The sequence below is a fragment of the Caulobacter sp. FV1ye6ST genome, assembly GCF_058681225.1.
On the sequence record NZ_CM178733.1, the window covers coordinates 3,589,442 to 3,647,112 of the forward strand.

37 protein-coding genes, 1 tRNA gene and 1 pseudogene (2 of these 39 running past the window's edge) are annotated in these 57,671 nt (G+C 66.7%); 18 read left to right on the forward strand and 21 right to left on the reverse strand.

Features of this window, described 5'->3' with window-relative positions; all coding sequences use genetic code 11:
- Positions 1-267 carry the 3' portion of a chorismate mutase gene (locus ACW175_RS17345; protein ID WP_492101253.1) on the forward strand. Its footprint begins 63 nt before the window's first position, so only the last 267 of its 330 coding nucleotides appear in the window; the start codon falls outside the window, past its left edge; it ends in the stop codon at positions 265-267.
- A 34-nt stretch (positions 268-301) separates the two neighbouring features.
- On the opposite strand, the gene ACW175_RS17350 is transcribed toward ACW175_RS17345, so the two are convergent.
- Complete coding sequence (locus ACW175_RS17350; protein WP_492104986.1) at positions 302-1,144, reverse strand: TIGR00266 family protein; 843 nt, start codon at positions 1,142-1,144, stop codon at positions 302-304.
- Positions 1,145-1,579: 435 nt separating this feature from the next.
- Between ACW175_RS17350 and ACW175_RS17355 the strand changes: the two genes are divergently transcribed.
- The gene (locus ACW175_RS17355; protein ID WP_492101254.1) at positions 1,580-4,663 is read left to right on the forward strand and encodes a TonB-dependent receptor; all 3,084 of its coding nucleotides are present in this window, start codon (positions 1,580-1,582) and stop codon (positions 4,661-4,663) included.
- A 64-nt stretch (positions 4,664-4,727) separates the two neighbouring features.
- Here ACW175_RS17355 and ACW175_RS17360 read toward each other — a convergent pair whose 3' ends face one another.
- Positions 4,728-5,066, reverse strand: coding sequence for an Hpt domain-containing protein (locus ACW175_RS17360; RefSeq protein ID WP_492101255.1), 339 nt, complete (start codon positions 5,064-5,066; stop codon positions 4,728-4,730).
- 84 nt (positions 5,067-5,150) lie between these two features.
- Between ACW175_RS17360 and ACW175_RS17365 the strand changes: the two genes are divergently transcribed.
- Positions 5,151-5,226: transfer RNA gene (locus tag ACW175_RS17365), tRNA-Lys, on the forward strand.
- 240 nt (positions 5,227-5,466) lie between these two features.
- Here the strand turns inward: ACW175_RS17365 and ACW175_RS17370 are convergent.
- Positions 5,467-8,382: a glycosyl hydrolase 115 family protein gene (locus tag ACW175_RS17370; RefSeq protein ID WP_492101256.1), complete on the reverse strand. Its 2,916-nt coding sequence runs from the start codon at positions 8,380-8,382 to the stop codon at positions 5,467-5,469.
- A 231-nt stretch (positions 8,383-8,613) separates the two neighbouring features.
- Positions 8,614-11,694 carry a TonB-dependent receptor gene (locus ACW175_RS17375; RefSeq protein ID WP_492101257.1) on the reverse strand — a complete coding sequence of 1,027 codons (3,081 nt, stop codon included), beginning with the start codon at positions 11,692-11,694 and terminating at the stop codon, positions 8,614-8,616.
- Between the two features lie 627 nt (positions 11,695-12,321).
- On the opposite strand from ACW175_RS17375, the gene ACW175_RS17380 reads away from it, so the two are divergent.
- Entirely contained in the window at positions 12,322-14,052 is a 1,731-nt protein-coding gene (locus tag ACW175_RS17380) for a glycoside hydrolase family 43 protein (protein ID WP_492101258.1), read from the forward strand.
- Positions 14,053-14,102: 50 nt separating this feature from the next.
- Here the strand turns inward: ACW175_RS17380 and ACW175_RS17385 are convergent, their stop codons facing one another.
- The 3 genes from ACW175_RS17385 to ACW175_RS17395 are packed head-to-tail and all read right to left on the reverse strand — an operon-like array spanning position 14,103 to position 16,401.
- Positions 14,103-14,480: a response regulator gene (locus ACW175_RS17385; RefSeq protein WP_492101259.1), complete on the reverse strand. Its 378-nt coding sequence runs from the start codon at positions 14,478-14,480 to the stop codon at positions 14,103-14,105.
- Between the two features lie 2 nt (positions 14,481-14,482).
- Positions 14,483-15,568: a sensor histidine kinase gene (locus tag ACW175_RS17390; protein ID WP_492101260.1), complete on the reverse strand. Its 1,086-nt coding sequence runs from the start codon at positions 15,566-15,568 to the stop codon at positions 14,483-14,485.
- Positions 15,565-16,401, reverse strand: coding sequence for an alpha/beta fold hydrolase (locus ACW175_RS17395; RefSeq protein ID WP_492104987.1), 837 nt, complete (start codon positions 16,399-16,401; stop codon positions 15,565-15,567). Before ACW175_RS17395 ends, ACW175_RS17390 begins: the two co-directional genes overlap by 4 nt.
- A gap of 249 nt (positions 16,402-16,650) precedes the next feature.
- On the opposite strand from ACW175_RS17395, the gene ACW175_RS17400 reads away from it, so the two are divergent.
- A complete protein-coding gene (locus tag ACW175_RS17400) occupies positions 16,651-17,919 on the forward strand; it encodes an arsenic transporter (RefSeq protein ID WP_492101261.1) in 1,269 nt (422 codons plus the stop codon).
- Positions 17,920-17,933: 14 nt separating this feature from the next.
- Here ACW175_RS17400 and ACW175_RS17405 read toward each other — a convergent pair whose 3' ends face one another.
- Complete coding sequence (locus ACW175_RS17405; protein WP_492101262.1) at positions 17,934-18,998, reverse strand: sensor histidine kinase; 1,065 nt, start codon at positions 18,996-18,998, stop codon at positions 17,934-17,936.
- A 157-nt stretch (positions 18,999-19,155) separates the two neighbouring features.
- A complete protein-coding gene (locus tag ACW175_RS17410; RefSeq protein WP_492101263.1) occupies positions 19,156-19,695 on the reverse strand; it encodes a response regulator in 540 nt (179 codons plus the stop codon).
- Positions 19,696-19,798: 103 nt separating this feature from the next.
- Between ACW175_RS17410 and ACW175_RS17415 the strand changes: the two genes are divergently transcribed.
- Positions 19,799-20,836, forward strand: coding sequence for a PAS domain-containing protein (locus ACW175_RS17415; protein WP_492101264.1), 1,038 nt, complete (start codon positions 19,799-19,801; stop codon positions 20,834-20,836).
- Positions 20,837-20,839: 3 nt separating this feature from the next.
- Here the strand turns inward: ACW175_RS17415 and ACW175_RS17420 are convergent, their stop codons facing one another.
- On the reverse strand, positions 20,840-21,802 hold the full coding sequence (locus tag ACW175_RS17420) for an alpha/beta hydrolase (RefSeq protein ID WP_492101265.1): 963 nt from the start codon (positions 21,800-21,802) through the stop codon (positions 20,840-20,842).
- 514 nt (positions 21,803-22,316) lie between these two features.
- Between ACW175_RS17420 and ACW175_RS17425 the strand changes: the two genes are divergently transcribed.
- Positions 22,317-23,318 carry a LacI family DNA-binding transcriptional regulator gene (locus ACW175_RS17425; RefSeq protein WP_492104988.1) on the forward strand — a complete coding sequence of 334 codons (1,002 nt, stop codon included), beginning with the start codon at positions 22,317-22,319 and terminating at the stop codon, positions 23,316-23,318.
- On the opposite strand, the gene ACW175_RS17430 is transcribed toward ACW175_RS17425, so the two are convergent.
- Together ACW175_RS17430 and ACW175_RS17435 are read right to left on the reverse strand one after the other, a co-directional pair.
- A complete protein-coding gene (locus ACW175_RS17430; protein ID WP_492101266.1) occupies positions 23,315-24,934 on the reverse strand; it encodes a glycoside hydrolase family 43 protein in 1,620 nt (539 codons plus the stop codon). The two genes, ACW175_RS17425 and ACW175_RS17430, sit on opposite strands and share 4 nt — an antisense overlap.
- Positions 24,918-26,117 carry an MFS transporter gene (locus tag ACW175_RS17435; protein WP_492104989.1) on the reverse strand — a complete coding sequence of 400 codons (1,200 nt, stop codon included), beginning with the start codon at positions 26,115-26,117 and terminating at the stop codon, positions 24,918-24,920. The genes ACW175_RS17430 and ACW175_RS17435 overlap by 17 nt, the downstream gene beginning before the upstream one ends.
- Positions 26,118-26,585: 468 nt before the next feature.
- Between ACW175_RS17435 and ACW175_RS17440 the strand changes: the two genes are divergently transcribed.
- Positions 26,586-29,459 (forward strand): TonB-dependent receptor domain-containing protein, encoded by a 2,874-nt coding sequence (locus ACW175_RS17440; RefSeq protein WP_492104990.1) that lies wholly within the window; start codon positions 26,586-26,588, stop codon positions 29,457-29,459.
- 62 nt (positions 29,460-29,521) lie between these two features.
- Here ACW175_RS17440 and ACW175_RS17445 read toward each other — a convergent pair.
- The 3 genes and pseudogenes from ACW175_RS17445 to ACW175_RS17455 all read right to left on the reverse strand — a co-directional run.
- Positions 29,522-29,614, reverse strand: a pseudogene (locus ACW175_RS17445) (hypothetical protein); the annotation flags it as partial.
- 16 nt (positions 29,615-29,630) lie between these two features.
- A complete protein-coding gene (locus ACW175_RS17450; protein ID WP_492101267.1) occupies positions 29,631-31,973 on the reverse strand; it encodes a beta-L-arabinofuranosidase domain-containing protein in 2,343 nt (780 codons plus the stop codon).
- The gene (locus ACW175_RS17455; protein WP_492101268.1) at positions 31,970-34,327 is read right to left on the reverse strand and encodes a glycoside hydrolase family 95 protein; all 2,358 of its coding nucleotides are present in this window, start codon (positions 34,325-34,327) and stop codon (positions 31,970-31,972) included. Before ACW175_RS17455 ends, ACW175_RS17450 begins: the two co-directional genes overlap by 4 nt.
- A 354-nt stretch (positions 34,328-34,681) precedes the next feature.
- On the opposite strand from ACW175_RS17455, the gene ACW175_RS17460 reads away from it, so the two are divergent.
- Together ACW175_RS17460 and ACW175_RS17465 are read left to right on the forward strand one after the other, a co-directional pair.
- Entirely contained in the window at positions 34,682-36,268 is a 1,587-nt protein-coding gene (locus ACW175_RS17460; RefSeq protein WP_492101269.1) for an alpha-N-arabinofuranosidase, read from the forward strand.
- Between the two features lie 196 nt (positions 36,269-36,464).
- Positions 36,465-37,202, forward strand: a complete 738-nt coding sequence (locus tag ACW175_RS17465) for a FadR/GntR family transcriptional regulator (RefSeq protein WP_492101270.1) — start codon at positions 36,465-36,467, stop codon at positions 37,200-37,202.
- A gap of 9 nt (positions 37,203-37,211) precedes the next feature.
- On the opposite strand, the gene ACW175_RS17470 is transcribed toward ACW175_RS17465, so the two are convergent.
- The 3 genes from ACW175_RS17470 to ACW175_RS17480 form a co-directional block, all read right to left on the reverse strand.
- Complete coding sequence (locus ACW175_RS17470; protein ID WP_492101271.1) at positions 37,212-38,771, reverse strand: glycoside hydrolase family 43 protein; 1,560 nt, start codon at positions 38,769-38,771, stop codon at positions 37,212-37,214.
- A gap of 26 nt (positions 38,772-38,797) precedes the next feature.
- Positions 38,798-40,600 (reverse strand): IlvD/Edd family dehydratase, encoded by a 1,803-nt coding sequence (locus tag ACW175_RS17475; RefSeq protein WP_492101272.1) that lies wholly within the window; start codon positions 40,598-40,600, stop codon positions 38,798-38,800.
- Between the two features lie 184 nt (positions 40,601-40,784).
- Entirely contained in the window at positions 40,785-42,098 is a 1,314-nt protein-coding gene (locus ACW175_RS17480) for a sugar MFS transporter (RefSeq protein WP_492101273.1), read from the reverse strand.
- Positions 42,099-42,223: 125 nt separating this feature from the next.
- On the opposite strand from ACW175_RS17480, the gene ACW175_RS17485 reads away from it, so the two are divergent.
- From ACW175_RS17485 to ACW175_RS17495, 3 genes are read left to right on the forward strand one after another with little or no spacing between them, the layout of a single operon-like run.
- Positions 42,224-43,372 (forward strand): aldose epimerase family protein, encoded by a 1,149-nt coding sequence (locus ACW175_RS17485; RefSeq protein WP_492101274.1) that lies wholly within the window; start codon positions 42,224-42,226, stop codon positions 43,370-43,372.
- A gap of 19 nt (positions 43,373-43,391) precedes the next feature.
- On the forward strand, positions 43,392-44,378 hold the full coding sequence (gene araD1, locus ACW175_RS17490) for an AraD1 family protein (RefSeq protein WP_492101275.1): 987 nt from the start codon (positions 43,392-43,394) through the stop codon (positions 44,376-44,378).
- A complete protein-coding gene (locus ACW175_RS17495) occupies positions 44,375-45,301 on the forward strand; it encodes a Gfo/Idh/MocA family protein (RefSeq protein WP_492101276.1) in 927 nt (308 codons plus the stop codon). The genes araD1 and ACW175_RS17495 overlap by 4 nt, the downstream gene beginning before the upstream one ends.
- Positions 45,302-45,332: 31 nt before the next feature.
- Here the strand turns inward: ACW175_RS17495 and ACW175_RS17500 are convergent, their stop codons facing one another.
- Complete coding sequence (locus ACW175_RS17500; RefSeq protein ID WP_492104991.1) at positions 45,333-46,358, reverse strand: alpha/beta hydrolase; 1,026 nt, start codon at positions 46,356-46,358, stop codon at positions 45,333-45,335.
- A gap of 314 nt (positions 46,359-46,672) precedes the next feature.
- Between ACW175_RS17500 and ACW175_RS17505 the strand changes: the two genes are divergently transcribed.
- Positions 46,673-48,745 (forward strand): alpha-L-arabinofuranosidase family protein, encoded by a 2,073-nt coding sequence (locus ACW175_RS17505; protein WP_492101277.1) that lies wholly within the window; start codon positions 46,673-46,675, stop codon positions 48,743-48,745.
- Positions 48,746-48,779: 34 nt separating this feature from the next.
- Here the strand turns inward: ACW175_RS17505 and ACW175_RS17510 are convergent, their stop codons facing one another.
- Positions 48,780-49,802 (reverse strand): cupin-like domain-containing protein, encoded by a 1,023-nt coding sequence (locus ACW175_RS17510; protein ID WP_492101278.1) that lies wholly within the window; start codon positions 49,800-49,802, stop codon positions 48,780-48,782.
- The gene (locus tag ACW175_RS17515; RefSeq protein WP_492101279.1) at positions 49,799-50,479 is read right to left on the reverse strand and encodes a SapC family protein; all 681 of its coding nucleotides are present in this window, start codon (positions 50,477-50,479) and stop codon (positions 49,799-49,801) included. Before ACW175_RS17515 ends, ACW175_RS17510 begins: the two co-directional genes overlap by 4 nt.
- A gap of 345 nt (positions 50,480-50,824) precedes the next feature.
- Between ACW175_RS17515 and ACW175_RS17520 the strand changes: the two genes are divergently transcribed.
- The 4 genes from ACW175_RS17520 to ACW175_RS17535 form a co-directional block, all read left to right on the forward strand.
- Positions 50,825-53,731, forward strand: coding sequence for a TonB-dependent receptor (locus ACW175_RS17520; RefSeq protein ID WP_492101280.1), 2,907 nt, complete (start codon positions 50,825-50,827; stop codon positions 53,729-53,731).
- Between the two features lie 65 nt (positions 53,732-53,796).
- The gene (locus tag ACW175_RS17525; RefSeq protein ID WP_492101281.1) at positions 53,797-55,341 is read left to right on the forward strand and encodes a tryptophan halogenase family protein; all 1,545 of its coding nucleotides are present in this window, start codon (positions 53,797-53,799) and stop codon (positions 55,339-55,341) included.
- Positions 55,338-57,452 (forward strand): right-handed parallel beta-helix repeat-containing protein, encoded by a 2,115-nt coding sequence (locus ACW175_RS17530; RefSeq protein ID WP_492101282.1) that lies wholly within the window; start codon positions 55,338-55,340, stop codon positions 57,450-57,452. Before ACW175_RS17525 ends, ACW175_RS17530 begins: the two co-directional genes overlap by 4 nt.
- Positions 57,453-57,487: 35 nt before the next feature.
- Positions 57,488-57,671, forward strand: partial view of a glycoside hydrolase family 3 C-terminal domain-containing protein gene (locus ACW175_RS17535; protein WP_492101283.1) — the 5' portion only. 2,525 nt of this gene lie beyond the right edge of the window; 184 of the gene's 2,709 nt are visible here — the first part of the coding sequence; its start codon is at positions 57,488-57,490; the stop codon falls past the right edge of the window.

Here is a 57,671-nt window from a genome sequence, read left to right on the forward strand (position 1 = left end):
GACGTGCGCCAGGGCGTGGATGCCCTGGACCGGGCCCTGGTCAAGCTGCTGACCGAGCGCCAGGGCTTCATGGGCGCCGCGGCCCGCATCAAGGCCGACCGTAGCAAGGTCTTCGACCGCGCGCGGATCGAAGACGTGGTGGAAAAGGTCAAGGCCGCCGCCCGCGAGACCGGCCTGTCGGAAGCCATAGCCGAGCCCGTCTGGCGCACGCTGATCGACCGCTGCATCGCGTACGAATATGACAGCTGGGATCGGACTAAGGGCTGACGAGAAGCGCCCCCGCGCGGGGGCGCTCCCGCTCTTAGTTGCCGTCGATCAGGTCCCCGAAACGACCTAGAACCGAGCCCTCGCCGCGGTTGCCGCCCTGGCCCTGCGCGGCCTGCAGCATGCGGCCGGCCAGGCGCGCGAATGGCAGGGACTGGATCCAGACCTTCCCCGGACCACGCAGGCGAGCGAAGAACAGGCCTTCGCCGCCGAACAGCACGCTCTTCACGCCGCCGGCCATCACCAGATCGAAGTCGACGCCCGGCGTGTAGGCCGCCAGACAGCCCGTATCGACGTGCAGCTCCTCGCCCGGCGCGAGTTCGCGCTCGACCAGCGTGCCGCCCATCTGGACGAACACCCAGCCGTCGCCCTCCAGGCGCTGCATGATGAAGCCCTCGCCGCCGAACAGGCCGGTCATCACCCGCTTCTGGAAGTGGAGGCCGATCGACACGCCGCGCGCGGCCGCCAGGAAGCTGTCCTTCTGGCAGATCAGGGTCCCGCCCAGTCGCCCCAGGTTCAACGGCAGGATGGTGCCCGGCGTCGGAGACGCGAAGGCGACGCGGGCCTTACCGGAGCCCTGGTGGGTGAAGACGGTGGTGAACAGGCTCTCGCCGGTGACAAGGCGCTTGCCCGCGCCCAACAGCTTGCCCATGAAGCCACCGCCCTGGTCGGCCGAGCCGTCGCCGAACACGGTGGTCATCTGGACGCTGGCGTCCTTCCAGACGAAGGCGCCGGCCTCGGCCACGGCGCTCTCGCCTGGATCCAGCTCGATCTCGACGAACTGCAGGTCCTCACCCTTGATCTCGAAATCAATGTCGTCGGCGACGCTGGCGCTGCGGGTGTGGCTCCAGGGGCTTGGGGGCATGGAGAGGCTCCTCATATTGCGGAACACCGTTCTAGCCAGCGGCGGGCCGCCGCGCCAATGAAGCATACTTCACGTGCATCCGGCCCATGGCGGATCGGCCAGTCGGAGCGTTGCCTTTTCGCCGCATCTGAACGCCATCAACGGTCACCCGGTCATGTCGGTAGAGGGGCTCTGGCCTTACCATTCATCCGATAATTGGCAACCATCGGCTTCCCGGAAGACCTAGAGTCGGTCGCGAATGGCTGAATTTCCTCTTGGACTTCAGCGGTTGGCGCCGCCCCAGCGGGCGGCGCCCCGGTCGCGTGAAAGCCGCCCCGCACCTTCCGGTTTGGCCTGACCAAGTGGTTACCACCCCTCAATAACTGGCATTACCAATTATTGACAACGTTCCCAACTGGTCGGATAAGTCGGTTAAGGGCGCCAAGTCAGTGCGCCGGGGGAGGCAATTTCATGAATCATGCTCGCAACACGTTTGTTCTTCGCGCCGCGCTGATGGCGTCGTGCGCCGCTCTGGCGGTTGGCTCGGCCGCCCAAGCCCAGCAATCCGCCGGCGAAAAGAAACCCGAGGCCGACACCGTTGAAGCCGTGGTCGTCACCGGCTTCCGCCAGGCCTACGCCAACGCCATCTCGACCAAGCGCGAGACCCTGGAAATCTCGGACGGCATCTCGTCGGACGGCCTGGGCCGCTTCCCCGACCTGAACGTCGGTGAGGCCATCCAGCGCATCCCGGGCGTTCAGATCAACCGCGAGGCCGACAGCCGCAACGCCACCATCAGCCTGCGCGGCCTGCCCGGCACCTTCGCCCGCACCACCCTGAACGGCGGTGCGTTCGCCGATCCGATCCTGAACGGCTCGACCCCGCTGGGCGCCTTCAACTCGGACATCTTCACCGCCATCAACGTCATCAAGTCGCCATCGGCGTCCAACCTGGCCGGCGGCCTGTCGGGCAATATCGACCTGCGCATCAACCCGGCGCTGGCGCGCAAGGACGGCGGGTTCGCCAAGCTGTCCTACGAGTATAATGACCTCGGCAACCTGGGCAGCCCGCTGGCCTCGCTGGGCTACAACAAGCACCTGTCGGACGATTTCGCCGTGTTCGGCGTCGTGGCCTGGAAGGACGAAAAGTTCCGCCGCGACTCGATCACGGTGAACTCTTGGGGCAACCGTCTGGGCGCGATCCAGGTCGGCAACCAGGCCGCCGCCGGCTCCAACCCAGTCTATGACGCTCTGATCGCCGCCAATCCGGGCGGGGTCTACTATCCGAGCCAGACCCGCCAGTTGGTGAAGTTCAACAAGGGCACGACCCTGTCGTCGGCCGGCGGCTTTGAATGGCGCATCAACGACGAATGGAAGTTCGGCGCCAACGCCTTCATCACCAAGCGCAAGCTGGATGAGGGCACCAACAACCTGCTCTATATCGACGCGGGTCCGGGCAACGGCACCAATACCGCTCTGGGCGCGACCTCGGCCGTGGCCAAGATCACCGACATCGGCACACCCTACATCGTCAAGACGCCGAACGGTGACCGAGCCTATATCAACAAGTTCAAGGCCGAGAACATCAACACGTTCGACTCGGTCCGTTCCGAGCCGGCCGAAAATCGGACCTGGGCCATCAACCCGACCCTTGAGTTCAAGAACGACCAGTGGAAGGCCACGGCCAACCTGACCGTGTCGAAGGCCAAGGCCCTGGCCAACCAGATCGAGCTGGACGTTGTTCAGAACCCCTACCGCAATCTGGGTTCGGCGGGCCTCAACGGCATCGTCACCACGGTCGACCTGGGCGGTTCGGACCTGTCGAACTATCACGCCACCCTGGTCACGCCACACGCCACCCACCTGCCGACGGGCGGTTTCCTGATCCCGTCCACCCCGGCCGCCGCGACCCAGGCCGGCGCGCAGATGCCGGGCCAGGCCGCCGGGGTCGCCGGCGACAAGTTCGGCGTCACCGGCACCAACGGCCAGGCGGAAAACGTTTTGAACGCGGCCCAGCTCGACTTCGACCGCTCGCTGGATAGCTCTTTCGTCACGAACCTGCAGTTCGGCGGCCGCGCCGAGCACAACAAGTTCACCTCGACCGGCTCACGCAACACCGCCCTAGGGGCCCTGACCCAGAACATCACGCCGGACATGGCCGCCCAGCTGTCGTACGCGCGTGACTTCTTTGGCGGCAAGGCCGAAGGCGCGACGACCAACTGGATGAACGTCGACGTCAACAAGGTCCTGTCGGTGATCACCCCGGTCAACACGGCGCCGCGCACGACGGCCAACCCGAACGGCCTGCCCGACCAGTTCGCCCTGGGCGCGCCGGGCGTGTTCCTGACGCCGTACGGCGTGGTCAACAACTATACCGACGGCAACTACTGGAATAACAACTTCAGCAACCAGAACGACGTCTTCTCGGCGTACGCGGCGGCCAAGTTCAAGACCGACCTGTTCAGCATCCCTGTCCGTGGCACGGTCGGCATGCGCTACGAATATACCGAGCAGGAAATCGTCGCTCTGAACTGCAAGAACTGCGCGACCGGCCCGGCGGCCCTGCCCGGCGCGATCAACCACTCGCTGTCGACCCAGACAACCAAGAACAACTACGACTACTGGCTGCCCTCGGCGATCCTGGTCGCGGACTTGCGAGACGACCTGATCTTCCGCGCCGCCGCCTATCGCACCTATGTCCGCCCGCAACCGCGCGACAACGTGCCGACCACCTTCCTGCAGGCTCCGGTCGACCCGAACATCGACCCGGTCTACACGGTCACGCTGGGCGCCACGGACATCAAGCCCTACACCTCCGACTCGTATGACGCGTCGCTGGAATGGTACAATCGCCCGGGTGGACTGATCTCGATCGCGGCCTACCGCAAGGAGATCAAGGGCTATATCGGCCCGATCACCGACGCGGCGGTCCTTTGCCCGGCCGGCGGCTTCCCGGGCCTGGACGTCAATCTCGGGACCCTGACGGTCGACCGCTCGGCCGGCACCCCCAAATGCTTGAGCTCGAACGTCTTCGTGATTAACGGCGTGTCGAAACAGGCTCAGGTCAATGTCAGCGGCAAGACCAACCAGTCGCCGATGACGGTCACGGGCTTCGAGTTCAACGTCCAGCAAAACCTCGACTTCCTGCCGGGGTTCTGGAAGAACTTCGGCGGCGCGTTCAACTACTCGTACACGAAGATCGATGGAACGGACACGGCGGGAAAGAAGATCACCCTTCCCAGCGTCTCTAAGAACAACCTGAACCTCATCGGCTACTACGAGTCGACCAAGTTCGGCATCCGTCTGGTCTACAACTGGCGCGACAAGTACGACCTGGCCGCCGGCAACTCGTTCGTCGGCGACGCCCGCACCGTCAAGGCGCGCAGCCAGCTGGACGCCTCGGCCTCGTACAACCTGACCGAGGACCTGACGATCTCGGTCGACGCCTTCAACCTGACCGACGCGACCCGTTCGGAATACGAGAACGACCCGATGCTGCCCCGCCGCATCGATTACGACGGCCGCACCTATCAGGTGACCATGCGCGCCAAGTTCTAGGGCTTAGAGAACCCCCTCTCCCTGCCGGGGCCGAAGCATCGCTTCGGCCCCTTTCTTTTGGCCGCTATCCCTTCAGCGACCGCAGGGCCTGTTCGTGGGCGTAGGCAGCTATGTCCATCAAGGCGGCGTCCAGGGCCGTCTTGACCGCTCCCAGGCCCTCCTGGCCCGTCTCGCAGCGTTCACAGACCTCGCCCAGCGGGAAGGCCCCGACCCCACGCGCGGCGCCCTTCACCGTGTGGACCGCATCGCGCCAGCCTGGATGGGCAGGATCCAGCATTGGAGTCCACAGCGCGGCCTGTTCGCGAAACAGCGCCAGCACCTCCTCGACAACCCCGAAATCGCCCGCCGCGAACCCTTCCAGGTAAGCGAAATCCACGGCTCCGCTAATATCTCGTCTGGCCATGAAAAAAGCTCTTGCGCTCCCAAAATCATTGCGTATGTTCCGCGCCTCGCCGCCGGGGCTCGCAAGTGCTTCGGACCGTCGAATGGGTGTATAGCTCAGTTGGTAGAGCAGCTGACTCTTAATCAGCGGGTCGTAGGTTCGAATCCTACTACACCCACCATTCCCGCCTAATTTGAACGACTTACGGAATTTCCCCTCCGGGGACCCGGCCTCTCGCCGTGCGTCTGGAAGGTCAGTGGACGCCGCGAACCGGGCGCGGGAAGACAGCTTCGAACCGCCCTCGACAGGCCTTCAGCAACGTGGCTCGCGCGGGGCTTCGGAGCGAACGGCGTGCGGGCGGATCACGTCGCTACGCGCGGCGTCAAAGCCCCCGGCGACCCAGGCCCCGCCGAGCCCCCCCTCAGACCGGATCGCCGGGCGACGGCGGCCCAAAATAGCTTTCCGGCAACTTGCCGTCGTGGACGATGATCTTCTGGATGACCATCGTGGGATCGACCATCATGATCTTCAGCACGTGGCGTCCGGGCGCGCCGATCGTCTGGCTGAATCGCAGCGTGCGGGCATTGGCCTCGGCATTGGCCTGATAGGCCTGGCCCAGAAAGTCCTCGCTTGTCCGCCGCTCGGGCGTGAACACGCGCACGACCTGCGCGGGACCGTCATCGACCGCCACGGCCACCCCAAGCTGGTGTCTCGGGTTCACGTTGAGCGTCGGGTTGGTGATCAGATCGATATCGTGGCGGCCCGCCTTGGCGAAATAGACGGGATATTCCAGACGCGGCGCGCGGAGCGGATCTTCAAAGGACGCCGCGGCGACGGGAAACGGCGTCATGGCCGCCTTGACCCGTCCATAGTCGGGGATCGCCTCCCAACGGACGCCGTCGACGGCGACGTTCCTGGCCGCCGCGTCCGCCGTTATGGCTATCGGGCCGACCAGACCGCCAAAGGCCCCGGCCGCGGCCTGGATTTGCTCTGCGCTGGCCTTGACGGCGGTCACGGCGATCGAGCGTGGCGTCTTGCCGCCGCTGACCACGACCGCGCCCCGGCTCGTTCCGACGGGCGCCTTGTCCCAGTCGATGTCGACGAGGAAGCGACGGTCGCTGGCCCCGACGCCGAAACGGCCGGTCTCGACGATCCTGATCCACGGCTTGTCGGCGGCGATCTCGAAACGGATGGGCCGCGCGCCGCGCGGAAACACCTCGACGTAAGCGGTACGGGAGGCGAGGCTGTCGAAGGTCGGCAGTGCAGGATCCAGGTAGTAGCCGGGCCAAGACTTGGCGTCGCCCTCGACCGCGACGCCGAAGTCGTCGCTGTCGGGAAGCGCCAGCTCGATGACCGCCGGCGGGATGTCGGCGACCGGCGAGTACCAGTCGAAATAGCCCAGGTGCGTCTGGTCCATCAGATGGTCCCATTTCCCGCCCGCCAGCTCCTTGTTGTAGTAGCGGGTGTACTCGCGATCGCGGGCGAACAGGGTCCGGACATGCGCGGCTTCGGCGTTGGTGCTCGCGCGCGCCTGCCGCGCATAGAGCTGGTTTCGCGCCGCGGCGATCTGCATCTCGGTGGCGTTGGCGCTGGCCAGGATCGGATGCAGGACAAGCTGGTAGTAGGCGTCTTGCGCGGCGGGCGACAGCTTGGCCTTCACCTGCTGGGCTCGCGCCGCCAGACCTTGCCAGGCGGCCAGCACCCGCTCGGCTTCGCGGTAGTTCACGAGGCTATAGGTGTCGGGCTTGACCAGCTCGGGCTTCCGCCAGCCGTTGAACTTGGCGTATTGCGCGACCAGTTCAGCGATCTCCGAGGCCTGGGCGGGTCCGAAATTGGTTCGGGCCCACCTGCGCGTCCAGTCACCGACCTGGTCCTTGGAGATCGCGTCGGGATCCCAGGCCATGCGCAGGAAGAACTCGATCGGGATTTCGAGCGGTTTGAAATCACCAACATTGGCGATCCAGATCTGGGTGGCCCCATACTTGTGGGCCAGGTTCATCTGCTCCCAGATCTTGGGCAGCGGATTGCTGTTGAGCCACTTGTAGGAGAACGGGCCGCCGTTCATGTCCAGGTGGTAGTAGACGCCCGCGCCGCCCTTGCGCTTGCGCTCTTCGGGTAGGGGCAAGCGGCGCAGGTTGCCGATATTGTCGTCGGTGAATAGCAGGGTGACGTCGTCAGGCACCTTCAGGCCCGCGTCGTAGAACTTCTGCACCTCGGTGAACAACGCCCACAGCTGGGGAACGCTTTCCGGCTTGGCGCCCATCTCCTCGGAAATGATCTGGCGCTGATCGGCCATGATCGTCTCGAGCAGCTTGATGTCCGAGGCCATGCCGCCGGTCGAGGCCATGCCGACGTCGCCGTCGCCGCGCATGCCGACCGTGACGATCATCTCATTGGCCTTGTTACGCGCGATGCCTTCGCGGAAGAACTGCTTCAGCGGCTCCCTGTTGGTGGCGTAGTTCCATTCGCCATTGCCGATCGACTCGCGGCGGCGGGTCCATTCCTTGTGGGCGCGCATCATCGGCTCGTGGTGCGAGGTTCCCATCACCACCCCGTATTCCTCGGCCAGGCGCGCATTGTCGGGATCGTCCTCGGCGAAGGCGTTGTCCCACATGGCCGGCCAGAGGTAGTTGCCGCGCAGGCGCAGGATCAGCTCGAACAGCTTGCCGTAGAACTTGCTGTTCATCCCGCCGAACATCTGGGTGGTCCAGCCGCCCAGGCACGGCTGCTCGTCATTGAGGAAGACGCCCCGGTACTTCACCGCCGGCGATCCCTGGACATACTTGCCGTAGGTCACGGTCACGACGTCGCGGCGAACCACGGGCGCGTCCGCCCACCAGTACCAGGGCGACACGCCGATGTTTTCCGACAGGTCGTAGACCCCGTAGATCGCGCCGCGCCGATCGCTGCCAGCGATCACGAGCGCCTCGGCCACGCCTGGCATCGGGTGCTTGACCGTCTGCAGGGTGTAGGCCTCCCATTTGCCCCGGATCGCTTCGACATCGAGCTTGCCCGCCTGGACCAGGCGATCGATCAGCGCGCTGCGGCCCAGGGTCCCGACGAGAATGGGCGGACGGCTTGGCGTCTCTCCGGGCTTGATGATCGCCGCGTCCGCGCCGCTGACCCGGCCGATATCGCGGGACAGGTCAGCGGCGGCGCGCAGCACGCCGGGGAAATCGCCCGGGTCGACCACGATCGGCGCCACCTTGCCGCCACGTGCGATGGAGAAGCCCTTGGCGGCGTCTCCAAAGCCGATCCGCGCCTGCAGCGGTGTGGCCCAGACGGCCAGACCACCGGCGCCAAGCCCCGCGATGAGATCGCGACGTGAAACGTCCATGGAACGCTCTCCTGCGCTAGCGGACCCGCGACCAGCGCCTATCGACGATTTGGGAGCGGCCTCGAACAGCGAGGCGCGCCTCAAAAGAAAAGGCCCGGCCTTGCGGCCGGGCCAGGGGGAGGTCGAGAAGGCGAGCCCTGCGTCCTGGATCGGGCCGGCGGCGTAGAAACGCCGGCCCGATTTGCAGAAGAACGACGCTGGCGCCGGAAGCGCCGCGCCCGCCCGGAGGCTCTAAAAGCTCATCCGCAGGCCGACCACGTATTGGCGGCCGGGCTTGTAGTAGGTGAAGGTCGCGTTGTCGTACTGGAAGTGCGAGCGCAGCGACTCGTTGGTGATGTTGGTCACGTTGAACGTCAGCTGCGGCGCGTTCTTCATGCCGAAGATCTTCTCCAGGTCGTAGCTCGAGGAGAAGTCAGTCTGCTTGTAGTCGTCCGAGAACAGGGCGGCCGAGGCGATGCCGTTCTGGTTGGCGCCGCTGGACTGCGACCCCTTCCGGAACACGTGGCTGAGACGCAGGCTGACGCCGTTGTGCTCGTAGTAGCCCGTCAGGTTGTAGGTGTACTTGGCCACGCCATAGGCGATCGCCGCGCCGTTGCTGGTCTGGTCGACGATGGTGGCGTTGGCGTTGACGCCCAGCCCCTCGACGCCGAACCGGCTGGTCAGGAAGTCGAGCGGCTGCACCCACTGGAATTCCAGGCCGTTGATCGTCAGCTTGTTGGGCACGTTGATCTGCGACTGGATCTGGACCTGCGCAGCGGTCGGACCGCCGCGCGAATTGATCGCCGTCTTCTGGGTATCGTTCAGGGTGTCGTAGGTGATGCCGTACTGGGCCAGGGCCGAGAACGGCTGGGTGATCACGTTGTTCTGCGTGAAGCCCGTCAGCGACTTACGGAACGCGTTGACCGCGATCACGCCTTCCTGGCCGGTATAGAACTCGAAGCCCAGGTCGATGTTCTTCGAGAAGTACGGCTTCAGGGCCGAGTTGCCGATGGTGGCCTGGTCGGCCGACGGCGCGCCGAAGCTGACGCCGGGCAGCTGGGCGGCGGGATCCGGACGGGTCATCGTCTCCGACACCGCCACGCGGGCGACGGCGTGCTCGCTGACGTCATAGGCGATGTTCGCGGCCGGCAGCCACTTCGAATAGGTGTTCTCGGTGTAGACGAAGTTGGTGATGTTCGGATAGCGCGAGCCGTCCGGCAAAGCGCCGCTGGCCGGGCTGTTGCGCGGATCCGCGACCGAGACGCGGCCGCCGATCGTCTGCTTGGTGTGAACGTAGCGGACGCCGACATTGAAGCGCAGGTCGTTGTCCATCACCTGGGTGACGCCGTTCAGCTCGGTATAGGCCGCGCTGTTCTTCTCGTTGATGTAGCCGCCGCTGGCGCCGGTGTTGGAGCCGCCAGTCTCGACATACGCGTCATGCAGCTTGTCGTAGCCGGTGGCTTGCTTGACCTTGTCCCAGTCGACCGTGACGAAGCCGGCCGGACCGGGCTTCAGATAGCTGGCCAGGCTGGCGGTCGGGATCAGCGAGCCGGCATAGGTGAGCGTGCCGGTCTGGCCGGCCGTCGCGCCCGTGCCGTAGCCCGGATAGGTCGGATAGCCGGCCGGGGCGGCGCCCGGCTGGTTCAGGCCCTGGCACGCCGGGGTGCTGTTCGGCGAGGTCAGGTTGATGCTGGGGTTGTTGCCGCAGGTCGCGTTCTGCCACGGGGTGGTGTTGTCGTAGCCGCGGATGGTGCGCGAGACGTCGTCATAGTTGCCGCCGAACTTCAGGTTCAGCTTCTCGTCGCCCCAGGTGACGGCCGCGCGGGCGCCCTTGGTCTCATACCAGCGCTTTTCGTCCTGCATGTTCAACCGGCCGCCGTTCCAGACGAAGTTGGCCGGGTTGTTCAGGTCGACGCTGCTCTTGATCGTCGGGATGCCGTTGGCGTTATAGGTGTAGTCCACCGTCGTGCCGACGCCCAGCGCGGTGACCGGACCGAAGGTCGGGCTTTCGCGGTGGAAGGTGCTCTTGGTGTAGTTGGCCTGGGCCTCGACCTTCAGCTTGTCGTTGATGCGCCATTCGCCGCCCGGGTTGATGCCCCACAGCTCGGTCTTTTCGATATAGGGGCGGAATTCCAGGAAGAACTGCGAGTTGGCGTAGGTGCCCTGCGTGACCGTGCAGCCGGTCGAGCAGTCGGTCTTGTCGTACTTGGTGTTGGTCGGAATGATCGCGCCGTTGCGTACGATCCAGGCGATGTCCTCGCGCAGCAGGTCGTTCTTCTTGTAGCCGTACATGCCGTCCACATAGAAGTTCAGGTTGTCGTTCGGACGCCATTCCAGGCTGCCGACCAGGTTCAGCCGGTCGCGGCGGCCATATTCGGCCGAGGGGCGGCCAAGGCGCGGCAGCAGGCCGTTGTCGATCTGCTGGATGGTCGCGCCGGGGTTCTTCGACAACAGGAACGCCTGGTCGATGACCGTGCCGGCCACCAGGCCAGCGCCCGCGCCCACCGGCACCGTGGCCGGGATCGTCCAGTTGCCGCCGCCGGTCGGATTACAGCCCGTAGTGGCGCCGCACTGGGCGGCCGACAGGTTCGGGTTGGTGAAGCCGATGGTCTCGTAGCCGCGCGTGTCGGTGTGCAGGCGCTGGCCCGAAACCCCGAACAGGACGCCGAAGTTGTCCCAGGTTTTGCTGGCGATGACAGAGCCCTTGCCGCCCAGCTTGGCGCCGTCCGGCTTCACGCCCTGGACGTTCATGGTCAGGTGCTGGCCGGGGCGATCGAACGGACGCGCCGAGCGCATGTCGATGTTACCCGCCGCGCCGCCTTCCAGCAGGCTGGCCGAATAACTCTTGTTGACCGTCAGCTTCGTGAACAGGTCGGTCGGGAAGAAGCTGAGGTCGACCGAACGGTCGGTGCCCTGCGCGTCGGTGGCGCCCGAGGAGGCCACGGCGATCGAGGCGCCGTTCAGGGTCACGTTGGTGAAGTTGGAGCCCAGGCCGCGGATGGCGACGTTGGTGCCCTCGCCCGTGATGTCGCGGGTGATGGTGATGCCAGGGATGCGGTTGAACGACTCGGCGATGTTGGAGTCGGGAAACTTGCCGATGTCCTCGGCGAAGATGGCGTCGGCGAAGCCGGTGGTCTCGCGCTTGGCGACCGTCGATTGCGCCAGGCTCTTACGATAGCCGGTGACGACGATCTCGGTGACCGCGTCTGACTCGACAGCGCCGGCGGGCTGCGTGGTCTGTGCGTGGGCCTGGGCGGCGATCAGCCCGGAAAGCATCGTAGCGCCCAGCAGCGCGGCGCGCCGCAGGCGCGCGGCCATAAGTACCCGTTCCATCTCATTCCCCTCTAATTGGAGCTCGCCACCCGACGAGCCGTCCTAGTTTTTTGGGCGCTGGCGATTTTGTTAGCGCTACCAGACACTCACTCAAATCCGCGCCGACGTCAATATGTAGGACAACCTTTGGTCTGACCATGAAAACGCCCTGGCCAGACCTTTGGAGCCGAGAGCCTTCTGATTGTTTTAATTGGACTATTTTTCCGGCCACCCGCCCTTCAGCTCGCGGGAATAGTTACGAGGGGGGCAGCGAGAGACCTTGATAACTGCGACAAGTCGTCGTTCACAGTCCAGGCCAATTGGCCTATATGGCCTTGCAAACCCGGCGCTTGACCGCCTCCGAGTCCAAAACGCTAATTTGCCTTTAGTCGGAGTTTATCCTGGCAAAATCGACCGCCTCGGACGAAGAATGATGCGGGTGGGCATCCTTCTCGCCGTGAGGCTCGTCAACGGCCTCTGGCCAGGACACTCGGGCGCCGCGACGTCGGGAGACATGACGCCGAGCCAAGCCCGCGCTCGAGGCCTTCTCGCGCCGAGGACGTGGATTGATTGCTCAGCACACGCCGCCTGACGAATGAAAAACACCCGACGAGATCATCGCCCCGTCAGACAAGGATACCGCGCCTCATGATCCGGAAGACCCTGATCGCCCTCTGCCTCGTCGCCAGCGGCGTCGCTCAAGCCGCGCCCTTGCCGCGGACGGCGCCTGATCGGATCTCGGCTCCGGAAGCCAGGTTCGACTGGTTCGAGTACGAGGGGGCCGATCCGTCGGACGCGGCTTTCAAGCCGACCCCGACTCAGTACGCAAATCCGATTCTCAAGGGGACCTATCCCGACCCCGCGGTCATGCGGGTCGGCAGGGACTTCTACTATGTCAGCTCGACCTTCGCCTGGTTCCCCGGCCTGCCGGTCTTCCACTCCACGGACCTCGTGCACTGGAATCAGATCGGCAACGCGATCGATCGTCCCGATATGCTTGACTTCGGGCGTCTGGGTCTTTCGCGCGCCGTGTTCGCCCCCACGCTGAGCCATCACAACGGGATCTTCTACATTCTCAACACCTGCGTCGATTGCCGAGGCAACTTCCTGATCACGGCGACCGATCCCAAGGGCCCCTGGTCGGATCCGGTCTGGTTGCCGACGGTCGAGGGCATCGACCCGTACCTCTTCTTCGACGACGACGGCGGCGCCATGATCGTCTTCAACGGCGAACCGCCCGGCCCGCCGGAATACAGGGGCCACCGCGCCATCTGGGCGATCAAGTACGACATCAACGCCAAGAAGACCGTGGGCGAGCGCAAGCTATTGCTCGACAAGGGGGTCGATCCCTCCGCCAAGCCCATCTGGCCCGAGGGGCCCCATATCCTCAAGAAGGACGGCTGGTACTATCTGATCGCCGCCGAGGGCGGCACCGCCGAGGGCCACAGCCAGGTCGCGCTGCGCTCCAAGAGCGCCTGGGGTCCGTATGTCCCCTACCCCAACAATCCGATCCTGACCCAGCGGGGCCTGCCCAAGGACCGCCCGCTGCCGATCACCTCGGCCGGTCACGCCAATCTGGTCGATACGCCGGACGGAAAGTGGTGGGCGACCTTCCTGGCGGTGCGTCCCTACGGCGATGACCTCTACAACACCGGGCGCGAGACCTTCCTCCTGCCGGTCGAATGGAAGGACGGCTGGCCGATCATCCTGGAGAACGGCAAGGCCATTCCCTACGTCCACGCCAAGCCGGACCTGCCGGCGACGACGCCCACGCCGCCGCCGACGTCGGGCGCCTTCAAGGTTCGTGAGGCGTTCGACGGCAAGGCCCTGCCGCTCAGCTGGGTGACCATGCGGATCCCGCGGGAGCGCTGGTGGCGACTGGAGGGCGGAAAACTGGTCTTGACCGCGCGCGCCGAGGCGATCGGCGGCATGACCCAGCCATCGTTCTGGGGACGCCGCCAGCAACATATCAATGCCAGCGCGTCCACGGAAATGCGGTTCCAGCCGACCAAGATCGGCGACAAGGCCGGCCTGGTCGCCGTGCAGAACGACGACCACTTCTTCTTCTTCGGCGTGACCCGCGACGCAAGCGGCCAGGACAAGCTCGTGCTCGAACGCCGGGCCAGCGCCCAGGACCCTGTCGAGGGCGTCTTGGTCGACAGCACTCCCGTCGCCTTGAAGGCTGGGGCGCCCATCCGGCTGAAGATCACCGCGCGCGGCGGCAGCTATGATTTCTCCTATGCGCTCGCCGCCGGTCCCTGGCAGACGCTGAAGGCGGACGAGGACGGAACGATCCTGTCGACGAAGAAGGCTGGCGGCTTCGTCGGCGCGCTTCTGGGGGTCTATGCTCACAGCGCGAGCGCCGATCCGGTTCATTGACGGACCGCCCTCTACTCACCGGGTGATCCGGGGGTAGCCTGCCGCGAACCCTATGGGGGCGCGTCGAGCAGTCCTCGGATCACGGCCGCCAGCTGGCTCTCCGAGACCGGCTTGAAGAGAATGCCCGCGGGATGGTCGCCCTCGATCCGCGTCAGGGTCGCAGGCTCGCGCGATCCGGTGATGAAGATCACCTTTGAGCCGACCTGCTCATGGATGTCGCCGGAGGCGTCAACACCGTCGCGATCCCCCTGCAGGCGCATGTCCATCAGGACAATGTACGGCTGGTGCGTCAACGCCAGGTCGAGAGCCGCCTCGGCCGTCTCGGCCGTGCCGCAGACCTCCAGCCCCAGATCCTCCACATAGATGCGGAGCGTTTCGGTGATGATGAACTCGTCATCGACGATCAGGACGCGGTCACGGTGCAACATCGTCAGGCGCTCCGTGGCGCGGGCAGGTGCGCCTCCCAGCAGACCCCGTCGGCCTGAAGGGACCGGATTGTTCCACCCAGTTGGCGCACCAGGCCTCTGACGATCTTCAACCCCATCGACGGTTTGGCCTCCGCCGAAACCTCGGAGAACCCCACCCCGTTGTCGGCGACCCGCAAGACCACCTCGCCCTCGGCGGCGGCGCCCAGCGTGACGAAGACTTCGCCCTCCCGTCCGGGAAAGGCGTGCTTCAGGGCGTTGGTCGTCAGTTCGGTGACGAGCAATCCCAACGGCACGGCGAAGTCGAGGTCGACACTCAAGGGCGCGGCGTCGATCCGCAGGTCCACGTTTTCCGGCGCGCCGACCTGGAGGTGGGCGATCAGCTGGGACAGAAAGGCCCCGACGTCGAACGTCTTCAGGTCGGCCGAGCCCATCAGTTGGTGATGCACAAGGCCCAAGGCGTAGACGCGCTTGCGCAAGCCCTCGATCGCCGCGACGGCGTCGTGATCGGAGAGTTTTCGCGACTGCATCAGCATCAGGCCGTCGACCACCTGAAGATTGTTCTTCACCCGATGATAGACCTCGCGAAGGAGCAGATCGCGCTGCGCGACGGCCGCCGTGCGCTCATCGACCAGTTCCTCCAGCCGGAGATTGGCGGCCTCCAGCGCCGCCCTGGCCGCCTTCTGCTCCTCGAGGCCGTCCAGAACGCCCTGCCGGGCGGCGATCAGCTCGAGCTCGTAGGCGCGGCGCTCCGGCGCGGCGAACAATGCGCCGTAACGGCGGCCGGCGTCCTCGCCAGGCGTCACCGTCAGCAGAACAGGGCGAGGGGCGCCGTCCGCATGGGCGAGTTCCAGAAACACCTCTTCGGCCGAGCCGCTCGTCAACAAGGAGGGTTCGGCCTTGAGGGCATAGACGAATTGCGAGGATCGGGTGAGGAACTCCCTGAAGGCGCGGCCGACAAGCGCCGCGGTCGGCGCGCCCGTCATGGCCGCCATGCGAGGGTTGGCGGCCTGGATGACCATGTCGGCATCCGCCTCGAACAGCGCCACCGGCGCGAGCCTGCCCAGCGCCTCGCCGTCGTCTTCCCTCAAACGCCGGCCTCCTGGAGAAAGCGCTCGATGGCCTCGACGACCGCCGACGGCGCGCTCAGGTGAGGATAGTGGCCCCGCGCGACGAGCATCTCCAGACGAGCCTTTGGAATCTGGTCGGCGAGGAAGCGCGCGGCCGCCAGGGGCACGACCGCGTCGGCGCTGGCCTGCAGAACGAGCGTGGGGACTCGGCATTCGGCAAGTCGCGCCCGGTGGTCCGACATGAACGTGGCTCGCGCGAACCGGCGCGTCAGCTCCGGATTGGCGCGGCTGAAGCTGTAGACGAGGTCCTGCGTCAAGGCCGGCCGGTCGGGCTGGTCCATGACTTTTGGCGCGAGCGTCCTGGCCCATCCCTGGAAATCCAGTTCCATCAGGCTCAGCAGATCGTCCACGTCCGCCCGTTCGAAGCCGCCCTCATAGGCCCAGTCGTTCAAGTAACGCGAGGATGAGCCGACCATGACGATGCGCCCGATCCGCTGGCTGCGCAGCGACGCGAGCAGGGCGATCATCCCCGACACCGAATGGGCCGTGAGGGTGACATCGTGCAGATCGAGGGCGTCGAGGATGTCGACGAGATCGTCGGCATAGCCTTCCAGGGTCTGGTAGCGGTCAGGGTCGTACTGGGCCAGGTCCGAGGCGCCGCTGCCCATGTGGTCGTAGAGCACCACGCGGCGAGTCGTCGCCAGGCGTGGCGCCACCTCGCGCCAAACCGTCTGATCGGTGCCAAACCCGTGCAGAAGCATGATCGGGGGCTCGCCAGTTCCCAACTCGCTGACGGCATGGGCCCGCAGCAGCGTCCGGTGCTCTCCGGGCGTCAAGACAGAGCGCACGATCACCTGCGGCAAAGCGACTCTCCCTTAGTGCGAGCCATGCGCCACTATACGTCCTGTGGAAGAACATTCACCGGGATTGGCGCGAAGCCAAGATGCGGCCGTGAGTCGCAGGCCCGGAAGTCCAAGCCTGATGTCGCGCCGAAGAGAGCGGAGAAAATCGCCCCCGGAAGTGTCGGCCATGGCTCCGGGCGCCATGACGTGCTTAACCGCCGCGGGGCCGCCTCGCGCCCGACCTTTGATTTCGGAATGACCATGGCGCCATCGACCGCCAACCTGGCGATCTGGACGATCGCGGCGATAGCGACCGCCGCCGTCATCATCCGCCCTTTCAAGGCTCCGGAAGCCCTGTGGGCGATAGCTGGCGCGGTCCTGCTGCTGGCGACGGGCCTGCTGCCGCTTTCGGCCGGTCTTGCGGCGGTCGCCAAGGGGTTGGACGTCTATCTGTTCCTGATCGGCATGATGCTGCTCTCGGAGGTCGCCCGTCGAGAAGGCCTGTTCGACTGGGTCGCCGCGTATGCCGTCAATCACGCCCAAGGCTCGCCGCGCCGCCTGTTCCTATTGATTTATGTCGTCGGGGTCGTCGTGACCGTCTTCCTGTCCAACGACGCGACGGCCGTCGTTCTAACCCCGGCCGTATTCGCGGCGGCGCGCAAGGCCAAGGTCGATCCCCTGCCCTACCTGTTCATCTGCGCCTTCGTCGCCAATGCGGCCAGCTTCGTCCTGCCTATCTCCAACCCCGCCAACATCGTCCTCTATGGCGACCACACCCCGCCGCTGAGCCAATGGCTGGCCAGCTTCGGCCTGCCCGCCTTGCTCGCCATCCTGGCGACCTACGGCGTGCTGCGCCTGGTCGAGGCCAACCGTCTTGGCCAGACCTGCGAGCGCGACATCGACCAGCCGGTACTGTCGCGCGGCGGCAAGCTGGCCCTCGCCGGCATCGGCCTGACGGCCCTCGGCCTGGTGATCGTGTCGGCGTTCGACCGTCCGCTGGGCTTGCCGACCGCCCTGCTCGGCGTAGCCACCACCATCCTGGTCCTGATCGCCGCCCGCGCCTCGCCCTGGCCCGTTCTGAAGAGCGTATCCTGGAGCGTGCTGCCGCTCGTGGCCGGGCTGTTCGTGCTGGTCGAAGCCCTGGGACGCACCGGGCTCATCAACCGCCTGGCCGACGCGCTCAAGAGTTCGTCCGAAACCGGACCATTGCTCACCGCCGCGGCGGGGGGCGGTATTCTCGCCGTCGCTTCCAACCTGATGAACAATCTGCCCGCCGGCCTGATCGCCAGCACGGCGCTCGCCCAGGCGCAGCCGCCACGGGTGGTGACTGACGCCCTGCTGATCGGTGTTGACCTTGGCCCCAACCTGTCGATCACCGGATCGCTGGCGACCATCCTGTGGCTGACCGCGATCCGCCGCGAAGGGGAAGACGTCACCTTCTGGCGGTTTCTGAGGGTCGGCGCGCTGGTCATGCCGCCTGCCCTGGTGCTGGCGATCGGCGCCCGGTTGCTCTTGGCGTCGGCGGGCTAAGCCTCGTCCCGATCCTAGATGAAGAGTGGGATCGGCGCGACCTTGTCCTGAGCCGTGTCGGGATGCTCCTCGTGCTCGACAAGCACCGTCGTGCCAGGCGCGGTCCCCAGGACCTTCACGGTCGCCTTCAACTGAGTGGCCAGGGCCCGCACGATGCTGGTGCCAAGCCCGGGCTTGCCGCCCTCCGCGTCGGGAAGGCCGACGCCGTCGTCGGCGACAGAGAGGCGCCACGAGGCGCCCTGCGCGTGATAGGTGACTTTGATCACGCCGCCGCGATCACCCGGGAACCCGTGCTTCAGCGCGTTGATCACCAGCTCGGTGACGATGAGGCCAAGACTGACGGACGTCTCCGAACTGGTGACGCTGGCGTCCGCCTCGACGGTCAGGGTCAACATGGCCGGGTCCCGGATCATGGAGGCGCCGATGCTCTCGCAAAGCTCGGTCAGGTAGGCCCGGATCCGGACCTCGTCCTCCCCCGTCGTGGCCAGCTGGCGCTGAACCGCGGCCACCGACATCACGCGATGATGGGCGCTGCGAAGATGATCGCGGGTTTCGTCGGATTGGACCCTGCGAGCGCTCTGCAAGAGGACGCTGGCGATGATCTGCAGGCTGTTGGCGACGCGATGCTGCAGTTCCTTGAGCATCGTCGCCTTCTCGACCAGCAGGTTATCCTTGACCCGCTCGGCCAATCGAAGATCCGTGACATCGGCCATGGCCAGGATCAGCAGCTCCTCCGCCTGACCAAACCGCAGCTTCTCGGCATTGAGGACCAGTTGCCGGGTGGTGCGACCAGGGACCACCAAGTCCATTTCGTAAGCGGCGATCTTGGCCTTTCCCGACGCCGTGGCCTTGAGCAGGGATCTCAACTGCGGCACGTCCCACTCTCCACCGCCGAGATCGGCGACGCGCAGGCCGGTCGTGTGGGCGGGGTCGATCCCGAACGCCCGGCAGAAACTGGTGCTGGCCGCGATGACGACCATGTCGTTGTCCAGCAGCAGGGTGGGTTCCGCCGAGGTGGCGATGATCGCCATGGCCAGGCCGTGGCCGGCGTCGACGTGCAGGATGGGGTGGGCAGCCATGGCTGTCCTTAGCCGACCAGAGGCTCGCGGAGCGAAAGCCATACCTGGCTAGGAACATCTGGGGGTCTAGCCGCAAGCCAGTGCGGAAAAACAACCCTACCACGATCAGCAGAGCTTACGCGTGTTTGTTCCGCTCGAACTGAAGTTTACGCGTACACTATGGCTTGAGCGCCGCCGCGGCCTCCACGCGCTCGATCAAACTCGAAGGGCTATAGGGTTTTTGGAGAAAAACCCCGTTAGCAGGAAGATCCACGGGATCGACGATCGCCGCGCCGGAGGTGGCGATGATCGGCAGGTTGGGCCATCGCAGGGACACGAGGCGCGCCAGACCCAGACCGTTGATCTCACCGGGCATGTCGACATCGGTGAACAGCAGGGCGACGTCCGGGCGCGCGTCGAGCAATAGAAGCGCTTCGCGAGCGTCAACCGCTTCCAAGGCGTCATAGCCGGCGTCTCTCAGGATGTCGCAGGCCAGCATCCGAACCAGGACCTCGTCCTCCACGACCAGCACGACGGGCGCCGCTGTGACGGCGCCGTCCGCGGCCTCGCCGATTTTACTGCTCATCGCCTTGCCCCCAACCCGACAGCCGTATCTCAGCGGCTCGAGAAACGTCGGGTAGCCGACTAAATCCGAGATCACGGTTTTAGTTGCGTGGAGCGCGCCGATTTTACGACCGCTTCGGTTGGAGCTTTCCAACGGCCCACGGAAACCCGTTCGCGATCGCTCGATATCGGCAACTGCCGTCGAGCCTTGGCGTTGACCTGCCCCGGGATGAAGTCTGAACGGTGGGAGAAAGCCCTTGAGCTACGCGCCCTTGCCCCTTGCCGACCAAGGCCCGATCGACCGCAGGGACCTCGTGTTCGCCGTCGTGGACCGCACCCGCACACCCATGGTGATCTGCGATCCGCGACAGGCCGACAATCCGATCGTCCTGGCCAACCAGGCCTTTCTGGATCTGACCGGCTATAGGCGTGACGAGGTTCTCGGCCGCAACTGCCGGCTGCTGCAGGGGCCGCGGACCGACCGCTCGGCCATCGACGCCCTCGGCTCGGCGGTCCGCGACGCGCGCGAACTCGAGGTAGAACTCCTCAACTATCGCAAGGACGGTTCGACGTTCTGGAACCGGGTCAGCCTCAGCCCCGTGCAGGATGATACTGGCGGCCTCCTCTATTTCTTCGCCTCGCAGGTCGATGTCACCCGACATCGCCAGGCCGAGGCCAGCGAGGTCGAGGCCAACCAGATCCTGCTGCGCGAGATCGATCATCGGGCTTTGAACGCCCTGGCGATCGTCGAGGGCATTGTGCGTCTTAGCCAGGCCCAGGACATTGGACGATACGCCGCGGCGGTTCAGCAGCGGGTGCAGGCCTTGGCCCGGGCCCACGCCTTCCTGTCGCAAAGACGCTGGCGGCCCGCCCCGCTGGGAGACCTGGTAAGGCTGCAGATCGCCCCCTTCGACATGAGCCGCGTGACCCTGGACGGCCCGGACATCCGCGTCGGCGCGACGCTGGTCCAGCCGCTGGCGCTTGTCCTGCACGAGATGATTTCCAACGCCACGATACACGGCTGTCTGTCGGCGCCTTTCGGGGGCGTGACGACGCACTGGCAGCCCCACGACAGCGATGGCGGCTTCCGCCTGGTGTGGGAGGAAGCCGGTGGCCCGCCGCCGGCCCTGGCCCGAAAGCCAGGCTTCGGCTCGGCCATGATCACCGCCATCATCGAGCGCCAGCTACGGGGACGGGCTCGGCTGGAATGGCCTTCGACCGGCTTGCGCGCGGAGTTCATCGTTCCAGACACGGGACGAGATCCCAAGCCGTTCCAACTGGCCGCCCGGCGCTGACGATCAGGACGCGCCCGCTGGCTTCAGGTAGCCGTGCATGTCCAACCACCGGGAAAAGGCGTCGAACCAGCCGGTGCTGGTCGTCTTCTTCGGGTACATGCCAAAGCCGTGGCCGCCCTGTTCGTAGAGGTGGAACTCGACCGGCCGCTTGGCCGTCCGCCAGCTCTCGATCAGGCCAAATCCGCCGTTACCGAACAAAGGATCATCGGCCGCCAGCGCGACGAACAACGGCGGCGCGTCAGCCGGAACGGCGACCGGCGCGAGCGAGCCGTAGATCGTCCCGATGAACGCGGGCTTGGCGTCCTGCCCCGCGAGCGTGGTGGCCATGGTCAGCATGGCGCCCGCCGAAAATCCCACCATCCCGATCCGGTCGGGATCGACATGCCATTCGGCCGCGCGCTTGCGCACCAGCGCGAAGGCGGCGCGGGAGTCAGCGATCTGCGGAGCCAGACCCGCGACGGCCTGTTCGGGGCTTGGCCGAGGGTTTCGCGCCGTATTGGCGAACATCTCGGTCATGGAGCGTTCGAAGCCGGCCATGTCGGCGGGCGTCTGGTTCAGGCGATACTTGAGCACGAAGGCGGCCACGCCCTTGTCGGCCAGGGCCTCGGCGACCTGCCAGCCTTCATTTTCCATGGACAGGGTGCGAAACCCGCCGCCCGGCGCGACGATGACCGCGGCGCCCGTGGCCTTGGCCGGGTCGGGCAGGAACGGGGTCAAGGTCGCGACAGTGACGTTGCGGGCGAAAACGCTGCCATATTGGCTGTGCCAGGACTCAGCGGCGGTGGCGCCCGGCAGCGCGCCGGTGCCCAGCTCGATCGCCTTCGGCTGCGCCGGAATCGCGATCGGCGTCATCTTGTTGGCCTGAGCCCAGACCGGCGCGGCGATCGCGCATGTGAGAGCCACGGCGCCCGCGGCAAGGCTGGCGCGCGCCAGCCCCAGCCACGTCGACCGACCACGATTGTTCATCAACTCCACGGCGCAACCTCCCATTTTGACTTTTGTGACCGGTATCATTCCGGCTCTTTACTCCTACAAATATGCTTGAGGATTGTCACGCCCCGATCACGTCCCGTTCTGGTTGAACCCCATAGGCGCTCGCACATCCTCGGAAGGCGAAAAAAGCCGCCCGAGCCTGACGATGTAACCGGGCTCGGGCGGGCCGCCCAGGAGGGGGAAAGCGGGCAGTCGAAAGCTCGCGATCAAAAGGAGAACGTGGCAAGGCATCGGAAACGCCCTCGACACGTCGCGCCTTCGATCTGTAATACAGATCACGAAATGGTTGCGTTAACGTAACCGTACTTGCTTGAACCTGTCCAACCAATAACGGCCCGGATATCGATGATTGTCGCGCGCGGCGAGGTTTAGCTTCGTACGATGGGGTCGATTTTGCGTCGCGCCGACAATCGACTAGATAGAGATCAGATGACGGTGGCGGGACAAACGATTGGCTAGAAACACTGAAGGCGCCCGCGGCCCAACGATCGTCGATGTCGCGGCCGCCGCCGGTGTTTCCCCGATGACCGTATCGCGCGTGATCAACGCCCGCCCGGGCGTGGGCCCCGACACCCGCCTCGCCGTCACGGAGGCGATCCAGCGCCTGGGTTACACTCCCAACGTCGCCGCGCGCAGCCTCGTGACATCGACGGAACTGCGGATCGGCGTGATCTATTCCAATCCCAGCGCCGCCTTCATGAGCGAGTTCCTGACCGGGGTCTATGAAGAGGCCTCCACGCGCGGGGCCCGCCTGATCCTGCTCAAGGGCGGCGAAGGCGGACGCCCGCCCCAGGACGCCGAACTGAAGAACCTGATCGCGGCCGGCGTGCGCGGCGTGATCCTGGCCCCTCCCCTGGGCGAATCGCCCACGGTCCTGCAGGTGCTGCGCAAGGCGCGCCTCCCGCTGGCCGCGGTCGGCGCCTACAGCGTGGCGGGCGCCATCTGCGTGCGCATCGACGACCGGCGCGCCGCCTACGAGATGACGCGAGACCTGATCGCCGAGGGCCATCGTCGCCTGGGCTTCATCGTCGGCAATCCGGACCAGGCGGCCAGCGCCGAGCGCCTGGCGGGCTTCTACGCGGCCGTCCGTGAGGCCGACGACGTGCAGACGGTGATCGCCCAGGGCGATTTCAGCTTCACCTCCGGCCTCACGGCGGCCGAACTCCTGCTCGACTCGTCGCCGGCCCCGACGGCGATCTTCGCCAGCAACGACGATATGGCCGCGGCCGTGGTCTCGGTCGCGCACCGCCGCCACCTCGACATACCTGGCGAACTCACGGTCGCCGGGTTCGACGACACCGCCGCGGCGGTGACCCTATGGCCGCCGCTCACCACGGTGCGCCAGCCCGTTCGCAAGCTCGCCGCCGAGGCGCTCGGCCTGCTGGCGGCGCAAATCTCCGGGGCCGAGGCCCATCTGAGCGATCACCACGACCGGGTGCTCGATCACCAGGTCGTTCGCCGGCTATCGACGTCGCCGCCCCTGAGCTAATCGTCACCCCGACCTTCGTAGCGGAAGAAGGCGAAGTCGGCGGGCGTCGCCCTCCCCGACATGTCCTGGCAGGCCATGCCGACGAAGGTCCCGGTGAAATTCGGCAGGCCGGGCAAGGACGCCTCGTCGGACAGGATGCTGGCGTCGAGCGCGTCGGGCAGGTCGCGCCAATCGTTTTCACGGTCGCCGCGCCAGGCGAACCGGAGCTGGTCCAAGTCGACCTCGACACGCAGTTCGATCGGTCCCTCGGGCAGGCTCTCGACCAAGACCTGGAGGGTGCAGCCGCCCGCGTCCGGCGAGGCCGTCATCCGTTGCAGCTGACGCTCACCCCCCTGTCGGCTCACGTGGAGATACTGGAACTTGGTGCTGTTGTAGTAGCAGACCAGCCCGGCGGCCTGCTGGAAGTCGACCGGGTCGAACTCGAGCCGCGTGGTGGCCGTGAACCGCAGGTCCTCCTGGCGCCGGGCGACGAGCGCCTGGCGGAAGGGACTGCCGATGGTCTCCCGCCCGTAGAGACGCAGATATCCAGGCCGCGCCACCAGGCTGAAGAGCTCATCGGGATAGGGCGTGCGCAGCCACTGGAACTCGGACGGCAGCACGTCGACGGCAAAGCTGCCGTCCCACGACCGCGCCGGCCAAGGCTTTGGCGGCAGGTCAGGCGCGGCTGGCGCGGGATCGGGCGCGCCACCGGCGGTCAGACTTCTGAGCCAGCCATCCTCGCACCATCGCATCGGCTGCAACGCCGTCTCGCGACCCAGGACGCATCGCTGCCGGCCCGGCAGGGGCCTGCCGCACAGATAGGCCACCCACGGCGTTCCGTCGGCCAGCTCGATCAGGTCGCCATGTCCGGCGCGGGCCAGCGGCCCATCGCGCCGGCCGCCCGAGGACAGGACCACCGCGTCGGGGTGCAGTTCATAGGGCCCGAACAGATTTCGCGAGCGCGCCATGACCACCGCGTGTCCCCACCCCGTACCGCCTTCGGCCACCAGCAGATGATACCAGCCGTCCCGCTTGTAGAGATGCGGCCCCTCCGTGAAGCCTCTATCCGTTCCCTGGAAAATCAGATGGCGCTCGCCGACCAGGCCGCCGGTGGCGCGGTCGAGCTCCTGGATGACGATGCCGGCGAAACGGGGTCGGTCAGGGCGATGGTCCCACAGCATGTTGAGCAGCCAGCTTCGCCCGTCGTCGTCATGGAACAGCGCCGGATCGAAGCCGCTGCTGTTGAGGTAGATCGGGTCGGACCAGACGCCGTCGATCCGGTCGCAGGTGACCAGATAGTTGTGGAAATCCCGCAAGGTCACGCCCGTCGCGCCATCCAGGGTCGATTGGCCGAACCGCTTGACGTCCGTGTAGACCAGCCAGAAGCGCCCGTCCGCGTGGCTGAGATCCGGCGCCCATACCCCGCACGAGTCCGGATCGCCGCGCATGTCCAACTGGGACGCGCGCGCCAGGGGGCGAGCCGCCAGGCGCCAGTGCGCCAGGTCGCGGCTGTGGTGGATCTGGACGCCCGGAAACCACTCGAACGTCGAGGTCGCGATGAACACATCATCGCCGACGCGAACGATCGACGGGTCCGGGTTGAACCCTCTGAGGACGGGATTACGAAGCTGGGACATGTCGTTTGCGCACAAGGGTCCAGAGCAAGCCGGCGCCGACAAGGTCGAGCAGGCCGAGTATGACGAAGAAGGGTCCGTAGCCGACCTGGTCGACCAGCTTGCCCAGGGCCAGGGTGAAGATCAGGATGCCAAGGTTGCCCGCCAGCCCGGCGAAGCCGGCCACGGTCGCGACCTCGTCACGCCGGAACAGGTCCGAGGCCATGGTGATCACGGTCACCGACAGGGTCTGATGGGCGAAGCCGCCGACACAGAGCAGCGCCAGGGCGACATAAGGATTGGCCGCCAGACCGACCAGCGTCATGGCCGTCATCAAGACCGCGCCGAGGCTGAACGCCCAGCGCCGCGCATCGATCAGGTCCACGCCGCGCTTCTGCAGGTAGGCCACGACCGCCGGACCGAACAGGCAACCCAGGTCGGCGGCGAGAAAGGGCAGCCAGGCGAGCAGGGCGATCTGCTTCAGATCAAAGCCCCGCACGCGCATCAGGTAGAGCGGCATCCAGAACGACAGCATACCCCACACGGGATCGGCGAGCATTCTGGGCAGCGCGATGCCCCACAGGTCGCGGCGCCGTACCAGTTGCGCCAGGGATGCGCGTTTGCCGCGCGCCGTCAGTTCGACCTCCTGGCCCTGTTCGATGCGTTCGCGTTCGGCCGCGCCAAGGCGGCGGTGCTCTGACGGCGTCCGGTACCAGAGGATCCAGGCTGCCACCCACACCAGACCGAGGGCGCCGGCGGCGACGAAGGCCAGGCGCCAGCTGCCCATCATCACCGCCCAGGCGACCAGCATTGGGGCGAACACCGCGCCGAACGACGCGCCGATATTGTAGACGCCGCCGGCGAAGCCGCGTTCACGCGCGGGGAACCACTCGGCGATCAGCTTCTGGCCGGCGGGCTGGGCGGAGCCTTCGGTGAGGCCAAGGGCCAGGCGGAGCCCGGCGAACGGGACCCATCCCTGGGCGAAGATGTGAGCCATCGTGATCAGGGACCACAGGATGGCGCAGAGGGCGAAGCCAAGCCGCAGCCCGACGCCGTCGAGAAAGTAGCCCACGAGCGGCTGGAACATCACGCCCAATTGGAAGGCGCTAGTGATCCACGAATACTGCTCGCTGGAGATCGACTGCTCGCTGAGCACCATCGGCGCGGCGACGCCCAGCACCGATCGCGACAGGTAGTTCAGCACCATCGCCAGGACGAACAAGCCCAGAATGGTCCATCGGATATAGGCGAAGCGCTGACGTCGAAGCGCTCGACCGTCGTTATGACCTGCTGGCACGCCCCCTCCTCCGATAACGTTATCATTCTCGATCAGCGAGAGCGCCGACCCGCTTTATCGAGGCTTGGCCCGGTTTCAGTCGCCAGCCTTCAACCGACTAGCGAACCAGAACGATCGTTTCAATGATAATATGTCGGAGTATTGACACGGGGGCGACGACCATACCAAGATAAATGATAACGTTACCATAGCGGTTGGCCATGGCGACGATCAATCACGCAGAGCCGGTGAGCCTGCGGATAGGGAGGGATGAGAATGAACGCCAATGGCATGACGTCCTCTGAGGACGGCGGCGCGCACAGCCGCGTCCAGATCGAGGTTCGGAACAACACCACACAGATTCGCGACCGCATTCTGCGGTCGGCCAGCGCCGGCGCGATGACCGCGGCCCTGTTCGCCGCCGCGCCCGCTCTGGCTCAAACGGCCTCGGCGCCGGCCACCGACGCGGCCACGGTCACCGAGGTGGTCGTCACCGGCACGCGCATCCAGACCACGGGCTTCACGGCACCGACGCCGACCTCCGTGATCGGTGAAGCCCAGATCCAGAACAACGCCCAGCCGAACGTCTTCGCCACCATCGTCCAGCTACCGTCGCTGCAGGGCTCGAGCGGTTCGGCGACCAACACCTTCAGCACATCCAGCGGCCAGCAGGGCCTGAGCTCGTTCTCGCTGCGCGGCCTGGGCACGATCCGCACCCTGACCCTGCTGGACGGCCAGCGCGTGGTCGGGGCCTACTATACGGGCGTCACCGACGTCAGCCTGTTCCCGCAGCTGCTTATCAAGCGGGTGGATGTCGTGAACGGCGGCGCCTCGGCCTCGTATGGTTCGGACGCCGTGGGCGGCGTCGTCAACTTCATCACCGACACCCGCTTCGAGGGCCTGAAAGGCAATGTTCAGGCGGGCATCTCGAAGTACAACGACAACGAGCAGGGCCTGGTGCAACTGGCCGGCGGCCGCAGTTTCGCGGGTGATCGCGTGCACGTGGTCGGCAGCGTGGAGTGGGCCAAGGAAAACGGCGTCGGTCCGGGCGATTTCGGCCTGGATCTGGCCGGTGATCGCCACTGGTTCACCCAAACGACGATGATCAATCGCAACGTCACCAACGACGGTTCGCCCCAGTACCTCATGCGCGATAACGCCCAGCCATACGCCTACACCAAGTATGGTCTGATCACGGCCGGTCCGCTGCAGGGCATCGCCTTCGACCAGAGCGGCAATCCGTTCCAGTTCCAGTATGGCTCGGGCGGCGTGCCCTCGAAGACGGCGGGCGGCGCGGTCACGGGTTGCTTCCCGGGCTTCTGCGTCGGCGGCGACCTGTCGGGCAATGTCGACAGCGGCCGCACGCTGCAGTCCAAGATCGAGCGCAAAGTGGCCTACGGGCGTATCGGATATGACTTCGCCGAGAACAACGAGGCCTACGTCTCGTTCAACCTGGGCCAGGTCAAGACCAGCAACCAGCCCGTCAATGGCATGAACAAGACCGGCCTGACGCTGCAATGCGCCAACCCGTTCGTGCCGGCCTCCGTCCAAGCCGCTTGCGCCACCGCGGGCATCACCAGCTTCCAGTACGGCGTCAGCAACGCCGTGCTGCCTAACACCGAGGTTCACACCGATCGTCGTCAGTATCGCGTTGTCACCGGCTTGAAGGGTAAGTTCGCTGCCGTCGGTTCCGACTGGACCTATGACGCCTACTACGAGCATGGCGTCAACAAGACCGCCGTCGATGTCGACCACATCCTGCTGACGCCGCGCTTCAACCAGGCGATCCAGGCCATCACGCTGAACGGCGCGATCGTCTGCGCCGACCCGGTCGCGCGCGCCAGCGGTTGCCAGCCGCTGAACATCTTTGGCGGCAAACCGCCCTCGGCCTCGGCCCTGGAATATGTCCAGCCCGCCGCCGGTCCCTTCCAACGCCTGCGCATGAAACAGGACGTGGCCAGCCTGAACTTCTCGGGCGCGCCGATCGACCTGTGGGCCGGTCCGCTGTCGGTGGCCTTCGGCGCCGAATATCGCCGGGAGTACTACACCGTTCGCGCGGACCCGTACGGCGCGGGCGTCGCCGATCGCAGCCCTAACGACGGCTCCTATCCGGCCGATCCGCTTCTCGCTTCGGTCGGCAACAACTGGCACGCCGGCAACTACAAGAACGGCGACGGCGTCTACAACGTCAAGGAAGCCTTCCTGGAGGCCGACCTGCCGCTGTTCAACAACGACACCATCGGCCGCGCCAACTTCAACGCCGCGGCGCGGGTGACCGACTACAGCACCTCGGGCACGATCTGGACCTGGAAGGCGGGCGGCACCTGGGACACGCCGATCGACGGCCTGCGCTTCCGCGGCGTGACCTCGCGGGACGTGCGCGCGCCCAACCTCTCGGAGTTGTTCGCCGCGCCGGTCACCACCACGCTGCCGAACTTCTTCGATCCGGTGAACAACCGGAACGTGGTGGCGATCCAGAACGCCGTCGGCAACCCGAACCTGACGCCGGAAATCGCGCGCAACTCGCAGATCGGCGTGGTCCTGGCCAATCCGTCCTGGCTGCCGGGCTTCAGCGCGTCGTTCGACTACTACAAGATCAAGGTCGACGACGTCGTCTCCAGCCTGGGCGCGGCCCAGATCGTCGACTACTGCTATCGCAACATCCTGCCGCAGACCTGCGGGGCCTATAACCTCAACAACACCAGCGGCCCGAACTATATCAACGTCCAGTCCTTCAACCTGGCGTCGATCAAGACCAGCGGCTTCGACATCGAGGCCAGCTATCGTTGGCGGCAGCCGCTGGGCCTTTCAGGCGCCTTCACCCTGCGGGCCCTGGCCACCCACATCCGCGACTTCTGGACCGACACCGGCCTGCCCGGCACCGTGCCGGTCGACTCCGCGGGCGTGAACCAGGGCAACACCCCCAACTGGAAGTGGCTGGCGATCCAGAGCTATGAGACCGACCGCTTCTCCCTGACGCTGCAGGAACGCTGGTTCACCGACGGCAACTACGGCAACCAATATGTCGTCTGCGCCCCCGGAACCTGCCCGGTCTCGACGGCCAACGCCCCGACGATCGACAAGAACTTCATGCCGGGCGCCTTCTACATGGACGTCGGCGGGACCTACAACATCCGCAAGGACGTGAGCGCCTACTTCAAGGTCGACAACCTGTTCGACCGCGATCCGGCCAAGTCGCCGAACTACGCCAACCCGGCGCTGTACGACATCGTCGGCCGGATGTACCGCGCCGGCGTGCGCTTCCGCTTCTAACCGAGGTTTCCCCCTCGATCACTGAGGCCAGGCGTCCAGCGCCTGGCCTCTTTTTTTGCCTAGAGCGTGGCAGCCGAAAGTGTGAGCGGTTTAGGCGCCCGCCACGCTCTAAGTGTTAGGAATAGAGCCTGTTTATCCGTTTCTGATGATTCCATCAGAAACGGACAGGCTCTAGGCGTCTCGCCGCGGCGCCGCGATCAGTTCGAGTCCATAGAGGACACTCGTCCCCTTGCGACCGATCAGCCTGACCTTCGAGCGCTTCTGGTCGCTCGGCGGCAGCGGATAGTCGACAGTGACCCAGTCGTTGCGCTTGGGTCCGGACCGACGCTCCACGGCGACTTGCTGTCCGTCGAACTCGATCGCCATCTCGCGGTCGGCGTCGTTGCCCCAATAGGTCGCGCGCAGGAACGCGGCGCCGGGCCGACGGGCCATCGTGAACGACACCTCCGCGCCCTCGGGGATCGACCGGCTGTGGCGGCCATAGAACGTCCCCGGCTCTCCGGCTGTCGCCGTCAGCCCGTGATCGCGCTCGGGCTGCATCTCGCCGATGTGGAAGACGTCGATCCTCCGCCGCGCCAGATCGGCCCGCTGGGCTTCGGACGCCAGATAGTCCTGGCGTTGCGCCTTCCAGTCCACAGGCGTGAAGGTCTTGAAATAGACCGCCGTGCGCCGGTCATAGAGCGCGTTGAACGGCCGCAGGGTTTGGCTCTGCCCCAAGACATCGACCGTGGCGTAGCGATGGGTCCCGCCGCCCGCGACAAGGGTGTCGGTCGGCGCGGCCCTGGCCAGCAGCGCCGGCGCGGGGCCGTCGAACGCCTTGTCCGAGGGTCCGAGATCGGCCGCCAGGACCAGGGGGCCGCTGAGGAAGGCGTAGGTGGCCGGCGCGCCCTTGAGCGGCTCGGCGCGCAAGGTCATCGGCAGGGTCACGGTGATCGTGTCCCCTGCCCGCCACGCCCGCGTCACGCGCCAGTAGTTGTCCGAGACCGGCGCGGCGATCGATTTGCCGTTCAGCGCGATCCGTGCGCCCCGCGCCCAGCCGGGGCGGCGAATGGCCAGGGTGGAGGCTGTCGCCGAAGGACGGGCCACCCGAAGCACAACCTCGCCCTGCTCGGGATAGCGCGTCCGCAGTTCAAGTCGGGCGTCGCCCGGCAGATCCAGCGTCGAGGGCACGAAGAGATTGACGTAGATCGCGTCCGACCCGCGCCAGAAGATGCTGTCGGCGTGCTTTGCATGGCTTTCCATGCCCGAACCCACGCAGCACCAGAAGCTGTCTTCCGGCGTGGAATAGTCGCGCTTGGCGCCCACCTGAAGCGGCATGAAATAGACGAACTGCCCGGTGTCGGGACGCTGATGCGCCAGGATGTGATTGAGCTGCGCCCGCTCGTAGTAGTCGAACAAGGCGCCGTCTGGCTTCCAGGCATAGAGATGCCGTGTCAGCTTCAGCATGTTGTAGGTGTTGCAGGCCTCGCAGGTGCCCGTCGTCAGCGTGCCGCCCAGTTGGTCGGCCGGACCGAAGTGTTCGCGCTCGGAATTGCCCCCCAGCACATAGCTGTGGTGGTCGACGACTGTCTGGTGAAAGAACGCCGCCGCTTGGCCATGATCGGCCTGGCCACTGGTTTCGTAGAAGCGCGCCAGGCCGACGGCCTTGGGAATCTGGGTGTTGGCGTGAAGCCCCGCCAGGGCGTCGCGACGGGCCAGCAGCGGGTCGAGGAAAGCGCGGTGGCGCAGCCGCTCGGCGGTGCGCAGCCAACGGGCGTCGCCGGTAATGGCGTACAGCTCGGCATAGGATTCCAGGATGCCGCCGTGCTCGACCGAGAGGACCTTCTGGACCTGCTCGTCCGACAGCGGCGCCAGGACGCCGGCCAGATAGTCGGCCAGGCCCAGGGCGATCGGCAGGGCCCGCGCGTTGTGGGCCAGCAGGTGCGCGTCGATCACCCCCGCCAGCACCTTGTGATAGGCGTAGATCGGCACCCAGCCGCCGTTCAGCGTCCAGGTAACCTCGATCTGGCCGCGCCGGACTTCCTCGAAGATGACCTTTCCCGGCACCTCCTTGCCGCCCCGGTCCGCCGTTGTGCCGCCGACATAGCCGTCACCCTCGGCGGCCTGGATCTTCGCCATCTCCGCGAGCGTGCGGTCGAGGACGGCGGCGACGGCGGGATCGCCGGTATTGGCCACCGTCAGGCTGCAGGCCGACAGCCAATGACCCAGGGAGTGACCGGCGATGCTCTCGCTTTCCCATCCGCCATAGCGCGGCTTGTTGGCCGGCAGGCCCGCCGACCAATAGAAGTTGTGCAGCAGCCGCTCGGGGTCCAGCGACAGCAGGTAGCGACGGTTGGCCGCCATGGCGTCGGCGAACGGCGATGGCTCCAGCGTCACATGCCGGCTCGGGATCGGCTCGACCTTGCGCAACGACGTGGGCGTCTGGGCGGAAGCCTTGGCGGCGAACGTGACGGTCAGGCAGGCGCCGGCGAGGAGCACCGAACGCCGGCTGGGGGTGAGGGCCCGGCTGCTCATGCGCGCACCAGGGCGCCGTCGCGGACCGTGAGGCGGATGCTTTGACCTTGCTTCATCTCGATCTCCAGGGTCGATGCCCCATGAACTACAATATGGCGGCCGTCGGCCTTGGCGGTCAGCACCGCCTCTGAAAGCTTGCCGCCCGCCCAACGCACATCGACACCGAGCGCGCCCCGCCCCCTCAGGCCGGTGATATGGCCGGTCGGCCAGGCCGAAGGCAGGGCCGGCAGCAGGTAGAGGCGGTCGTTGCGGCTTTGCAGAACCATCTCGGTCATGCCCGAGGTTCCGCCGAAATTGCCGTCGATCTGGAACGGCGGGTGGGCGTCGAACATGTTGGGGTAGGTCCGCTCGGGCCCCAGCAGCAGCTTCAGCACGCTGTGCGCATGGTCGCCGTCGCCCAGCCGCGCCCAGAGGTTCAGCCGCCAGGCGATGGCCCAGCCGGTGGTGAGGTCGCCGCGCTTCAGCAGAGAAGTCCGGGCCGCCGCCGCCAGCTTCTGCGTGGTGTCGCCCCCGATCTGGTCCGACGGGAACAGGCCGTAGAGGTGCGAGACGTGCCGGTGCTGGGGGTCCTTGGCGTCGGCGTCCCAGTCCTCCTGCCACTCCTGAAGCTGGCCGTCCTTGCCGATCCTGTAGGGCGCCAGCTTGTCGCGCGCCGCCGTCAGCTCGGCCACGAAGGCCTCGTCGGCGCCCAGCACGGCCTCGGCCTTCAGGCAGTTGTCGAACAGGTCCCGGATGATCGCCTGGTCCATGGTCGGGCCGGCCGCCAGGGACGATCCGTGGCCATGTTCGTTTTCCGGCGACAGCGAGGGGTTGGTAACCAGCACCCCGAACTTCGGATCAACCACCAGGGTGTCGAGGAAGAACCGCGCCGAGCCCTTCATCAGCGGATAGACGCGCGCCAGATAGGCCTGGTCGCGGCTGTAGTCGTAGTGGTCGAAGACGTGCTTGCAGAGCCAGGCGCCGCCCGTGGGCCAGACGCCCCAGAGCGCGCCGTCGATCGGCGCGGTGGCGCGCCAAAGGTCGGTATTGTGGTGGGCGACCCAGCCGCGCGCGCCGTACATGACCTTGGCGGTCCGCGCGCCGGTCTTGGCCAGGTCCTGGACCAGCGCGATCAACGGCTCGACGCAGGGCGCGAGGTTGGTCGGCTCGGCCGGCCAGTAGTTCATCTCGGTATTGATATTGATCGTGTACTTGCTCTCCCACGGGGGCGAGGTCTTGTCGTTCCAGACCCCCTGCAGGTTGGCCGGCTGGCCGCCGGGGCGCGAGCAGGCGATCAGCAGGTAGCGGCCGTACTGGTAGTACAGCGCCGCCAGCGACGGATCATCCGTGGTCGGCGACTGCCGGATGCGCTCGTCCGTGGGCAGCAGGTCGGCGCGGGTGCGGCCGAAGTCGACGCTGACACGGCGGAACAGGCCCCGGTGATCGGCCTGATGGTCGGCCAAAAGCTTCGCCCAGGACTTGCCGACCAGCCTGGCCAGCGTCGCCTTGTTCAACGCCTTGGGATCGCCGGAGACGTCGTCGTACTTGCGATAGCTGGTGGCCGCCGCGATCAGCAGCACGACTTCGTCGGCGTTCCGGAACGACAGCACGCCGCCCTGCCCCGTCACCGCGCCGCCCTTGGCGCGGACTTCGACGCGGCACTCGAAGGTCAGGGCGGCCGGGATTCCCTCCCGGCTCTCATTGGCGCCGGCCAGGACCAGAACTTTACCCTCTACCCTGGCGGCCGGCTTGGACTTCAGCGGGCTGGCGAAGGAGAGGTCGACGCTGATCGCGCCCTTGCGGCTGGCGCTCAGGCGCACGGCGATGACCCCGTCCGGATGGCTGCCGATCACCTCACGGCGATAGCGCACGCCGCCGGCCGTGAACGCCGTGGCGGCGATTGCCCCATCTACGTCGAGCTCGCGCACATAGTCGCCACTCGCCTTGTCCAGCCCGGGAAAATCGAGCTTCAGGTCGCCGATCGTCTGGTAGGCCATCTGCCGCTTGGGTACGCCCAGAAACTTGGCGTCAGCCAGCTTCGTGGCCTGGACGTAGTCGCCAGCATCGATCAGGCGGCGGATCTCCGGCAGCGCGGCCAAGGCCTCCGGATTGGCGGGATCGTAGGGGCCGCCGGCCCACAGCGTATCCTCGTTGAGCTGCAGCCGTTCAGAGGCGACGCCGCCAAACACCATGGCGCCCAGCTTGCCAGAACCGACCGGCAGGGCTTCCACCCACGCCATGGCCGGTTGGCGGTACCACAGGCGCAGCGGAGAGGCCTTGGCGGTGGCGGCTTGAGACTTCGTCGAGGCGAGGGAAGCGGCCAGGACCGCCAGCGCGGATCGGCGGCTTAACCCCGCCACCCGACGCGCGCGCATTGCTTGCGGTTCCGAACATCGCGCCATAGCTTCCTCACGCCTTTTCTTGGTGCGCGTCCGGGCCTCAGCCGACGCGCCGCGACGGTCGGGTCGCTTAGCGCGCACCCTATCTACTCAGACAATTAAGGCAACCAAAGAGCCCTTCTCTTTGCCATCAAAAATCGGACATTTTTGGATCTCAACGGGCCTCGCTATCAAACGCGGCCGCATCCCGCCAGCGCCTTGACCCGATATATTGTCTGACTATTATCGCCGCGGGCTTCTGGCCCGGCGCTTTCAAAAGACAAGATCCGCGAGACGGGTCGCCGCTCCGGGCCGCATCATGTCGATCCCGGGCGAGCACGGGGAGAAGACATGCTCAAAATCGCTCGGCCCATGGCCGCTTCCGTCCTGGCCATGATGCTCGCCACGCCCGCCCTGGCGCGGGCGAAGGCCGATGCGCCGATCGCGGTGCGCATCGAGGCCGGGGCGCCCGGGGCCAAGATCGATCGCAACATCTTCGGCCAGTTCGCCGAGCATCTGGGCTCGGGCATCTATGGCGGCGTCTGGGTCGGCAAGGACTCGCCGATCCCAAATGTCCGCGGCATCCGCACCGACGTCGTCAAGGCGCTGCGCGACATCAAGGTGCCCAATGTGCGCTGGCCTGGCGGCTGCTTCGCCGACGAATATCACTGGCGCCACGGCATCGGCCCGGTCGAGAGCCGCCGCAGGACGATCAACTCCAACTGGGGCGGCGCGGTCGAGCCCAACACCTTCGGGACCGACGAGTTCATGGACTTCGTCGGCCAGATCGGCAGCGACGCCTATATCTCGGTCAATGTCGGCTCCGGCACGGTTCAGGAAGCGGCTGAGTGGGTCGAGTACATGACCGCGGATCCGGAGACCACGGCGGGCAAGGAACGCGCCGCCAACGGCCACCGCGAGCCCTACAAGATCAAGTATCTGGGCCTGGGCAACGAGAGCTGGAGCTGCGGCGGCGCCATGCGGCCGGAGTATTATACGGACGAAATGAAGCGCTACGCTCGCTTCGTCCGCAACTACAATCCCAAGCAGACCGGGGCGGACGCCATGCAGCGCATCGCCGTCGGCCCCGACCAGGGCAAGCCGGCCTACACCGAGGCGGTCATGGCCGCGCAGAAGGGGCACGACTGGGCCTGGAACATCGAGGGGCTGTCGCTGCACTCCTATACGACCGGCGGCTGGCCGCCGTCCTATTCCAGCACCAAGTTCGACGAGACCGCCTACGCCAAGCTGCTGAAGGAAACGCTGGGCATGGACGGGCTGATCACCAAGCACGCCGAGATCATGGACAAGTATGATCCGGAGAAGAAGGTGCCGCTGGCCGTCGACGAATGGGGCGTGTGGCTGGCGCCGCTGGGGGGCACCAATCCGGGCTTCCTGGTCCAGCAGAACTCAATGCGCGACGCTCTGGTCGCGGCGCTCAACCTCAACATCTTCGCGCGTCACGCCGACCGTGTGCGGATCACCAACATCGCCCAGATGATCAACGTGCTGCAGGCGATGATCCTGACCGACAAGGACAAGATGGTGCTGACGCCCACCTATCACGTCTACAAGATGTACCTGCCTTTCCAGGACGCCACCTTCGTGCCGGTCAGCTTCGATGCCGGGACCTACACCCAAGGCGACATCACGCTGCCGCGCATCGACGCCATCGCCGCGCGCGACACGCAAGGCAAGCTCTGGCTGGCGGTTTCCAACCTCGACCCCGTCAAGTCGGCCAGCATCCGGGCCGACATCGCCGGCGTAAAGGCCACCACCGCCACGGGTCAGGTCATGACGGCCCCGCGCGTCGACAGCATCAACACCTTCGATGCGCCCAACGCGGTCGTCCCCAAGCCCTATACGGCCAAGGCCGGCGCGGGCGGCCTGGTGCTGCAAGCCCCGCCCAAGTCGATCATGGTGATCCGCCTGGACTGACGACGTCTGACCAAATTCCCGCCAGGGCGCCGCCGGGGTTGCGTCCAGCCAACGCCTGGCGGGAAATTTCCCTTTTCGATCAACGCGAAATAGGTACTCGCAAGCACCAGCCGCACCGCCGGAATTTGCCTGACAACTTGCCAAGAGGGGCGTGGTTGCGCTTATAGACGGCGCATCCACGCAGGAGCCCGTGCCCATGCCCACCGACGAACCGGACGACAAGTCGATCCCCCGATCGGCGAGAGGGTCTGGTCGACGGCTGCGGGGCGCGGTGGCGCACTATCTGGGCAGCGCCATCGTCTCGGGCCAGATCGCGCCCGGCGAAAAGCTGACCGGCGAAATCGCCAACGCAGAGGCTCTGGATGTCTCGCGCAGCGCCTACCGCGAAGCCGTCCAGGTGCTGACCGCCAAGGGTCTGGTCGAGAGCCGCCCCAAGGCGGGCACCAGCGTCCTGCCGCGCAGCCGCTGGAACATCCTGGATCCGCAGGTGCTGGCCTGGGCCTTCTCGGCCGAGCCCGACGTCAGCTTCGTGCGCGACCTGTTCGAGCTTCGGGCGATCGTCGAGCCCGCCGCCGCGCGCCTCGCCGCCGAGCGACGCGACAAGGACGACCTCAAGGCCATGAAGGACGCCCTGGCCAAGATGCGACGCCACACCCTGGCGACCGAGGCCGGCCGCGCCGCCGACCGCGCTTTCCACGACGCCCTTCTGGGCTCGACGCACAACAGCGCGATGATGGCGCTCAGCGCCAGCATCAGCGCCGCGGTCAGTTGGACGACCGAGTTCAAGCAGCGTTCCCGCGCCCTGCCCCGCGACCCGGTGCCGGACCACGCCAAGGTCTTCGACGCGATCGCGGCGGGCGATCCCGAAGCGGCCAGCGCGGCCATGCGGGCCCTCGTCGACCTGGCGCTGGATGATACCCGATCGGCGATGTAGGTCGCCGTCCTAGGGCTTGCTCAGGGTGAAGCTGTCGACATCCAGACGCCCGGAGCCGCCAGCGGGATTGTAGCAGAAAAGACCGTACTGCTGCCCCTGGAACGTCCCCGTGCGCCAGTCGAAGGCCAGCGGAAAGTCGCCCGGCATGGCCGTCCATTCCTTGCCGTCGAGGCTGAAGGCCAGCGCGGCCTTGTCGGTGGTGAAGTCCATTTCCGCCGAGAGCCACAGGTCCTTCAGCGGGATCGGCCGCGCCGCGCCGGCGGCCGTGGCCTTCGGACCGGTTTCGGTGCTTTCAACCAGGCGCGCGCTGAGTTCGCCGCCCCACTCGGCCGTGCGGGTGACCACCAGCTGGCTGGAGAACTTGCCGAAAGTCCCGAAGCCGCAAGCGTCGCCCTTGGCGATCCCGCGCGCATCCAGCTTGACGACGGCGCGGCCGCGAGGCCCCTGCCCCTTCTGCAGAAGCGTGTTGCGCGCCGTCCAGAAACCGTCGCTGGTCGTCGCCTTCAGCCGCAGAAAACCGGTCCGCTCGACAAGCGACCAGCGGCTGTCGTCTGGATTGTGGTTCCACTGCCATTGGCGGCCCAACTGGCGGCCGCGGAAATCATCCGAACTGGGCGGCTCGGCGAAGGGTTTTCCCAGGATCGGCTTGGCGGCGACATCGGGAACGCGACCGGGCGCGTCGGGCGTGCCCCAGACCGGCCAGTCGTCGCGCCAGAACACCGGACTGATGTTGGTCACCCGCCCGATGGCCCCGGCGTCGCGCATGACGAAGCCGTACCAGTCTCCATCCGGCAGATCGACCAGGGCGCCCTGGTGGCCGCCGGTGGTGTCGTCGATCTGGTCGCGCGTCTCCCACGGCCCGGTCAGGCCGCGAGCGCGCGAGACGGTCAGGGCCAGGCGTCGCGGGATGGCGTTGAAGAGATAGTACCAGCCGCCCCGCTTGATCAGCTTCGAGCCCTCGCCGCCCTTGATGTAGTGGATCTTCCGCGCGCTGGTGACGGCGGTCAGGTCGGCGTTGAGGTTGAGCAGGGTGATCGTGCCGTCCGAGCTGCTGGCGGTGGCGATATAGCCCTTGCCGTCGTCGTCGAAGAACAGGGCCGGATCGAAGGCTTCTCGATCCAGTTCGCGTGCGGTCCACGGCCCCCGGATATTAGTGGCGGAATAGAGCCTGGTGCGCCGCCCGACGGGGGTGACGGCGATGTAGAAACGGCCCTTATGATAGCGCAGGCTCGGCGCGTAGACGCCGTGGCGATAGTCGCCGCCGTCGGCCAGGTCGTATTTGGGATTACCCGTCAGCTTCGGTATCACGTGGCCGGCGATGTCCCAGTTCACCAGGTCCCTGGAGTGCAGGATCGTCAGGCCTGGCGCGTTCACGAAGGTGGTCGAGGCGAAATAGAAATCCTCGCCGACCCGGATGATGTCGGGATCGGGATAGTCCGCGTAGAGCGGCGGATTGTGATAGGTCCCCTGCCCGCTATCGGAGCGCCAGACCTGGGCCTGGACGCTCGCGGCGGCGCAGGCAAGGCCGAGGGCTAAGGCCGACAAGATCAGCTTGGATGGCTTTGGCATGAGGCCCTCGGATCGTCGCCAGGCGACTAGTGGTTGTCGCGCGGCAGGCCCTTGGTCTGGGCGATGCGCTGGTACTTCACGGCCGGTTCGAGGACCGCGCCGGTCTCCATCTGGCCGACCACCGCGCGCTGCATTTCCTGCCACGGCGTCTGGCTTTCGGGATAGGCGAAGCCGCCCGCCGCATCGAGGGCCTTGCGGCGCTCGACGATCTCGGCGGCCGAGACCAGCACGTCGACGCGCGACTTGCGCAGGTCGAAGCGCACGCGGTCACCGGTCTTCAGCAGCGCCAGCCCGCCGCCCACCGCCGCTTCCGGCGAAGCGTTGAGGATCGACGGCGAGCCCGAAGTGCCCGACTGGCGCCCGTCGCCGACGCACGGCAATTGGTGGACGCCTCGTTTGATCAGGTAGTCGGGCGCGCGCATGTTCACGACCTCGGCCGAGCCGGGATAGCCGACGGGGCCCGCGCCGCGCATGAACAGGATCGAGTTGGAGGTGATCCCCACCGCCGGGTCGTCGATGCGACGGTGATAGTCCTCGGGTCCGTCGAAGACGACCGCGTCGCCCTCGAAGGCGTCCGGATCATCGGGATTGGACAGATAGCGCTCGCGGAACTCCTGGCTGACCACACTGGTCTTCATGATCGCCGAATTGAAAAGGTTGCCGCGCATGACCACGAAGCCCGCCCGCTCGACCAGCGGCCGCGAGAAGGGACGGATGACGTCCTCGTCCTCGATCACGGCGCCGCGGTACTGCTCGCCGATGGTCTGGCCGGAGGCGCACTTGGCGTCTTCCCGGATCAGCCCCTGCTCGATCAGTTGGCCGAACACCGCCGGCACGCCGCCGGCGCGGTAGTAGTCCTCGCCGAGATATTCACCGGCGGGCTGCAGGTTGACCAGCAGCGGCACCTGCTCGCCGGTCTGCTGCCAATCGTCGATCGACAACTCGACTCCAATATGGCGCGCCAGGGCGTTCAGGTGGATCGGGGCGTTGGTCGAGCCGCCGATGGCCGAGTTGACGACCACGGCGTTCAAGAAGGCGTCGCGGGTCAGGATGTCGGACGGCTTCAGGTCCTCGTGGACCATGTCGACGATGCGCAGGCCGGTCCGATAGGCGTTCTCCTGACGGTCGCGATAGGGCGCCGGGATCGCCGCCGAGCCGGGCAGCGACATGCCCAGCGCCTCGGTCAGCGAGTTCATGGTCGTGGCCGTGCCCATGGTGTTGCAATAGCCCGTCGAGGGCGCGGAACTGGCCACCAGCTTGATGAAGCCGGCGTTGTCGATCTCGCCGGCCGCCAGCATCTCGCGGGCCTTCCAGACGATGGTGCCCGAGCCCGTTCGCTTGCCCTTGTGCCAGCCGTTCAGCATGGGACCGACCGACAGCGCGATGGCCGGGATGTTCACGGTCGCCGCCGCCATCAGGCAGGCCGGCGTGGTCTTGTCGCAGCCGATGGTCAGCACCACGCCGTCCAGCGGGTAGCCGTAGAGCAGCTCGACGAGGCCGAGATAGGAAAGGTTGCGGTCCAGGCCCGCCGTCGGGCGCTTGCCGGTCTCCTGGATCGGGTGGACGGGGAACTCCAGGACAATGCCACCGGCGGAGCGAACGCCTTCGCGCACCCGCTCGGCCAGAACCAAGTGGTGCCGGTTGCAGGGCGACAGGTCCGAGCCGGTCTGGGCGATGCCGATGATCGGCTTGCCCGACTGCAGCTCTTCCAGCGACAGGCCGAAATTCATGTAGCGCTCAAGATAGAGCGCGGTCATGTCGGTGTTATCGGGGTTATCGAACCATGCGCGCGAACGGAGCTTGGGTGCGTCGCTTTTGGGGGAAACCATGAATAGCCTTGTCGCTGCTTAGTCCGGCGCGGGGCCGGTCACTTGCTGAACTCCCTCGGAGTGGCAAATCACCATGCGCCTCGCTCGTATTTGTCTGACTATAATTTCGACGAAACACGGTCAATCGACTAGGCCGAGCCTTGGCCCCGCGCGCAACCGCATTGCGCGCGGGAATCATGTCGATTCAGGCCGCCTCGCCGGCCTTGTCCAGCGCTTGCGCGGCGCCGGTCGGTTTGCAGCCCCAGAGCGCGTAGAACAGCACATAAAGCTCGCAGACCGCCGTCAGCAGGAACGAAATCTGCAGGCCGTAGGCGTCGGCGATCTGGCCCTGAACCACCACCAGAGCGCCGCCGGCGATGGCCATGACCAGCAGCCCCGAACCCTCTTCGGTCAGCGGTCCCAGGTTCTTGATGCCCAGGGTGAAGATGGTGGGGAACATGATCGAGTGGAAAAGGCCCACGGCGATCAGACTCCACATCGCCACGGGTCCATGGGCCAGGACCGTGACGATCATCACGACGAACGCCAGCAGGCTGGCCACGGCCAGGATCTTCTCCGCGGCGACCTTGCGCATCAGCTGGCTGCCGACGAAGCGGCCGACCATCATCCCGCCCCAGAGCAGGAACAGGTAGCGAGAAGCTTGCGCGTGCGTGACCCCGCCGATCTCGGGCGCGGAAATGAAGTTGATGAAGAGGTTGCTCACGCCGATTTCGGCGATCAGGTAGATGAAAATGGCCGGCACGCCGAGCACCAGATTGCGGTGGCGCCACAGCGAGTGCTTCTTGCGTTCCTCGACGCCGGCGCGTTGGGCGGCCAGCCCCAGCTCGGGCAGCTTGTAGAAGGCGATGACGACCGCCAGGGCCACCAGAACCACCGCGACGATGAAGTACGGCAGCTGCACCGACTGGGCGTCGGCCAAGCGCTGGGCCGGCGTGAGGACCGCACCGGCCTGACTGTTGCCCGAGGCCGAACGCGACAGGATCAACCAGCCGCCGAAAAGCGGCGCCAGCGTGGTGCCCATCGAGTTGAAGGCCTGCACGAGGTTGAGACGCGAGGACGCCGTCTCAGGCGGCCCGATCACCGCCACATAGGGGTTGGCCGCGACCTGCAGCAAGGTGATCCCCGAGGCGATGATGAACAGCGCAGTCAGCACGACGCCGTAGGACGGGATCCGTGCGGCCGGGATCATCAGAAGCGCGCCCAGCGCCATGATCAGGAGGCCGGTCACCAGGGCGCGCTTGTAGCCGATCTTCTCGATCAGCTTGGCCGACGGCAACGACGCGACGAAATAGGCGATGAACCAGGTCGATTCGATCAGGGTGGTCTGGGTGTAGTTGAGGTCGAACACCGAGCGCAGATGCGGCAGCAGGGTGTTGTTGATCACCGTGATGAAGCCCCACATGAAAAAGAGGCTGGCCAGCAGGGTCAGGGCCGATTTCTGCGTGACCGCGGAGCCGCCGTCCGACCGCGCGGCCGACGTCATGGGCGCTGGCGCCATTGGATAGTCTCCCGAATGTGATGCTGGGCGCGACGTCGGTTGCGCACGTTTGTTTTGTCGGAGTATATGGCGGTCACCATGACCGTCAATCGAGAGCGGTCAACAGGATCGGGGAGAAGGTTCGAATGCGCGTCGCAAACCTGTCGGCTGGAGCGGTGGCCCTGCTCACCCTCGCGGGCCCGATCGCCGGTCATGCCGCGACCCTGTCGCGCGCCGCCTTCGGCCAGACGCCTTCGGGCGAAGCGGTAGAGGCCTTCACCCTGACCAACGCCCACGGCGTCAGCGCCACGGTGATCACCTATGGCGCCACGCTTCAGTCGCTGGTGGCGCCGGGCCGCGACGGAACCAAGGCCGACATCGTGCTCGGCTTCGCCGACGCCGGCGCCTATGCGCGCAACGCCAGCTATTTCGGCGCGACGGTCGGACGCGTGGCCAATCGTATCGGCAAGGGCCGCTTCACGCTGGACGGCAAGAGCTACCAGCTGGCGCTGAACAACAACGGCGTCGCCGCTCTGCACGGCGGCGTGAAGGGTTTCGACAAGGTCGTCTGGAAGGTGCTCGACGTGAAGTCCAGCCCCGCCGGCGCGTCCGTGACCCTGGGCTATGTCAGCCCCGATGGCGAAGAAGGCTATCCGGGCGTCCTGACCGCCACGGCGACCTACGCCCTGGACGAGAAGAACCAGCTCACGGTGACCTACGGCGCGACGACCGACAAGCCGACCATCGTCAATATGAGCAACCACGCCCTGTTCAACCTCGCGGGCGAAGGCTCGGCCGACGGCGCCATGGGCAATGTCCTCACCCTCCCCGCCGACGGCTACACGCCCGTCGACGCCGAACTGATCCCGACCGGTGAGATCAAGCCGGTGGCCGGCACGGCGTTCGACTTCCGCAAGCCGACCGCCGTGGGCGCGCGCATCCGCGACGCCCGCGATCCGCAGTTGGTCATCGGCCGTGGCTACGACCACAACTACGTCCTAAACGGCAAGGCCGGCGGCGCGCCGCGCCTGGCCGCGCGGCTGTCGGACCCCAAGAGCGGCCGCACGCTCGAAGTCCTGTCGGAGCAGCCCGGCATCCAGTTCTACGCCGGCAACTTCATCGACGGCACGATGGTGGGCAAGAGCGGCAAGATCTATCGCCAGGGCGACGGCATCGCGCTGGAGCCGCAGCACTTTCCCGACGCGCCGAACAAGCCGGCCTTCGCCTCGATCCGCCTGAACCCGGGCGAGCGCTACAGCAACCGCATGGTCTTCAAGCTCTCCATCGCGAAGTAGCCAGTAAGGACAGTCCAGAATGACGTTTGTACAATTTGTCGACGGCGCGGGCCGGCGCGGCCTGGCGATGCTGGATGACCAGGGAACCGCCCATCAGGTGGGCGTCGCCGACACCCTGCTGGACCTGGCCCACAAGGCGCTGGCCGCGCGATCGACCCTGGTCGAGACCGCGCGATCGGCGCTGGGCGAGCCGGTCGACATCGCCGCCGCCCTGGCCGAGGGCCGCGTGCTGGCGCCGATCGACCATCCGGATCCAGCGCACCTGTTCCTGACCGGCACCGGTCTGACGCACCTCGGCTCGGCCGAGGGACGCGACAAGATGCACAAGGCGGCTCAGTCAGGAGAACAGCTGACCGACTCCATGCGGATGTTCCTGATGGGCGTCGAAGGCGGCAAGCCCGCGCCCGGCCAGACCGGCGTGCAGCCTGAGTGGTTCTACAAGGGCGACGGCTCCCAGCTGGTCGGCCCCGGCCAGCCGCTGACCTCGCCCGGCTTCGCCCAGGACGGCGGCGAGGAACCCGAGATCGCCGGCGTCTATCTGATCGGTCCCGACGGTACGCCGCATCGGCTGGGTTTCTGCCTGGCCAACGAGTTCTCCGACCACGTGATCGAGCGTGGCAACTACCTGTGGCTGGCGCACTCCAAGCTGCGCAACGCGGCGCTCGGTCCCGAGCTGCTGCCTGGCGCCCTGCCCGCCGACGTGCGCGGGACCAGCCGTATCGTCCGCGACGGCGAGACCATCTGGGAAAAGCCCTTCCTGTCGGGCGAGGCGAACATGTCCCACGCCATCGCCAATCTCGAGCACCACCACTTCAAGTACGACCTTTTCCGCCGCCCCGGCGACGTGCACGTCCACTTCTTCGGCACCGCCACCCTCTCCTTCTCCGAGGGTTTCCAGACGCGGGAAGGCGATGTGTTCGAGATCGAGGCCGCGCCGTTCCGCTATCCGGTCAGCAACCCGCTGGCCCAGGCGGTCGAGCAACCCGTGACCGTGAAGGCGCTGTGACTCCGATCCGTCTCGCACTCGTCGGCCTGGGCAAGATCGCCCACGACCAGCACGCGCCGGCCATCGCCGCCGATCCGCGGTTCGAACTGGCCGCCGTGGTCAGCCGTCACGCCAGCCTCGACGGCGTCGCCCACTTCGCCAAGCTGGAGGACCTTTTGGCCGACGGCCTGGCGATCGACGCCGTGGCCCTGTGCACGCCGCCCCAGCCGCGCCACGCCCTGGCGCATCTGGCGCTGGCCGCCGGCAAGCACGTCATGCTTGAGAAGCCGCCCGGCGCGACGCTGAGCGAGGTCGAGGATCTGCGCCAGGTCGCGGCCGCCCGAGGCCTGACCCTGCAGGCGACCTGGCACTCGCGATACGCCGCCGCCGTAGAGCCCGCGCGCGTCTGGCTGGCCGAGCGGTCGATCAAGGCCGTGCGGATCAACTGGAAGGAAGACGTCCGCGTCTGGCATCCGGGCCAGGACTGGATATGGGAGGCCGGCGGCCTGGGCGTGTTCGACCCCGCCATCAACGCCCTGTCGATCGCGACGCGGGTCCTGCCCCGTCCCTTCTTCCTGTCGCGCGGCCTGCTGCACGTGCCGGCCAACCGCCAGTCGCCGATCCAGGCCGAGCTGGACTTCCGCGACACGGCCGGCGCGCCGATCCGCGTCGAGCTGGATTTCCTCCAGACCGGCCCGCAAAGCTGGGACATCGAGGTCGAAACCGACGCCGGCGCGCTGAAGCTGACGAACAGCGGCGCCAAGCTGTGGATCGACGGCAAGCTGCTGCACGAAGGACCCGACCGCGAATATCCGGGTCTCTATGACGCCTTCGCCCGGCTGATCGCCGACGGGGCCAGCGACGTGGACACCTCGCCGCTGCGCCATGTCGCCGACGCCTTCCTGTTGGCCGAGCGCGGCGTCGCGCCGGCCTTCGACTGGTAAGGCCGCGAGGCCTTACCAGTGTCGGGAACCGCTAGCGCTTCTCGAACGCCAGGTTGCGGCTGAAGAACGGCAGCACGTGATCCTGGAAACGGGTCGGCACGTCGCTGGTGTGGTCGCCGGGATAGATCTCGAAGCTGTTGGCCAGGCCATAGCGGTCCATCACCGCGTGAAGCTTGGCGGCGTCGTCCTTCAGCCCGTCCCGATCGCCGACATCGATGGCGATCGCCTTGTAGCGCTTCAGGGCGCCCACATATTGGTCGATGAAGGCCAGGGGCGCGTTGGCGGCCCATTTGGCCACCACGTCCGGCCTGGTCACGCCGTTCTCGACCGGCAGGTCCAGATAGAGCGGAGGCTTGGTAGGATTGGGCGACCAGGCCGCGGCCGTGGCCAGCTGGGCGCGCAGCCCCCAGGGCAGCTTGGCGGCGTCCTGCAGCGTCTTGACCTCGGCGAGCGCGGCCGCCGCGCCGGGAGGCGCCTGCGCCGGATCGCGCGGCGACAGGCAGCAGGGGCTCATCATGTAAAGCGCGCCGAACACGTCGGCATGGCGCATGCCGATCCGGCTGGCGCCGTATCCGCCCATCGAGTGGCCCACCAGGCCGCGGCTCTCGCGGCGGGCCAGGGTGCGGTAGTGCTGGTCGACATAGGCTACCAGGTCCCGGGACACGAAGGTCTCGAAGTCGCCCGTGGTCTGGGAGCTGGAATACATCGAGCCGTTGTGCACGGTCTTGCTGTCGGGCAGCACGACGATCACCTCGCCCGCGCCCTTGGCGAAGGCCCCCGCGATGGTCTGGGCCGCGTGGATCTCGCCGCTCCATTGCTCGGCGCCGATCGAATAACCGTGTAGCGCGTAGACCACGGGGTAGCGCCGCTTGGGATGGCTGGCATAGCCCGGCGGCAGGAACACCAGCACGTCACGGTCAGCGGTTTCACCCTCGAGATTGCCCTCGATCGCCGGCGAATGGACCTTGATGTGCTGGAGGGTGACGGGCCTGGCGCCCGCGACCGCCGGCGGCGCCTTGGTGGCCACCTGGGCCCGCGCCAGCGGCGCTGCGGACATCGCGATCGCCACGGCCCAGGCCAGCTTGGCCCAGCCATGGCCGCGCACGGCGGTGATGTTGGATCTCTTCATTCAAACCCTCCCTCTTCACTTTTGCGATCTTGCGTCGCGCACATTGTTAGCGTTACCATTTGTCCGTCTAAAAGATTTCGACGTCAACCGTTCCGGGTGGATTTTAGCCGCCTCTCGGAAGACGCCACCCCGCTCCATATCGAACGTTCAGGGGGAAAACTCGACGAGGACCGACGCCACGAAGATGGCGCGGCGCGTCGCGCCCAAAATTCAAAAAACACTGAGTAATTAGGGAGAAGATAATGCGATACGGGTTGATGCTGGGCGCGTGCCTGGCGGGATCGATGGCGATCACCACCATGACCTGCGCGGCGACGCCGGTCACGGTGACCATCGACGGCGCTCAGCGCGCCGCGGCGATCACCAAATACGAATACGGCATGTTCATCGAGCCGATCGGCGGACTGGTGGCCCGCACGCTGTGGGCCGAGATGCTGGACGACCGCAAGTTCTACTATCCCGTCGTCGCGCCGGCCCTCGATCAGCCCCCTCCCCTGAACGCCGAAGGTCGCCCCGGAGTGAGCTATCGCAAGTGGCGTCCGGTGGGCGCGGACGACGCGGTGACGATGGACAACGAGGCGCCCTATGTCGGGAAGCAGAGTCCCGTGGTCAGCGTGGACGCCACCACTCGCAAGGGCCTGTCGCAGGCCGGCATCGGCCTGGCGAGGGGCAAGCGCTACGACGGCTACCTGCAGTTGGCGGGCGATCCGGGCGCCAAGATCGAGGTGACCCTGATCTGGGGAGACGGTCCTGAAGCGCGCCAGACCGTGACCCTGCCGGCGCCGGGCGCGGACTGGAAACGCGTCGACTTCAGCTTCACCCCGACGACCGACGCCACCGACGCCCGCCTTGAGATTACCGGCCTGGGCTCGGGATCGTTCCGCGTCGGCGCTGCGTCGCTGATGCCTTCCGACAACGTCCGGGGCTGGCGCGCCGACACCACCGCCATAGCCCGATCGCTCAATTCGGGCATGTGGCGGCTGCCGGGCGGCAACTTCCTATCGGACTGGGATTGGCACAGCGCCATCGGGCCGCGCGACAAGCGACCGCCAATGTTCGACCACGCCTGGAGCGCGATGCAGCCCGACGACATCGGCATGGACGAGTGGATGGATCTGACCAGGATCATCGGCGTCGAGCCCTATGTCACCGTCAACGCCGGGCTGGGCGACGCCAATTCCGCGGCCGAGGAGGTCGAGTACCTCAACGGACCGCCGACCAGCGCCTGGGGCTCCCGTCGGGCCGCCAACGGCCATCCCGAGCCCTATGGCGTCAAGTTCTGGAACATCGGCAACGAGCCCTATGGCTGGTGGCAGATCGGCAAGACCTCGCTCGACTACTTCATGATCAAGCACAACGCCTTCGCCGAGGCGATGCGGGCGGTCGATCCGAGCATCACCCTGATCGGCTCCGGCGCCATGCCCGACCAGATGCATCCCAAGGACACCAAGGAGAACGCCTCCCTGGAGAGCATCGCCCCCAAGTTCGGGACCGAGTGGGACTGGACGGGCGGCCTCCTGGCCAAGGCCTGGGGCAATTTCGACGGCATCTCGGAGCACTGGTATGACCGCCCCGAGGCGCGGCCGGACGCGCCCAAGGACGCCGAACTGATCGAATACGCCCGCTCCCCCTCGAACCAGGTGCGGATGAAGGCCGAGGAGTGGAAGATCTACCAAAAGCGCTTCCCGGCGATGGAGACCAGGAAGATCTTCCTGTCGATCGACGAGTACGCCTATTTCGGCGAGGTCAATCTCAAGTCGGCCCTGGCCTACGCCATGGTGCTGCAGGAGATGCTGCGCCACACCGACTTCCTGACCATGGGCGCGTTCACGACCGGCGCCTCGACCATGGACATCACGCCCACGGACGCCAAGCTCAACACGACGGGCCTGATCTTCAAGCTGTATGGCGAGCGCTTCGGGACCGGCGTCACGCCGCTGGCCGTTCAGGGAAACGCCCCGCAACCGGCTCCGCGCTATCCCGTCGGCTTCGCTCATCCCCAGGTGCGGGCCGGCAGCCCCACCTACCCCCTCGACGTGATCGCCGGCGTGACGCCGGACGGCAAGGCTCTTAGGGTCGGGGTCGTCAACGCCACCTTCGACACCCAGGCCGTGAAGCTCGATCTGAAGGCGCTGAACGTTCGCGGCGCCGGACGGAAGTGGGTGCTGAGCGGTCCGGACCTCAAGGCCCAGAACAAGGTCGGGACTCCGGACGGCGTCACCGTCACGGAGAGCCCGGCCGCGGCTGCGTCCAAGGGCCTGTCGGTCTCGCCGACCTCGGTGACGATCTTCGAGTTTCCGATCGCACGGCGCTGACGCCGGCGGGTGCCGATCCTCAAGGGTCTGCGCCCTAGCCGCCGCGTAGCGCGCGCATGACCAGGGCCCGGACGCGGCCATAGGCGCTCTTGTCGAGCAGTCCATGACGCTCGACAGGAAGATGGGCCAGCGGATGACCGTCGGGGCGGAAGACGTAGTGGTCGAAGAACGCCCGCCAGGCCGCCCGCTCGGCCGGCGGGCGCTCGGCGATGGCGGTCATGGCCAGCATCATCGTCAGGTAGGGCGCATCTGGACCGATGGCCGCGGCGTCCCACCAGTAGTTGACCAGCATGTTGACGGGCTCCAGCGCCTCGACCTGATGCCACCACAGCTTGGGCAGGAACAGCGCGTCGCCGGGCTGAAGCTCGACCACCCAGGCGCGGACGGCGGCGCCCGCGAAGCGTGGGTAACGCGGATCATCGGCTGGCGCGCCGGCCGCCATGGCGATCGGCTGGCCGGCCAGGGTGTGGTCGATCGGCCCGACATAAAGATCGCCGACCGCATCGGGCGGATAGAGGGTGAAGCGTCGCCGCCCCGCCACGACGCAGGCGATATTGTCATAGGTGTCGTAGTGGCAGGCCACGCGGCCGGCATTGCCCAGCCACAAGCGCGGCCGGATCGCCGGCGCCAGCAGCGCGAGTCTGTTGTCCTCGCCAAAGCCTGGAACGTAGTCGTCCACAGGCAGCGACCCCATGTAGAGGCTGGCCAGCCCGGCGCCGGCAGCGGCCTTGCCCATGCGACCCAGCCCGTCGGCCAGGGTCATGGATACGCGGTCGAAATTGAACCCTTCCGGCCCGTCGCCATAGTCGTAGCGACCGGCGATGGCTGGTGGGCCGACGAACGCCTCGCCCATGCGGTCGGTCGCGAACCCCAGAAGATAGGCCACCAAGGCCGGCCACCCGCCGTTGGCGGCTTGCACCGCCGGCCAGGCTCGGCAAAGGCCCGGCAGCACGACCGGCTCACAACCGGCGGACAGCGCGGCGAAGGCCTCCGCTCCGCCGAGGGCGGGATCTCCCGGCTCTATCCGCCGAGGGCCCGGAGAGGGCGGCGGTCTCATGCGGCGAGCTTGTCGTTCCGCAGCTTGGCCAGGGCCGAGACCTGCCTGAGCGATCCGCTCATGGCGTAGATCAGCTGCAGGTCCCCGCGCCGGAAAAGCCGCAGCGCCGCCGCATCGTCCAGCTCGCTCAAGGTGTCTAGGCTGACGGTATAGAGCCCGTTCAGAGAGAGGTTCCGGCCGTCATCGAAGGAGAGATCGATGTCGATCGGCTCGACGAGCTTCAGCGCCAGGAGCCCCTGTATGAAGCGCTCACTCTCGGCCACGCCCGCCTGAAGCTGAGCCAGGACATGTTGCAGCCGGCGGGCGGCAGCGGTGGGCTCGCCTTGCGCGTCGAAGAGCGGCGCGCCTTTGTCGGCGACGAACCGGGGATGATCCCGGTCGACGGCGATCGCGCCGCCGTCGGTCAGAAAGACCCCCTGACGTTCGAGGTCCAGAGGTGTGAACGGGGCCTGAGTCGTCGTCCCCACGCCAACAAGGCTCTCGCCCGCCTCGAAGCCGAACATGGCGCCCGCGTAGAACTGACCCGTGTCGGCGTTCTTGGTCAGAAAGATGGGGCAGACGGCGGCGGCCGCGACGAATTCCGAAGGCACGATCTGGACGAAATGCGGACCGGCCGCCGGAAGTGGGCCAAGCCGCAGGCGGCCGTGATCCTGGGCGTTCAGCAACTGCATATCCATCGTTCCTCCCCGCCGCTCACCGTTTGATCGTAGCGGCTTTGGTTACCCCTAACGCGTCCAGCGACGGAGGTCTAACGCCACCATAATTACACCGACAAATAGATATTGATACCGGTACCTTTTCGGATTACCGTTCCCGCATAAGTATAAAAACGCATGCGGGAGGATGTGATGGGCTACCCACGCCACGCTTTGGCGAGACTCCCTCATACCCAGTGAATTCGCGACATTAGAACGCTCGCGGATAAGGCCGGCCATACGTGCCGGTAACAAGTCATCCCATGACACCTGGAGGGGGAAATGAAGCTATCCAATTTTTCTTATCAGAGTAAATCCGCGCGCGGATTGAGCGGCAGGCTCGCGCTTGTCGGCGCGTCGAGTCTGCTGGTCCTGACCCTCTGCGGCGCCGCCAACGCCACGGAAACCGCCGACGAGGTGATCTCGACGGCCTCGACCCTGGCCGCTCCGGCGGCGGAACAGGCCGGTGCGCCGCGGGCTTCCGATCAAAGCGTGGTCGAGGAAGTCATCGTCACGGGCCTGCGCGGCTCGCTGCAACGCAACCTCGACATCAAGCGCAGTTCAGCCGGCGTTGTCGACGCCATCTCGGCCGAGGACATCGGCAAGTTCCCCGACTCGAACGTGGCCGCCTCGCTGCAGCGGCTACCGGGCGTGTCGATCCAGCGTTCCGGTTCCCGCGGCGAGCCACAGGGCATCACGGTCCGCGGCTTTGGCGGCGACTTCAACGAGACCCTGTACGACGGCCGCCGGATCTCGACGGCGACCGGCGGTCGCTCGGTCGATTTCAGCACCGTCGGCGCGGACTTCGTGGGCGGCCTGAGCGTCCTCAAGACACCTGACGTGTCGCTGTCGAGCAGCTCGATCGGCGCCACGGTCAACGTCTCCTTCCCCAAGCCCTTCGACCATCCGGGTCCCCGCATGGCCCTGAGCGCGTCGGGTTCGGTGCAGGACGACGCCGGCAAGTTCGTGCCCACGGTCGGCGCGCTGTTCAGCGACACGTTCGCCGACAACAAGTTCGGGGTGCTGGTCGACGCGATGTACACGCGCCACGACACCCAGACCAACCGCGTCTATGTCAGCGGCTGGCCGGGCGGCTACTACGCGCCGTGCCAGCTGACGGCGGCGTGCACTCCCGCTCAGCTGTCCGCCGGCAAGACGGTCCTGGGCTGGTTCGAACAGCAGGCCGGCGCCACCCAGATCTACACCAAGGACGAGCGTCTCGACGGCCGCATCGCCCTGCAATGGGCGCCGGTCGAGGGCGTGACGGTCACCCTGGACGACAACTATTCGCGCCAGAACATCCGCGCGGACAATTTCGGCTACGGCATCTGGTTCAACCAGGACGGCCTCCGGAACGTCAAGCTTGACCAGAACGGAACGACGGTCGACTTCACCCAGGCCGGCTCGCAGACCGACTTCACGGCCGGCACCGATCGTTCGATCCTGCGGACGAACCAGACGGGCCTGAACCTGCAGTGGGAAGTCTCCGAGAACCTGAAGTTCGAGGGTGACGCCAGCTACGCCAAGAGCTGGCTGAACCCGGGCGGCGAGATCAGCAGCGACGGCGCCGACGTCGGCTACGGCTTCGGCATCGGTCCAGCCCTGGGCATCAGCATCGGCGGCGGCAGCGACAATACGCTGCCGGTCCTGTACGGCTACGGCCCTAACGGCGACGGCTCCCGGTGGGCGGACACCTCGGTGATCGGCTCTCACGTGACGGTGCGCCAGGCCCAGCAGAACACGGACGTCGTCAAGCAACTGCGCTTCGCCGGGTCTTGGGAACAGGACGGCTTCAAGATCAAGGCCGGCGGCACCTATCTGGAAGACCACTACAAGTTCCAGCAAAGCAACACGTTCGTGAACAACTTCTGGCAGGCCTACCCCGGCTATGGCCCGGCGTCCGGCCCGAACGGCGGGGTCATGGTTCCCGCCAGCCTGTTCACCGAGAAGGTCAGCACCAAGAACTTCATTCCCGGCTTCGACGGCGCCCTGCCGCCCTACCTGCTGAAGTTCGACGCTCATGAGTACCAGAAGTTCCTGAGCGGCCTGGGCAATCCGCAAGCCAAGAACATCCCCGGCTTCAACTACAGCGGCAGCGGCGTCGGAACCCAGTTCACCGGCGCGTTCGATCTGGCGCTGGACAACGGCAGCATCCGCGACATCACCGAAAAGACCTGGTCGCTGTTCGTGAAGGCCAATTTCGACGTCGACGTGGCCGGCATGCCGTTCCACTTCAACGCCGGGGTGCGCGAGGAGAACACTCACGTCACCTCGGCCGGCTTCGGCCAGGTGCCAACCGCGATCACGCGCAGCGCCGGGGACCCCACCCTGCTGACCGTGTCGCTGAGCGCGCCTCAGAGCGTGTCGACCAAGAGCAACTACTCGTACCTGCTGCCCAGCCTCGACATGAAGCTGGAGCTGACCGAAAGCATCCACCTGCGTCTGGACGCCTCGCGCACCCTGACCAGACCGAGCCTAAATCTGCTGACCCCCGTGGCCAGCGTGGGCACAGGTCAGCGCGTCGGCGCCCTCACGGCCAGCGGCGGCAGCCCGTCGCTCAAGCCTTACCTGGCCGACAACTTCGACGCCGCGGTCGAGTGGTACTACAAGCCCAACTCGTACGCGGCGGTGAACTTCTTCATCAAGGACGTCAGCAACTTCATCGTCGGCGGCACGACGCGGCAGACGATCAACGGCGTGGTTGACCCCACGACCGGCCAGCCGGCGGTGTTCAGCGTCACCCAGCAGGTGAACGGACCCGAGGCGACCGTGCGCGGGGTGGAACTGGCCTGGCAGCATGTGTTCGGCGACAGCGGCTTCGGCTTCAACGCCAACGCCACCTTCGTCGACACCAACAAGCCCTACGATCCCAAGGACATCTCCCAGAGCGGCTTCGCGATCACGGGCCTGGCCAACTCGGCCAACCTCGTGGCCTTCTATGACAAGAACGGTCTGGAGGCCCGCGTGGCGGTCAACTACCGCAAGGAGTATCTGCGCGGCTTCGGCCAGAACCAGAACACTGGCGCGTTCGGCTCCGAGCCGACCTTCGAGAACCCGAACCTGCAGATCGACTTCAGCACCAGCTACGCGATCACCAAGCAGATCACCGGCTTCTTCGAGGCGCTCAACCTGACCAACGAAGTCCAGAGCACGCACGGGCGGTTCGACAACCAGCTGCTTGACGTGTTCGCCTACGGCCGCCGCTACACGGCCGGGGTTCGCTTCCGCTTCTAGTATTCCCCTCCCCTAGACTGGGAACGCCGAGCCGTCGTTCCCAGTCGCTTTTTCTTCGATAGGCCATGGTCCGTCCCGTCAAGAATATCGTCATCGTCGGCGGCGGGACCGCGGGCTGGCTGACCGCCGGCGTGATCGCCGCCAAGCATCGCGCCCGGCGGGCCACCGGCTTCACGGTGACCCTGGTAGAGTCGCCGACAACGCCGATCATCGGCGTCGGTGAAGGCACCTGGCCGACCCTGCGGACGACCCTGGCCAAGATCGGGGTTTCCGAAACCGACTTCTTCCGCGAGTGCGACGCCGCGTTCAAACAGGGCGCAAAGTTCGCGCGCTGGACCACGGGCGAGCCCGACGACGCCTACTACCACCCGCTGGTGCTGCCCCAGAGCTTCGGGCAGATCAATCTGGCCCCTCACTGGCTGGCTGGCGACGCGTCCGGCAGCTTCTGCGACGCGGTCTGTCCGCAGGGCCGCCTCTGCGACGAGGGCTTGGCGCCAAAGACCATCACCGCCCCGCCCTATCAGGGCGCGGCCAACTACGCCTATCACCTGGACGCGGGCAAGTTCGCGCCGTTCCTGCAACGCCACTGCTGCGAGACGCTGGGCGTGCGCCACGTCCTGGCCGACGTGCGCGGCGTGGCCCTGGCCGAGGACGGCGACATCCGCGCCGTGGTCACCGAACAGGCCGGCGAGATCGAGGGCGATCTCTTCGTGGACTGCACCGGCTTCCGGTCGCTGCTGCTGGGCGAAACCCTGGGCGTGAAGTTCCGCGACTGCGGCGACGTGCTGTTCTGCGACACCGCCCTGGCCGTCCAGATCCCGTACGAGCGTCCCGACAGCCCCATCGCCACCCACACGATGTCCACGGCGCAATCGGCCGGCTGGATCTGGGACATCGGCCTGCCGACCCGCCGGGGGACCGGCCACGTCTATTCCAGTCGCCACATCTCCGACGACGAGGCCGAGCGCGAGCTGCGGGCCTATCTCGGTCCGGCCGGCAAGGACCTGCCGGTCCGCAAGATCACCATCCGTTCGGGTCACCGCGAAACCTTCTGGAAGCGCAACTGCGTGGCCGTGGGCCTGGCGGCGGGCTTCCTGGAGCCGCTGGAAGCCTCGGCCATCGTGCTGATCGAGCTGTCGGCCAAGCTCATCGCCGAGCAGATGCCCGCCTGCCGTGAAGTCATGGACATCGTCGCCGCCCGCTTCAACGCCACGACCCACTACCGCTGGGGCAGGATCATCGACTTCCTCAAGCTGCACTACGTGCTCAGCCAGAGGACCGACACCGCCTTCTGGCGCGACAACCGCGACCCGGCGACCATTCCCGAGCGCCTGTCGGACCTGCTGCTACTATGGCGTCACCAGCCGCCATGGCTGCATGAGGAGTTCGACCGGGCCGACGAGGTGTTCCCCTCGGCCAGCTATCAGTATGTGCTCTACGGCATGGGCTTCCGCACGGAGGTCGAGGCCGCCGCGCTCGCCGATGAAGCGGCGCTGGCCCAGCGCGCCCTGCGCGAGAACGCCCTGCAGAGCGATCGCCTGCTGTCCAGCCTGCCGAAACACCGCGACCTCATCCGCAAGATCGTCGAACACGGCCTGCAGCCGGTATGACGCGCGACACATGGCCTTTCCGTCGCGGTCGCGCGGCCGTTCTGCTGTTTCTCGTCCTGGCGACGAGCTCGGCCCACGGCGCGCAGCTACCGCTGGCGCCCAAGATCCCCGTCATCACGGCCGCCGACCGCCCCAACTCCGAAAAGGCGTTCTCGTCGGTCGAGATCCACGAACGCCCCGCGCCCGTCCCCGTCATCTTCGAGGTCGCCCCCGGCGGCTCGGATAGCGCCGACGGCGCGCCCGGCCGTCCCTTCGCGACCCTGGACCGAGCCCAGGCCGCGGTGCGGTCGGTCAATAAGACCCACGCGGTCACGGTGCGGCTCGCGGACGGGGTCTATCGCCTCGCCAAGCCGCTTCGCTTCGCGGTCGAGGACGGCGGCCAGGATGGCTTTGTCGTGCGCTGGGAAGCGGCCAGGGGCGCGCGGCCTATCCTCTCGGGCGGCCAGCCAGTCGAAGGCTGGCGCCGAGCGGACGCAGCGCGCGACATCTGGGTGGCCGACATTCCGCGCGGCGCCGATCCGCGCCAGATCTGGGTCAATGATCGGCTGGCGCATCGCGCGGCGGTCGAGGCGCCCCGCGAGGCCTTCGCCTTCCACGACTGGGGCATACAGATCGTCGATCCTGCCTGGCGCTTTCTCGCCGACCTGCCCGACCAGGCCCGGCTGGAGGTCGAGAATACCGGCTTCTTCACCGACCGCCGCGCCCGGGTCGAGCGCATCCAAGGCGACCGCATCATCCTGGCCCAGCCGGGCTGGCGCAACAACCTGATCGGCTACGACACCTTCGCCCGTCCGGTGTCGGGGGATCGCGCGCGCTTCTTCATCGGCAACGCCCTTGCTTTCGTGCGAGCCGGCGGCGACTGGTGGGCCGATCCCACCCAAGGCAAGCTCTACTACAAGCCGCGCGGCGGCGAGGCCATGGCCTCCAGCCGGGTGGTCATGCCGCGCCTGAAAGCCCTGGTCTCCATCGCCGGACGTCCGGGCCAGCCCGTGCGCGACCTGCAGTTCGCCGGCATCGCCTTCCAGCATACCAGCTGGCTTGGCCCTTCCAGCGCCGAGGGCTACGCCAGCCAGCAGAGCGGCGCCTTCCTGTCCGGCCAGGTCCCGGACTATCCCAGCGATCCGATCCGCGACTGCAGTTGGGGATGCTGGGCCTTCGAGGGAATGCGGAACCAATGGCGCCAGCAGCCAGCGGCTGTTCAGGTCGCCGCGGCCGCGCGCATCGTCTTCGAGGACGCCGAATTCGCTCACCTTGGCCAGATCGCCCTGGGCATCGGCAACGACGCCAGCGCCAATCTGAGCGGCGCGGGCCTGGAAACGCGCTCGATCGAGGTGGTCCGCGGGCGCTTCCACGACCTGGCCGGCGGCGCGATCATGGTCGGTGGTGTCTCGCCCGAAGCGCACCACCCGGCGCGACCGGAACAGGCCGTGCGCGACATCATCATCCGCGACAACACCCTCCAAGGCGTCTCGCAGGTCTATCGAGAACAGGCCGCGATCCTCGTGACCTACGCGACCGCCGCCGTGATCCTGCACAACGAGGTCTCGGACGCGCCCTATGACGGCATCGACGTCGGCTGGGGCTGGGGCGTCAACGACCCTGGCGGCAACACCGCCTATATGAGCCTGCGTCGCGGCTACTACGACCAGCCCGGCAACCGCGTCTACGACACGCCGACCATCCTGCGCGACACGGTAATCGTCGGCAATCGCGTGCACGGAGTGAAGCGATGGTTCCCCGACGGCGGCGCCATCTACCACCTGTCGGCCGACCCCGGCGCCCTGATCGCGGAGAACCACGTCTACGACGTGCCCGGCGGCATCGGCGTCTATCTGGACGAAGGGTCGCGATACGTCACCGTGCGCGACAACGTCTTCGACGGCCTTGGTCTTTGGGTCAATCTGAACGCGCTGGACGGCGCCTATCCGCGCCGCACGGCGGCGGACAATGTCGCGCGCGGCAACTGGCACAGTGGTGGAAAGGCCAACGGATCCTGGTCCGACTACGCCAACAATCGCCTGATCGACAATGTCCCCGTCGAGGGGCAGGCCTGGCCCGCGCCCGCCCGCGAGGTCATCGCGCGCGCCGGTCCTCGCCCCGCCAAACCCTGAACACAGCCTGGACGCCCATCATGAGGTCTTCTTCCATGTCCAAGTCATCTTGGCTTCAATGCGCCGCCAGCGCGGCGCTGTGCGCGAGCCTGGCCTTGGGCGCGCCCACCCCCGCTCGGTCCGCGCCCGCCGCCCCAGCCAAACCCGAAACCTCCGCCGCGCGCGTCAAGGCCGACCGGCTGGCCGCCGAGCTGGTCGGCAAGATGACCACCGAAGAGA

What these genes read in the sequence shown, in the direction of transcription:
- ACW175_RS17440 (WP_492104990.1), top strand. Translation starts at nt 26,586, where the DNA reads ATGACCGCGGCCCTGTTCGCCGCCGCGCCCGCTCTGGCTCAAACGGCC.
- ACW175_RS17510 (WP_492101278.1), bottom strand. Translation starts at nt 49,802, where the DNA reads ATGAGACCGCCGCCCTCTCCGGGCCCTCGGCGGATAGAGCCGGGAGAT.
- ACW175_RS17460 (WP_492101269.1), top strand. Translation starts at nt 34,682, where the DNA reads ATGCTCAAAATCGCTCGGCCCATGGCCGCTTCCGTCCTGGCCATGATG.
- ACW175_RS17385 (WP_492101259.1), bottom strand. Translation starts at nt 14,480, where the DNA reads ATGTTGCACCGTGACCGCGTCCTGATCGTCGATGACGAGTTCATCATC.
- ACW175_RS17480 (WP_492101273.1), bottom strand. Translation starts at nt 42,098, where the DNA reads ATGGCGCCAGCGCCCATGACGTCGGCCGCGCGGTCGGACGGCGGCTCC.
- ACW175_RS17430 (WP_492101266.1), bottom strand. Translation starts at nt 24,934, where the DNA reads ATGTCCCAGCTTCGTAATCCCGTCCTCAGAGGGTTCAACCCGGACCCG.
- ACW175_RS17375 (WP_492101257.1), bottom strand. Translation starts at nt 11,694, where the DNA reads ATGGAACGGGTACTTATGGCCGCGCGCCTGCGGCGCGCCGCGCTGCTG.
- ACW175_RS17500 (WP_492104991.1), bottom strand. Translation starts at nt 46,358, where the DNA reads ATGTCCGCAGCGCCGCTGGCGCGGGCCCAGGTGGCCACCAAGGCGCCG.
- ACW175_RS17400 (WP_492101261.1), top strand. Translation starts at nt 16,651, where the DNA reads ATGGCGCCATCGACCGCCAACCTGGCGATCTGGACGATCGCGGCGATA.
- araD1 (WP_492101275.1), top strand. Translation starts at nt 43,392, where the DNA reads ATGACGTTTGTACAATTTGTCGACGGCGCGGGCCGGCGCGGCCTGGCG.
- ACW175_RS17455 (WP_492101268.1), bottom strand. Translation starts at nt 34,327, where the DNA reads ATGCGCGCGCGTCGGGTGGCGGGGTTAAGCCGCCGATCCGCGCTGGCG.
- ACW175_RS17405 (WP_492101262.1), bottom strand. Translation starts at nt 18,998, where the DNA reads ATGGCTGCCCACCCCATCCTGCACGTCGACGCCGGCCACGGCCTGGCC.
- ACW175_RS17380 (WP_492101258.1), top strand. Translation starts at nt 12,322, where the DNA reads ATGATCCGGAAGACCCTGATCGCCCTCTGCCTCGTCGCCAGCGGCGTC.
- ACW175_RS17475 (WP_492101272.1), bottom strand. Translation starts at nt 40,600, where the DNA reads ATGGTTTCCCCCAAAAGCGACGCACCCAAGCTCCGTTCGCGCGCATGG.
- ACW175_RS17485 (WP_492101274.1), top strand. Translation starts at nt 42,224, where the DNA reads ATGCGCGTCGCAAACCTGTCGGCTGGAGCGGTGGCCCTGCTCACCCTC.
- ACW175_RS17360 (WP_492101255.1), bottom strand. Translation starts at nt 5,066, where the DNA reads ATGGCCAGACGAGATATTAGCGGAGCCGTGGATTTCGCTTACCTGGAA.
- ACW175_RS17525 (WP_492101281.1), top strand. Translation starts at nt 53,797, where the DNA reads ATGGTCCGTCCCGTCAAGAATATCGTCATCGTCGGCGGCGGGACCGCG.
- ACW175_RS17515 (WP_492101279.1), bottom strand. Translation starts at nt 50,479, where the DNA reads ATGGATATGCAGTTGCTGAACGCCCAGGATCACGGCCGCCTGCGGCTT.
- ACW175_RS17465 (WP_492101270.1), top strand. Translation starts at nt 36,465, where the DNA reads ATGCCCACCGACGAACCGGACGACAAGTCGATCCCCCGATCGGCGAGA.
- ACW175_RS17435 (WP_492104989.1), bottom strand. Translation starts at nt 26,117, where the DNA reads ATGGTGCTGAACTACCTGTCGCGATCGGTGCTGGGCGTCGCCGCGCCG.
- ACW175_RS17450 (WP_492101267.1), bottom strand. Translation starts at nt 31,973, where the DNA reads ATGAGCAGCCGGGCCCTCACCCCCAGCCGGCGTTCGGTGCTCCTCGCC.
- ACW175_RS17505 (WP_492101277.1), top strand. Translation starts at nt 46,673, where the DNA reads ATGCGATACGGGTTGATGCTGGGCGCGTGCCTGGCGGGATCGATGGCG.
- ACW175_RS17350 (WP_492104986.1), bottom strand. Translation starts at nt 1,144, where the DNA reads ATGAGGAGCCTCTCCATGCCCCCAAGCCCCTGGAGCCACACCCGCAGC.
- ACW175_RS17355 (WP_492101254.1), top strand. Translation starts at nt 1,580, where the DNA reads ATGAATCATGCTCGCAACACGTTTGTTCTTCGCGCCGCGCTGATGGCG.
- ACW175_RS17470 (WP_492101271.1), bottom strand. Translation starts at nt 38,771, where the DNA reads ATGCCAAAGCCATCCAAGCTGATCTTGTCGGCCTTAGCCCTCGGCCTT.
- ACW175_RS17420 (WP_492101265.1), bottom strand. Translation starts at nt 21,802, where the DNA reads ATGAACAATCGTGGTCGGTCGACGTGGCTGGGGCTGGCGCGCGCCAGC.
- ACW175_RS17370 (WP_492101256.1), bottom strand. Translation starts at nt 8,382, where the DNA reads ATGGACGTTTCACGTCGCGATCTCATCGCGGGGCTTGGCGCCGGTGGT.
- ACW175_RS17530 (WP_492101282.1), top strand. Translation starts at nt 55,338, where the DNA reads ATGACGCGCGACACATGGCCTTTCCGTCGCGGTCGCGCGGCCGTTCTG.